This is a genomic window from Pseudomonas sp. KBW05, assembly GCF_003852405.1.
In the GTDB taxonomy this organism is placed as follows: domain Bacteria; phylum Pseudomonadota; class Gammaproteobacteria; order Pseudomonadales; family Pseudomonadaceae; genus Aquipseudomonas.
The window spans coordinates 1-57,149 of record NZ_QAJM01000036.1; the positions used below are offsets into that span (position 1 = coordinate 1).

At 62.2% G+C, this 57,149-nt stretch carries 51 protein-coding genes (1 of these 51 running past the window's edge); 24 read left to right on the forward strand and 27 right to left on the reverse strand.

The window, feature by feature from the left end; translation table 11 throughout:
* Positions 1-43 precede the first annotated feature (43 nt).
* From yghU to DBR46_RS26035, 5 genes are all read right to left on the reverse strand, one after another.
* Positions 44-877 (reverse strand): glutathione-dependent disulfide-bond oxidoreductase, encoded by an 834-nt coding sequence (gene yghU / locus DBR46_RS26015; RefSeq protein ID WP_124528654.1) that lies wholly within the window; start codon positions 875-877, stop codon positions 44-46.
* A gap of 44 nt (positions 878-921) precedes the next feature.
* Positions 922-2,022, reverse strand: a complete 1,101-nt coding sequence (locus DBR46_RS26020) for an agmatine/peptidylarginine deiminase (protein WP_124528656.1) — start codon at positions 2,020-2,022, stop codon at positions 922-924.
* A 164-nt stretch (positions 2,023-2,186) separates the two neighbouring features.
* Positions 2,187-3,266: an extracellular solute-binding protein gene (locus tag DBR46_RS26025; protein WP_124528658.1), complete on the reverse strand. Its 1,080-nt coding sequence runs from the start codon at positions 3,264-3,266 to the stop codon at positions 2,187-2,189.
* Positions 3,263-4,144 (reverse strand): N-carbamoylputrescine amidase, encoded by an 882-nt coding sequence (gene aguB / locus DBR46_RS26030; protein WP_124528660.1) that lies wholly within the window; start codon positions 4,142-4,144, stop codon positions 3,263-3,265. The genes DBR46_RS26025 and aguB overlap by 4 nt, the downstream gene beginning before the upstream one ends.
* Positions 4,141-5,187, reverse strand: a complete 1,047-nt coding sequence (locus DBR46_RS26035; RefSeq protein ID WP_124528662.1) for an agmatine/peptidylarginine deiminase — start codon at positions 5,185-5,187, stop codon at positions 4,141-4,143. Before DBR46_RS26035 ends, aguB begins: the two co-directional genes overlap by 4 nt.
* 134 nt (positions 5,188-5,321) lie before the next feature.
* Here DBR46_RS26035 and DBR46_RS26040 point away from each other — a divergent pair, with 134 nt between their 5' ends.
* From DBR46_RS26040 to DBR46_RS26050, 3 genes are read left to right on the forward strand one after another with little or no spacing between them, the layout of a single operon-like run.
* Complete coding sequence (locus tag DBR46_RS26040) at positions 5,322-6,188, forward strand: LysR substrate-binding domain-containing protein (RefSeq protein ID WP_124528664.1); 867 nt, start codon at positions 5,322-5,324, stop codon at positions 6,186-6,188.
* Positions 6,185-6,718, forward strand: coding sequence for a G/U mismatch-specific DNA glycosylase (mug, locus tag DBR46_RS26045; RefSeq protein WP_124528666.1), 534 nt, complete (start codon positions 6,185-6,187; stop codon positions 6,716-6,718). Before DBR46_RS26040 ends, mug begins: the two co-directional genes overlap by 4 nt.
* A 30-nt stretch (positions 6,719-6,748) precedes the next feature.
* Positions 6,749-7,345 (forward strand): glutathione S-transferase family protein, encoded by a 597-nt coding sequence (locus tag DBR46_RS26050; RefSeq protein ID WP_124528668.1) that lies wholly within the window; start codon positions 6,749-6,751, stop codon positions 7,343-7,345.
* 157 nt (positions 7,346-7,502) lie between these two features.
* Here the strand turns inward: DBR46_RS26050 and DBR46_RS26055 are convergent, their stop codons facing one another.
* Positions 7,503-8,270 (reverse strand): SDR family NAD(P)-dependent oxidoreductase, encoded by a 768-nt coding sequence (locus DBR46_RS26055; RefSeq protein WP_124528670.1) that lies wholly within the window; start codon positions 8,268-8,270, stop codon positions 7,503-7,505.
* A gap of 137 nt (positions 8,271-8,407) precedes the next feature.
* Between DBR46_RS26055 and DBR46_RS26060 the strand changes: the two genes are divergently transcribed.
* On the forward strand, positions 8,408-9,556 hold the full coding sequence (locus DBR46_RS26060) for an aldose epimerase family protein (protein WP_124528672.1): 1,149 nt from the start codon (positions 8,408-8,410) through the stop codon (positions 9,554-9,556).
* A 132-nt stretch (positions 9,557-9,688) separates the two neighbouring features.
* Here the strand turns inward: DBR46_RS26060 and araH are convergent, their stop codons facing one another.
* The 7 genes from araH to DBR46_RS26095 all read right to left on the reverse strand — a co-directional run bounded on the left by araH (position 9,689) and on the right by DBR46_RS26095 (position 18,065).
* Positions 9,689-10,657, reverse strand: a complete 969-nt coding sequence (gene araH / locus DBR46_RS26065) for an L-arabinose ABC transporter permease AraH (RefSeq protein ID WP_124528674.1) — start codon at positions 10,655-10,657, stop codon at positions 9,689-9,691.
* A 9-nt stretch (positions 10,658-10,666) separates the two neighbouring features.
* Positions 10,667-12,169 carry an L-arabinose ABC transporter ATP-binding protein AraG gene (araG, locus tag DBR46_RS26070; protein ID WP_124528676.1) on the reverse strand — a complete coding sequence of 501 codons (1,503 nt, stop codon included), beginning with the start codon at positions 12,167-12,169 and terminating at the stop codon, positions 10,667-10,669.
* Positions 12,166-13,170, reverse strand: a complete 1,005-nt coding sequence (locus DBR46_RS26075) for a substrate-binding domain-containing protein (RefSeq protein ID WP_124528678.1) — start codon at positions 13,168-13,170, stop codon at positions 12,166-12,168. Before DBR46_RS26075 ends, araG begins: the two co-directional genes overlap by 4 nt.
* Positions 13,171-13,242: 72 nt before the next feature.
* Positions 13,243-14,106 (reverse strand): SMP-30/gluconolactonase/LRE family protein, encoded by an 864-nt coding sequence (locus tag DBR46_RS26080; RefSeq protein ID WP_124528680.1) that lies wholly within the window; start codon positions 14,104-14,106, stop codon positions 13,243-13,245.
* 39 nt (positions 14,107-14,145) lie between these two features.
* Positions 14,146-15,726: an aldehyde dehydrogenase (NADP(+)) gene (locus DBR46_RS26085; RefSeq protein WP_124528681.1), complete on the reverse strand. Its 1,581-nt coding sequence runs from the start codon at positions 15,724-15,726 to the stop codon at positions 14,146-14,148.
* An 11-nt stretch (positions 15,727-15,737) separates the two neighbouring features.
* Positions 15,738-16,727, reverse strand: a complete 990-nt coding sequence (gene araD1, locus DBR46_RS26090; protein ID WP_124528683.1) for an AraD1 family protein — start codon at positions 16,725-16,727, stop codon at positions 15,738-15,740.
* Positions 16,728-16,742: 15 nt separating this feature from the next.
* On the reverse strand, positions 16,743-18,065 hold the full coding sequence (locus DBR46_RS26095) for an MFS transporter (protein ID WP_124528685.1): 1,323 nt from the start codon (positions 18,063-18,065) through the stop codon (positions 16,743-16,745).
* A 193-nt stretch (positions 18,066-18,258) separates the two neighbouring features.
* Here DBR46_RS26095 and DBR46_RS26100 point away from each other — a divergent pair, with 193 nt between their 5' ends.
* Entirely contained in the window at positions 18,259-19,995 is a 1,737-nt protein-coding gene (locus tag DBR46_RS26100; RefSeq protein ID WP_124528687.1) for an IlvD/Edd family dehydratase, read from the forward strand.
* 48 nt (positions 19,996-20,043) lie between these two features.
* Positions 20,044-20,766: a FadR/GntR family transcriptional regulator gene (locus tag DBR46_RS26105; protein ID WP_017739605.1), complete on the forward strand. Its 723-nt coding sequence runs from the start codon at positions 20,044-20,046 to the stop codon at positions 20,764-20,766.
* Positions 20,767-20,941: 175 nt separating this feature from the next.
* Here DBR46_RS26105 and DBR46_RS26110 read toward each other — a convergent pair whose 3' ends face one another.
* Together DBR46_RS26110 and DBR46_RS26115 are read right to left on the reverse strand one after the other, a co-directional pair.
* Positions 20,942-23,077, reverse strand: coding sequence for a TonB-dependent siderophore receptor (locus DBR46_RS26110; protein WP_124528689.1), 2,136 nt, complete (start codon positions 23,075-23,077; stop codon positions 20,942-20,944).
* Between the two features lie 199 nt (positions 23,078-23,276).
* Positions 23,277-24,368 carry an NADH:flavin oxidoreductase/NADH oxidase gene (locus DBR46_RS26115; RefSeq protein ID WP_124528691.1) on the reverse strand — a complete coding sequence of 364 codons (1,092 nt, stop codon included), beginning with the start codon at positions 24,366-24,368 and terminating at the stop codon, positions 23,277-23,279.
* 92 nt (positions 24,369-24,460) lie between these two features.
* Here DBR46_RS26115 and DBR46_RS26120 point away from each other — a divergent pair, with 92 nt between their 5' ends.
* The gene (locus DBR46_RS26120) at positions 24,461-24,760 is read left to right on the forward strand and encodes a helix-turn-helix transcriptional regulator (RefSeq protein WP_177414127.1); all 300 of its coding nucleotides are present in this window, start codon (positions 24,461-24,463) and stop codon (positions 24,758-24,760) included.
* Between the two features lie 8 nt (positions 24,761-24,768).
* On the opposite strand, the gene DBR46_RS26125 is transcribed toward DBR46_RS26120, so the two are convergent.
* Both DBR46_RS26125 and DBR46_RS26130 read right to left on the reverse strand, forming a co-directional pair.
* Positions 24,769-25,515 (reverse strand): Fic family protein, encoded by a 747-nt coding sequence (locus DBR46_RS26125; protein ID WP_124528695.1) that lies wholly within the window; start codon positions 25,513-25,515, stop codon positions 24,769-24,771.
* Positions 25,512-25,775 (reverse strand): hypothetical protein, encoded by a 264-nt coding sequence (locus tag DBR46_RS26130; protein WP_124528697.1) that lies wholly within the window; start codon positions 25,773-25,775, stop codon positions 25,512-25,514. Before DBR46_RS26130 ends, DBR46_RS26125 begins: the two co-directional genes overlap by 4 nt.
* A gap of 131 nt (positions 25,776-25,906) precedes the next feature.
* On the opposite strand from DBR46_RS26130, the gene DBR46_RS26135 reads away from it, so the two are divergent.
* A complete protein-coding gene (locus tag DBR46_RS26135; protein WP_124528699.1) occupies positions 25,907-26,797 on the forward strand; it encodes a bestrophin family protein in 891 nt (296 codons plus the stop codon).
* Between the two features lie 147 nt (positions 26,798-26,944).
* A complete protein-coding gene (locus DBR46_RS26140; protein ID WP_124528701.1) occupies positions 26,945-28,888 on the forward strand; it encodes a methyl-accepting chemotaxis protein in 1,944 nt (647 codons plus the stop codon).
* Here DBR46_RS26140 and DBR46_RS26145 read toward each other — a convergent pair.
* Entirely contained in the window at positions 28,878-30,314 is a 1,437-nt protein-coding gene (locus DBR46_RS26145; RefSeq protein WP_124528703.1) for an APC family permease, read from the reverse strand. The two genes, DBR46_RS26140 and DBR46_RS26145, sit on opposite strands and share 11 nt — an antisense overlap.
* Before the next feature lie 138 nt (positions 30,315-30,452).
* Between DBR46_RS26145 and DBR46_RS26150 the strand changes: the two genes are divergently transcribed.
* Both DBR46_RS26150 and DBR46_RS26155 read left to right on the forward strand, forming a co-directional pair.
* Entirely contained in the window at positions 30,453-31,211 is a 759-nt protein-coding gene (locus tag DBR46_RS26150) for an autoinducer binding domain-containing protein (RefSeq protein ID WP_124528705.1), read from the forward strand.
* An 81-nt stretch (positions 31,212-31,292) separates the two neighbouring features.
* The gene (locus DBR46_RS26155) at positions 31,293-32,183 is read left to right on the forward strand and encodes a proline iminopeptidase-family hydrolase (RefSeq protein ID WP_124528707.1); all 891 of its coding nucleotides are present in this window, start codon (positions 31,293-31,295) and stop codon (positions 32,181-32,183) included.
* Positions 32,184-32,211: 28 nt separating this feature from the next.
* Here DBR46_RS26155 and DBR46_RS26160 read toward each other — a convergent pair whose 3' ends face one another.
* On the reverse strand, positions 32,212-33,438 hold the full coding sequence (locus DBR46_RS26160; protein ID WP_124528709.1) for an MFS transporter: 1,227 nt from the start codon (positions 33,436-33,438) through the stop codon (positions 32,212-32,214).
* Complete coding sequence (locus DBR46_RS26165) at positions 33,435-34,109, reverse strand: RraA family protein (RefSeq protein ID WP_124528711.1); 675 nt, start codon at positions 34,107-34,109, stop codon at positions 33,435-33,437. Before DBR46_RS26165 ends, DBR46_RS26160 begins: the two co-directional genes overlap by 4 nt.
* 299 nt (positions 34,110-34,408) lie before the next feature.
* Between DBR46_RS26165 and DBR46_RS26170 the strand changes: the two genes are divergently transcribed.
* The 5 genes from DBR46_RS26170 (at position 34,409) to DBR46_RS26190 (ending at position 42,011) form a co-directional block, all read left to right on the forward strand.
* Positions 34,409-35,377 (forward strand): hydroxyacid dehydrogenase, encoded by a 969-nt coding sequence (locus tag DBR46_RS26170; RefSeq protein WP_124528713.1) that lies wholly within the window; start codon positions 34,409-34,411, stop codon positions 35,375-35,377.
* Between the two features lie 65 nt (positions 35,378-35,442).
* The gene (locus DBR46_RS26175; RefSeq protein WP_124528715.1) at positions 35,443-36,780 is read left to right on the forward strand and encodes an MFS transporter; all 1,338 of its coding nucleotides are present in this window, start codon (positions 35,443-35,445) and stop codon (positions 36,778-36,780) included.
* A 590-nt stretch (positions 36,781-37,370) separates the two neighbouring features.
* On the forward strand, positions 37,371-38,099 hold the full coding sequence (locus DBR46_RS26180) for an IclR family transcriptional regulator (RefSeq protein ID WP_124528717.1): 729 nt from the start codon (positions 37,371-37,373) through the stop codon (positions 38,097-38,099).
* Between the two features lie 180 nt (positions 38,100-38,279).
* On the forward strand, positions 38,280-40,688 hold the full coding sequence (locus tag DBR46_RS26185; RefSeq protein WP_124528719.1) for a glucose/quinate/shikimate family membrane-bound PQQ-dependent dehydrogenase: 2,409 nt from the start codon (positions 38,280-38,282) through the stop codon (positions 40,686-40,688).
* Between the two features lie 57 nt (positions 40,689-40,745).
* A complete protein-coding gene (locus DBR46_RS26190; RefSeq protein WP_124528721.1) occupies positions 40,746-42,011 on the forward strand; it encodes a carbohydrate porin in 1,266 nt (421 codons plus the stop codon).
* Here DBR46_RS26190 and DBR46_RS26195 read toward each other — a convergent pair.
* On the reverse strand, positions 42,008-42,706 hold the full coding sequence (locus tag DBR46_RS26195; protein ID WP_124528723.1) for a 1-acyl-sn-glycerol-3-phosphate acyltransferase: 699 nt from the start codon (positions 42,704-42,706) through the stop codon (positions 42,008-42,010). The genes DBR46_RS26190 and DBR46_RS26195 overlap by 4 nt on opposite strands.
* A gap of 12 nt (positions 42,707-42,718) precedes the next feature.
* The gene (locus tag DBR46_RS26200) at positions 42,719-43,303 is read right to left on the reverse strand and encodes an acyl-homoserine-lactone synthase (protein ID WP_124528725.1); all 585 of its coding nucleotides are present in this window, start codon (positions 43,301-43,303) and stop codon (positions 42,719-42,721) included.
* Positions 43,304-43,478: 175 nt separating this feature from the next.
* Here DBR46_RS26200 and DBR46_RS26205 point away from each other — a divergent pair, with 175 nt between their 5' ends.
* A complete protein-coding gene (locus DBR46_RS26205; protein WP_124528727.1) occupies positions 43,479-44,192 on the forward strand; it encodes an autoinducer binding domain-containing protein in 714 nt (237 codons plus the stop codon).
* Here DBR46_RS26205 and DBR46_RS26210 read toward each other — a convergent pair.
* Positions 44,189-45,358, reverse strand: a complete 1,170-nt coding sequence (locus tag DBR46_RS26210; protein WP_124528729.1) for a DNA-binding transcriptional regulator — start codon at positions 45,356-45,358, stop codon at positions 44,189-44,191. The genes DBR46_RS26205 and DBR46_RS26210 overlap by 4 nt on opposite strands.
* Positions 45,359-45,497: 139 nt before the next feature.
* Between DBR46_RS26210 and xylA the strand changes: the two genes are divergently transcribed.
* The 4 genes from xylA (at position 45,498) to DBR46_RS26230 (ending at position 50,570) form a co-directional block, all read left to right on the forward strand.
* Positions 45,498-46,814 carry a xylose isomerase gene (xylA, locus tag DBR46_RS26215; protein WP_124528731.1) on the forward strand — a complete coding sequence of 439 codons (1,317 nt, stop codon included), beginning with the start codon at positions 45,498-45,500 and terminating at the stop codon, positions 46,812-46,814.
* A gap of 70 nt (positions 46,815-46,884) precedes the next feature.
* Positions 46,885-47,877, forward strand: coding sequence for a D-xylose ABC transporter substrate-binding protein (gene xylF / locus DBR46_RS26220; protein ID WP_124528733.1), 993 nt, complete (start codon positions 46,885-46,887; stop codon positions 47,875-47,877).
* Positions 47,874-49,433 carry a D-xylose ABC transporter ATP-binding protein gene (xylG, locus tag DBR46_RS26225; protein WP_124528735.1) on the forward strand — a complete coding sequence of 520 codons (1,560 nt, stop codon included), beginning with the start codon at positions 47,874-47,876 and terminating at the stop codon, positions 49,431-49,433. Before xylF ends, xylG begins: the two co-directional genes overlap by 4 nt.
* Entirely contained in the window at positions 49,434-50,570 is a 1,137-nt protein-coding gene (locus DBR46_RS26230; protein ID WP_124528737.1) for a sugar ABC transporter permease, read from the forward strand. It begins immediately after the preceding gene.
* A gap of 5 nt (positions 50,571-50,575) precedes the next feature.
* On the opposite strand, the gene soxR is transcribed toward DBR46_RS26230, so the two are convergent.
* Positions 50,576-51,028: a redox-sensitive transcriptional activator SoxR gene (gene soxR, locus DBR46_RS26235; RefSeq protein WP_124528739.1), complete on the reverse strand. Its 453-nt coding sequence runs from the start codon at positions 51,026-51,028 to the stop codon at positions 50,576-50,578.
* Positions 51,029-51,116: 88 nt separating this feature from the next.
* Here soxR and DBR46_RS26240 point away from each other — a divergent pair, with 88 nt between their 5' ends.
* On the forward strand, positions 51,117-52,532 hold the full coding sequence (locus tag DBR46_RS26240) for an MFS transporter (RefSeq protein ID WP_124528741.1): 1,416 nt from the start codon (positions 51,117-51,119) through the stop codon (positions 52,530-52,532).
* Between the two features lie 186 nt (positions 52,533-52,718).
* Here DBR46_RS26240 and DBR46_RS26245 read toward each other — a convergent pair whose 3' ends face one another.
* From DBR46_RS26245 to DBR46_RS26255, 3 genes are all read right to left on the reverse strand, one after another.
* Complete coding sequence (locus tag DBR46_RS26245) at positions 52,719-53,051, reverse strand: hypothetical protein (RefSeq protein WP_256659397.1); 333 nt, start codon at positions 53,049-53,051, stop codon at positions 52,719-52,721.
* Positions 53,052-53,079: 28 nt separating this feature from the next.
* Positions 53,080-53,814: a hypothetical protein gene (locus tag DBR46_RS26250; protein ID WP_124528743.1), complete on the reverse strand. Its 735-nt coding sequence runs from the start codon at positions 53,812-53,814 to the stop codon at positions 53,080-53,082.
* Between the two features lie 235 nt (positions 53,815-54,049).
* Positions 54,050-55,549 (reverse strand): CoA-acylating methylmalonate-semialdehyde dehydrogenase, encoded by a 1,500-nt coding sequence (locus tag DBR46_RS26255; RefSeq protein ID WP_124528745.1) that lies wholly within the window; start codon positions 55,547-55,549, stop codon positions 54,050-54,052.
* A 109-nt stretch (positions 55,550-55,658) separates the two neighbouring features.
* Here DBR46_RS26255 and DBR46_RS26260 point away from each other — a divergent pair, with 109 nt between their 5' ends.
* A complete protein-coding gene (locus tag DBR46_RS26260) occupies positions 55,659-56,597 on the forward strand; it encodes a LysR family transcriptional regulator (RefSeq protein ID WP_124528747.1) in 939 nt (312 codons plus the stop codon).
* Between the two features lie 68 nt (positions 56,598-56,665).
* Positions 56,666-57,149, forward strand: the 5' portion of a protein-coding gene (locus DBR46_RS26265; protein ID WP_124528749.1) for an ornithine cyclodeaminase family protein. It continues 461 nt past the right edge of the window; only the first 484 of its 945 coding nucleotides appear in the window; it begins with the start codon at positions 56,666-56,668; the stop codon falls past the right edge of the window.

The window sequence follows — 57,149 nt, forward strand, 5'->3', positions numbered from 1 at the left end:
CAAGCCCGCTCCCACAGGGTTCTCCTACATTCGTTCTACCGCGTCAGTCCAGGTCGCTGGCGTCGTGGCGCTCGGCCAACTGTTCCTCGACCGGCCCCGAAACCCGATTCACCCGCCGCCCCCGCTGCACCGCCGGCCGCGCTTCAATCGCTTCCGCCCAACGCAGCACGTGCTTGTACTCATGCACCGACAAAAACTCCGCCGCCCCATACAAGCGTCCTTTGACCAAGCCACCGTACCAAGGCCAGATGGCAATATCGGCGATGGTGTATTCATCCCCGGCGATGTATTCACTCACCGCCAAACGCTGGTCCAGCACGTCCAGCTGGCGCTTGGTCTCCATGGCAAAGCGGTTGATCGCGTATTCCATCTTGCTCGGCGCATAGGCATAAAAATGCCCGAAACCGCCGCCCAGGTACGGCGCGCTGCCCATCTGCCAGAACAGCCACGACAGGCACTCCGCACGGGCCGCCGGTTCAGTGGGGAAAAACTCGCCGAACTTCTCTGCCAGGTACTGCAGGATCGCGCCGGACTCAAACACGCGAATCGGCGTGGCGCCGCTGCGGTCCTGCAACGCCGGGATCTTGGAGTTCGGGTTGACCCCGACAAAGCCGCTGCCGAACTGGTCGCCGTCGCCGATCTTGATCAGCCAGGCATCGTATTCGGCACCGCTGTGCCCCAGGGCCAGCAGCTCTTCGAGGAGGATCGTGACCTTTTGCCCATTGGGCGTGGCCAGGGAATACAACTGCAACGGGTGCTTGCCGACCGGCAGCTCTTTGTCATGGGTGGCACCGGCAATAGGCCGGTTGATGCTGGCAAAGGTGCCGCCGTTTTCGGTGTCCCAGGTCCACACTTTCGGGGGTACGTAGTCGGTCATGCTTACTGCTCCAGAGGCGCTTGCGATCAACGAAGCGCTCCAGACTAAACCAAAGGTTGATGGCTCGTCACACAGTGAATGCCGCCGCCACCCGCCGCAATCGCGTCGATATTGAGCTGTAGCACCTTGCGCTCCGGGTAGAGCCGGGACAGCAAGTCCAGTGCCTTGCGGTCTGCCAGCGGGTCGCCGAACTCCGGGGCGATAACCGCACCGTTTATCACGAAGTAATTGATGTAGCCCGCAGCGAAGTCCGGGTTGCCCTGGCTAAAGCGGTTTTTGCGCGGATTGAGCGGCGGCGACACGGTGTGTACCTGCAACGGGCGGCCGTCGGCGTCGCTGGCGTTTTTGAGGATCTCCAAATGCGCCAGGGTGACCTTGTGGTCGTAGGACTCGGGGTCGGTGTCGAGGTTGGCCAGCACCACCCCCGGCGCGACGAAGCGCGCGTAGAAATCCACGTGGGCGTCGGTGATGTCCTTGCCCTTGATGCCCGGCAGCCAGATGATCTTGCGCAGGCCCAGGCGTTCCTTGAGTTCAGCTTCGACCTCAGCCTTGCTCCAGTCGGGGTTGCGGTTGCGGTTGATCCAGCTGCTTTCGGTCATGATGCCGGTGCCCAGGCCATCCACCTCGATGGCACCGCCCTCGCCTACCAGCTCACTGCGGACATGCTTGGCCGCGGTTTCTTCGGCGACCAGCGCCGCCAGCAACGCATCGTCGGCGTGCTGCTGCTTGTTGCCCCAGCCATTGAAATTGAAGTCCACGGCACGCTGGCCGCCGGCGCCGTCGATGACAAAATTGGCGCCGGTGTCGCGCATCCAAATGTCGTCCAGCGCGGTTTCGACAAAGGTGATATTACGCGTGCCGCAGTGTTTTTCGGCCAGTGAACGTTCGTCTTCGCGGCAGAACACGGTGACCGGTTCATACGCGGCAATCGCCCGGGCGATGCGGCCCAGGGCGGCTTGCACATCGGCGGTGAAGTCCTCCCAGATCGCGTCCTGGGCGCCAAAGGCGATAAAGGCCTGGTGGTGTGTTTCGCCTTCGTCAGGCATGTAGAAACCGCCGCGAGTGGCGGCGCGGATGTGCGGGGCAATCAGGGTCATGGCGCAGACCACACTGGCTTGTTTGATGAAGGTGCGACGGGTTGGCATAAGGTTCTCTGTTTACGATTCCGAATTGAAAAACACCCCCTTTGTGGCGAGGGAGCTTGCTCCCGCTGGAGTGCGCAGCGCTCCCAAGCTTCTGGGGCCGCTACGCAGCCCAGCGGGAGCAAGCTCCCTCGCCACAAAAGCATTCTCAGGGAACAAAAGTGTTCTCAGGGCGTTGCTGTCTTGAATTTAGTCCACACCCGCATGCGTGCACGCATATCGGCCTGGGGAATGTCCTTGCCGGCGATCAACCGCGTGAAGGTGGCCGCATCGGGGTAGATGTCGGGGTTGTCGCGCAGGCTCGCTTCCACGTCCGGGCGGGCCTTGGCGTTCGACGTGGGGTAGCCGGTGAGGTTAGTGATGGCGGCCATGTTCTGCGGGCGCATCACGAAGTTGATAAACGCGTAGGCGTATTCCGGGTGCCGGGCATCGACGGGGATGGCCATGGTGTCCATCCACACCGTGGTGCCTTCGCGGGGGATGTGATAGCCGAACGTCACCGGCTTGCCGGCCGCGTCGGCGGCGCGCTGGGCCTGGGTCATGTCGCCGCTGTAGCCGAGGGACAGGCACAGGTTGCCGTTGACCAGGTCGGTCACCGGTTGCGATTGGAACTTGCGGATATAGGGGCGCACCTTGAGCAGCAATTCACTCGCCGCCGCCAGGTCCTCGGGCTTGGCACTGCGCGGGTCGCGGCCCAGGTAGTTGAGCACCACGGCGAGGACTTCGTCCGGCGAGTCGATCAGCGAGATGCCGCAATCGGCGAACTTGGCCGCCAGCTCTGGCTTGAACAGCAAGTCGAGGCTGTTGACCGGTGCGTTCGGCAAGCGTTGTTCAATCTGCCGGGTGTTGTAGGTCAGGCCGATGGTGCCCCAGGTATACGGCACGGTGGCCTGGTTGGAATGCACATAGTGGGTGCGCAGCTGTTGCAGGCCCGGCTCGATATCCGCCATTGCGGTGAGCTTGGCGGGGTCCAGGGTTTGCAAGCTGCCGGCACGCATCAGCCGTTCGGCCACGGTGTCGCCGGGGAAGATCAGGTCGTAGCCGCTGCCGCCGGCCATCAACTTGGCTTCCAGGGTTTCGCTGCCGTCCATCACGTCGTAGATCACCTGGATGCCGGTTTCGGCGGTGAAGTTGGCCAGGGTGTCGGCGGCGAAATAGTCGGCCCAGTTGTAGAGCTTGAGGGTTTTGTCATCGGCGCACGCGCAGGCACTGGTGAGCAGCAGCGCACAACTCAAGAGTATTTTCATGATGGACGACCGTCGAGGGTGAGCAGGCTGGCGTACATCTCCGGGCGACGGTCGCGGAAGATGCCCCAGGTCAGGCGTTCTTCGCGCATCGCCGCCAGATCCAGGCGCTGCACGAGCACGCCGGTGCTGTCGCGGTCGGCTTCGGCGAGCAACTTGCCCTTGTGGTCGCAGATAAACGACGAGCCGTAGAAGGCCATTTGCAGCGCCGGGTCGGTGGTCGCCACTTCGCGGCCGACGCGGTTGGCGGCCACCACCGGCAGGATATTCGCCGCCGCATGGCCGCGCATGGTCACCTGCCAATGGTCCCGCGAATCCAGCGTCGCACAGCCCGGTTCGGAGCCGATGGCAGTGGGAAACAGCAGCACCTCGGCGCCTTGCAACGCCAGGCAGCGGGCGGTTTCGGGAAACCACTGGTCCCAGCAAATGCCAATGCCCAGGCGCCCGAAGGCCGTGTCCCACACGCGAAAACCCGTGTCGCCGGGGCTGAAATATTCCTTCTCCTGATAGCCGATGGCGTTGGGGATATGGGTCTTGCGGTACACCCCCAGCAGGCGCCCATCGGCGTCCGCCACGCTGAGGGAGTTGAAGAAGGCGTTGCCGGCCTTTTCGAACCAACTCAACGGCAGCACCACCCCCAGCTCCCTGGCCAAGGCGGCGAAGCGCTGCAGCACGCGGCTGCGGGCGTACTCCTCGGCCAGCGCCAAATGCTGGTGGTGCTGCTCGATGCAGAAATACGGCGTGGCAAACAGCTCCTGCAACAGGATCACTTGCGCGCCCTGCGCTGCCGCGTCCCGCACCAGTTGTTCGGCGCGGTCGAGGTTGGCGGGCAGGTCCCAGGTGCAGGGCATCTGGGTGGTGGCAATCGTCAGCAGGCTCATGGCTTCACCCACACTGGCTGTTGTTGGGTGATGCAATGCACGCCGCCGCCGCCATGGGCCAGGTGGTTGATCTGCACCGGCACGATTTCACGGCCGGGGAACGCCTGGGCCAGCACCTGCGCCGCCTCCCAGTCGGCCGCAATGCCATAGGCCGGCATGATGATCGCGCCATTGGCGATGTAGAAGTTGGTGTAGGAGGCGCAGAACACGTCGGCGGCGCTGTCCACGGCGTCGCTGGCTTCGAACAGCTCGATCATCTCGAAGCGCCGGCCCTGGGCGTCGGTGGCCAGTTCGAGGGCGCGGCGGTTTTCGCGCACTACATCGGCATAGATCGAACCCTGGTCGCGGGTAGCGTCCACCAGCAGTGCGCCAGGACGGGCGAAGGCGCAGACGCCATCGACATGGCCGTCGGTCATGTCGCCGGTGACGTGATCCGGGTCGCCGGGCAGCCAGATGGTTTTGCGGATGCCCAGCAGGCGCGCGAAGATCGCCTCGATCTCGGCCTTGGTCATGCCGGGGTTGCGATTGGGGTTGAGCAGCACCGATTCGGTGGTGATCAGCGTGCCCTCGCCGTCGACATGGATGGCACCGCCTTCGTTGCTCAGCGCGGTACCGAAGCAGTCCAGCCCCAGGTGGTTGAGCACCCGCCGCGCCAGGCTTTCATCCAGGTCATGGGCCGACTTGCCGCCCCAGGCGTTGAAGCGCCAGCTGACCCCGACCACGCCCTGTGGCTGGCAGATAAAGGTCGGGCCGGAATCGCGGCACCAACTGTCGTTGACCGCCTGCGGGATCAGCTCGATGCCGGGACCGCACAACGCCGTGGCACTGGCCACAGCGGACGGGTCCACCAGCATCTTCACCGGTTCGAAGCGCGCGATAGCGTTGGCGACCCGGGCAAAGTCCTGCTGCACTTGGGCCAGGGTCACGCCCCAGGTGGTCTCCCACAAGGCTTGGTTATGGGGCCAGACCATCCAGGTCGCCGCGTGCTGCGACCACTCCGCGGGCATCCATCCAATGCTGTTAGGAATTGTAGTTTGCTGCATGACAAGCCCCCTGTAGTTAAGTCATTGTGTTCAGCGAAAACTGCCCACGGGTTCGTGTCACACATGCTACGTAGGCGAATAAAGCCGAACAAACGATGAATTTTGTAGAAAACTGATTAGAGGAACTTATCAGCATGCTTAACCACTGGCCGCCACTCGGCACCCTGCGCGGCTTCGAAGCGGCCGCCCGGCTGGGCAGTTTCCACAAGGCCGCCGAAGAGCTGCACCTGACCCAATCGGCCATCAGCCAACAGATCCGCAGCCTGGAGGCCTACCTGGAACAGCCGCTGTTTCTGCGCAGTGGGCGCAGCGTCAGCCTGACCGACGCCGGCCACGACTTCCTCAGCACCACCCAGGCCCTGCTGCAACAACTGGCGGTGGGCGTGCGGCGCCTGGGGCAGTACCGCAAACCCAATCAACTGGTGCTCAACACCACGCCGACCTTTGCGCGACACTGGCTGTTGCCGCGCCTGGCTGACTTTCGCCAGCAGCACCCGGAGGTCGACCTGTGGATTTTCAGCACCGACGAAGTGCCCGACATGGCCAGCCAGACCATCGACCTGGCAGTGCGTGACGACATCAGCTCCCAGGCCGAATGCAGCTTCAAGGTGCTGCACGCCGACCGGCTGTTCCCCGCCTGCCACCCGCGCCTGCTGCACACGCCGCCGGCGCAGCGCACTACCCTGCACGGCGAACGGGAAATGGACTGGAGCCACTGGGCGGTGGACGCCGGGATCGATGTGGGCCAGCAGGATCAGGGCCTGAACTTTTCCGACCCCGGCCTGTTGCTGGACGCAGTCTGCACGGGCCTGGGGATCGGCCTGGTCAGCCAGTTACTCAGCCACCAGGCCCGTGCCGATGGCTTGCTCACGCCCTTGGTGGACGCGACGATTCGCGGACCCAGCTGGGCGCTGCTGACCCACCGCGACAGTGAAAACGACCCACTGGCGCGCAGCTTTACCGCGTGGTTGCTGAGCCATTTGCCGGTCACGCCGACATGAACGACCGTCTCGAAGACATCCTCGCCGACCATCTGAATGTAGTGTTCTGCGGCATCAACCCGGGCAAAGGCTCCGCCGCCCTTGGCCTGCACTTTGCCAACCGTAGCAACCGCTTCTGGCGCACCCTGCACTTGGCCGGGTTCACGCCCCATGAACTACGCCCCGAAGACGGCCGCACCTTGCTGCACTATGGCTGCGGCCTGACCACCCTGGTGGAACGCCCCACGGCCAGTGCGGGCGAGTTGGCGCGGCACGAGTTCAGCGATGCGGCGGCGGCGTTCAAGCAGAAAATGGGCCGGTGCGCACCGCGCTTTATCGCGTTTCTCGGCAAGGCAGGCTACAGCGCGCTGACGGGCCAGCGCCAGGTCGCCTGGGGCTGGCAGCCGCAGGCGTTCGGCGCGGCGGCGGTGTGGGTGCTGCCCAACCCCAGCGGGCGCAACCTGGCGTTCAACCTGGACCAATTGGTGGACGCATACCGGTCACTGCAAGCGGCCATTGCACATGCGGAGCCAGTGCCCTTACTCTCTTGAGCCAATGACGTTGAGAGCAATGGAGGCTTCATGAAACTGATCGGCATGCTGGACTCGCCTTACGTACGCCGCGTGGCTATTTCCCTGGATCTGTACGGGGTGCAATTCGAGCATCAATCGCTGTCGGTGTTCAGCACCTTCGACGAGTTCTCCAGGATCAATCCAGTGGTCAAGGCACCGACCCTGGTATTGGACGACGGCACAGTGTTGATGGATTCCAGCCTGATCCTCGATTACCTCGAAGCCCTCGCCCCAGCCGATAAAAAGCTGCTGCCCCAGGCCCCCGCCGCGCGCGCCCGCGATCTGCAAGTGCTGGGCCTGGCGCTGGCGGCCTGTGAGAAGAGTGTGCAAATCGTCTATGAGCACAACCTGCGCCCGGCCGAGAAACTGCATGCGCCGTGGCTTGATCGCATCAGTGGGCAACTGCTGGCGGCCTATGGGTTGCTGGACAAGCTTGTGGCTGGCGATGACACGCTGAACCAGGCAAGCATTACTGCCGCTGTGGCGTGGTCGTTCAGCCAGTATACGGTGGCGTCGGTAGTGAAGGCTGAGGAGTTTCCCAACCTGCAACGCCTGGCTGAGCGGCTGGAGCAGCATCCGGCTTTCAAAAAGTACCCCATCGAATAAACACCACCCGAACACCGGCGGGGTGAGTTTTTGTGTGGGAGCGGGCTTGCTCGCGAAGGCGGCGTATCAGTCACCGAATTTGTCGACTGACCCACCGCATTCGCGAGCAAGCCCGCTCCCACATTTGTCCTGTATCGCCTGACTATCCGAGCCTGGCTCAGACCCACCCACCATCCACAATAAAGTTCTGCGCCGAACACATCGCCGACGCATCCGAAGCCAGAAACAACGCCATATCGGCGATATGTTCCGGCAGCACGCTGCCCGGCAGGCATTGGCTGCGGGCGATCAGGGCCTTGGCGTCATCGTCGACCCACATCGCCAGTTGTTTCTCGGTCATCACCCAACCCGGCACCAAGGTGTTCACGCGGATCTGGCTCGGCCCCAGTTCCCGGGCCAAGGCGCGGGTCATGCCGTGGGCGGCGGCCTTGCTGGCGGCGTACACCGGGTAGCCGGCCGAGGCCATCATCCAGCCGACCGAGCCGAGGTTGATGATCGAACCGCCGCCCGCGCTTTTCATCATGGGCACCACGGCCTTGGCGGCAAAGAAGGCGTGCTTGAGGTTGACGCTGATGAGCTTGTCGAAGGTGTCCGAGTCGACTTCTTCGAGGGTGTGGCGCACGTCATTGGCGGCGTTGTTCACCAGCACGCTGATCGGCCCGAGGGAGTGTTCGAAACGCGCGATGGCGGCCTTGTAGGCGATCTCGTCGGTGATGTCGCAATGCACGAACTCCACCGTGCGCCCCTGGGAACTCAACAGCGCCGCCAGGCGTTCACCCTGGCTTTGCGCACGGTCCACAAAGCCGACCTTGGCGCCCTGCGCAGCGAAGGCGCGCACCATGAACTCGCCAATCCCCGATGCCCCTCCGGAGATCAGTACGGTCTTGCCTTCAAGGTCGGGGTATACGGCGTGTGGAGTCGTCATAACGTGTGGCCTCGCTTAATTAGTCTTATTTTATTTTGCATTAAAGGCGTTTAAGGCTATAAATCTGCTGTCGTATCGACAAAATATCGCACATTAGTAGAACTATTCCACTCAAAACAACAAAAGGAAGTTCGATCATGAAGCACCCTCGTTACCTGCTCTCGGGCCTGGCGATGTCCATGCTGATCGCCAGCGGTGGCGCCCAGGCGGCAGGCCTCAGCAGCGAGCACAAACCCTTCGGTAAAACCAATGACGGCACCGCCGTCGAGCAATACGTGCTGCGCAACAGCCATGGCATGCAAGCCACGGTGATTACCTACGGCGGCGTGTTGCAGTCGCTGAAGGTGCCGGACAAACACGGCAAGGTCGAAGACGTGGTGCTCGGCTTCGACGACGTGCAAGGCTATCAGGCCGGCACCGCGTTTTTCGGCGCAACCATCGGCCGCTTCGGCAATCGCCTGGCGGGCGGCGCCTTTGAGCTCGATGGCAAACGCTACCAGGTGCCGCTCAACGACGGCCCCAATTCCCTGCATGGCGGCGCCCAGGGTTTCGACAAGCACGTGTGGAAAGCCACGCCAGTGAAGGCCAAGGACTCGGTGGGCGTGACCCTCACCTACCTGTCCAAGGACGGTGAGATGGGCTTCCCCGGCAACCTCAAGACCGAAGTCACCTACCGCCTCAACGACAACAACGAATTACACATCGACTACACCGCCACCACCGACAAACCGACGGTGCTCAACCTGACCAACCACAGCTACTTCAACCTCGCCGGCGCGGGCAATGGCGACATCCTCAAGCACGTCGCCACCCTGCACGCCAGCCATTACACGCCGGTGAATGCGACGTTGATTCCCACCGGCGAACTGGCGCCGGTGAAGGGCACGCCGATGGATTTCCTCACCCCCACGCCGATCGGCCAGCACATCAAGGACGATCATCCGCAGCTCAAGTTCGCCGAGCCCAAGAGAGGTGGGTTTGATTTCAACTGGGCCTTGGATAGCAAAGGTGACGTAAAAAAACTCGCCGCCGAGGTGCATGATCCCGAGTCGGGGCGGCGCTTGCAGCTGTTTACCACGGAGCCTGGGGTGCAGTTTTATACCAGCAACTTCCTCGATGGGACGGTGAAGGGCAAGGCTGGGAAGACGTATCAGCATTGGAGTGGGTTTACGTTGGAGACCCAGCATTTTCCGGATGCGCCGAACCAGCCTAGTTTTGCATCGACACGTTTGGACCCGGGCCAGACCTATACCCAGAACACAATTTTCAGATTCACCGCAGACTAAAACTGTGGGAGCGGGCTTGTGTGGGAGCGGGCTTGCTCGCGAAGGCGGTGTGTCAGTCAACACATCTGAATCTGACACACCGCATTCGCGAGCAAGCCCGCTCCCACAGTTTGATCTTCACATGGCCTAGAATCAGCGTTGTTTCATCCGGTCGATTACAACCGCCAAGAGGAGGATCGAGCCACGGATCACGTACTGGTAGAAGGTATCGATATTCTTCAGGTTCATCGCATTCTCGATAATCGCCAAAATCAACACCCCCGCAATCACATGCCGGATCATGCCAATCCCGCCACTCAACGACACCCCGCCCAACACACACGCCGAGATCACCGTCAGTTCAAAACCCTGGCCAATCATCGGCTGGCCGGAGGTCATGCGTGACGCCAGGATCACCCCGGCCAGCGCGCCGATCAGGCCGTGCACGGCGAAGATCAGGATCTTGGTGCGATCAACGTTAACCCCCGCGAGCAACGCCGCCTCCGGGTTACCGCCGATGGCCATGGTGTTGCGCCCGTAGGTGGTGTAGTTGAGCAGCCAGCCAAAAAACAGGAAGCACAGGATGGTGATCAGGATCGGCACCGGCACGCCCAGCAACTGGCCGTTGCCGAACACGAAGAACTGCTCCTGGGACACGCCCACCGCTTTGCCATTCGCAAAGATGTAGGCCAGGCCGCGCACGATCTGCATGGTCGCCAGCGTGGTGATCAACGCGTTGACCCGCAGCTTGGCAATCACAATGCCGTTGATCAGCCCGACGGTCAGGCCCATCAGCAACGCTGCACCAATGCCGAGCATGACGCTATCGGTATCACGCATCACGATGGCCGCAACCACCCCGGCGCAGGCGATCACCGAGCCCACCGACAAGTCGAAGTGCCCCGAGGCCAGGCAGAACAGCATGGTGCACGCGGCAATGCCGACGGTGGAAATCGCCAGGCCCAGGCCGCGCATGTTCAGCGGTGAGAGGAAGTTGTCGATAAGCAAGGCGCACAGCAAAAAGATACTCACCGCTGCCAAAAGCATCGCCCAATTGTCGAGCAGTGCGCGCAGGTCCAGTGGTTTGCGTGCCGTGGGCAACGCGTTTTGTTGAATGGTCATAACGTTCTCTCAGTTCGCCAGGCTGCGCGGCAGGGCCAGTTGCAGCAGGTTGGATTCGGTGGCGTTGGCGCGGGTTTGCTCGCCGCGCAGCGCGCCTTCGCACAGCACCAGGATGCGGTCGCTGATGCCCATCACTTCCATCAGGTCGCTGGACACCACGATCACCGCAATGCCCTGGGCCGCGAGGTTATGGATGATCTGATAGATCTCGGCCTTGGCACCGATATCGATGCCACGGGTCGGCTCATCCAGCAGCAGGACTTTCATCGGCATCGACAGCCAGCGCCCGAGGATCGCCTTCTGCTGGTTGCCGCCGGACAGGTACATGATTTTCTGTTGCGCGTTGGGCGTCTTGACCTTCATGGCCTTGATCTGCTGGTCGGCGTTGCCTTTTTCCCAGCCGTCGCGCAACAGCCAGCCGAACGCGGAATGCGCGCCTCGGGCGCTGATATTGATGTTCTCGGCGACGCTGGACAGCGGGATGATGCCTTCTTTCTTGCGGTCTTCCGGGCACAGCAGCACGCCGGCAGCGATGGCGTCGCGCGGTGAGCGCAGGTGCAGCGATTCCCCGCACAGCTCCAACTGCCCGGCGCTGGCACGCTCCAGGCCGCTGAGCAGGCGGAACAGTTCCGTGCGCCCTGCCCCCACCAGTCCGAACAGGCCGAGGATCTCGCCCTTGCGCACCTCGAAGCTGATCGGCGCACGCAAGCCGGGACCTTGCAGACCGTCGACCTTCAACGCCACTTCGCCGTGCTCGCGCGGGCGGTAATCGTAGATGTCCTGGATATCGCGGCCGACCATGCAGGTCACCAACTGGTCATGACTCAACGCGCTCATGTCGTCGAAGGTGCGCACAAAACGGCCGTCCTTGAACACCGTCACCGCGTTGCAGATGCGGAACACCTCTTCCATGCGATGGGACACGTAGAGCACCACTTTTCCCTCATCGCGCAAGCGCGTGATGATCGCCATCAAGCGGTCGATCTCCCGCGCCGACAGGCTGCTGGTGGGTTCGTCGAAGGCAATCACATGGGCGCCACGGGACAACGCCTTGGCGATTTCCACCAGTTGGCGTTGGCCCAGGGACAGGCGACCGAGCTTCTCCGCCGGGTCGATTTCATCCGCCAGGCCCTTGAGGCAAGCGAGGGCTTGCTTGCGCAACTGCCCCCGATTGACCACGCCAAACCGCGACGGCAAATGCCCGAGGAACAAGTTCTCGGCCACGGTCATTTCCGGCACCAGGTGCAGTTCCTGGTGAATCACCGCCACGCCGCTGGCGATGCTGTCGGCGGCGTTTTTGAAGGCCATCGTCTGCTCGCCAATCTGCACCGTGCCGCTGCTGGGAATGTAGGCGCCGCCGAGGATTTTCAGCAGCGTCGACTTGCCCGCGCCGTTCTCCCCCATCAACGCGTGCACCTGCCCGGGCTGGGCGCTGAAGCTGATGCCGTCCAGCGCCTTGACCCCGGGAAAGGTTTTGCCGATGCCGTCAAAGCGCAGGGCCGCAGCGGTCATTGCCACAACCCGATTTTGGTCAGTTCTTCCTTGAAGTTGTCGCGGGTGATCAGCGTCACTTCATCCATGGCGGTGTACTTCGCCGGTTCCGTGCCTTTAGTGACCCACTCGTACATCATCAGCGCGGTGTTGTAGCCCTCGATGTGTGGGCTTGGCAGCATCGAGCCGAAGAAACCGCTGTCAGCTTTCTTCAATTCGCCGATAGCGTCGGTGCCATTGATGCCGATACCGATGACATTGGCCGCCTTGAAGCCGGCGCTTTCGGTGGCGCGTACGCCGCCCAGCACAGTGTTGTCGTTCATGCCGCCGATGATCAGGTTTTTCGCACCGCTGGGCAGCTTGACCAGGGCCGAGTTGGTGGCGTCCATGCTGCCCGGCACGTCGAGGGTCTTGGCAGCGGTGAAGAGAATGTGGTCCTTGGGAATGCCCGCTTCTTCCAGGGATTTGACCGAGCCGTCGGTGCGTTTCTTGCCGGTATCGAGTTCGTTGAAGGTGTTGATCACGGCGTAGGTGTCTTTCCAATCCCAGCCGCGCTTTTTCGCTTCGGCGGCCATCGCCGCGCCTTGTTTCTGGCCGACTTCAAACGCTGCCATGCCCAGGTACGGCACGTCTTCCATGAAGTTGCCCTTGGCATCGACGAAGCGATCATCCACCGCCATCACTTTGAGGCCGTTGGCCTTGGCCTTGGCGACAATGGCCGGGCCGAGGGACACGTCCGGTGGGCAGATCACAAAACCCTTGGCGCCATTGGCGGCCAGGCTGTCGATGGCCGACAGGGTTTTCTCGCCATCGGGCACCGCGATCTTGATCACCGTGAAACCGTGTTCCTTGCCGGCTTTTTCGGCGAAGGCCCATTCGGTCTGGAACCACGGTTCTTCGGCCTGCTTGACCAGGAAGCCGATCTTTACTTCTTCAGCGGCCAGCAACAGCCCGCTCAAGCTCATGGCCGATACCGCCACAGCGGCGGCGCACAGGGAACGGATACCACGACGACGATTCATACGGTGACTCCTTGTTGTTGTTTTTAGGTAGAACAGTTCTTGTGGCGAGGGAGCTTGCTCCCTCGCCACAAGTTATCCGGCGAAACGGGTACAGGGTTTTCCAGGGACATCCACTTCAATCGCCAGCACGGCACCGTCCAAGGGGTGATCCAAAGGGCTGGCGGCGCTGGTGATGTACAGGGTGGTGAGGGTTGGCCCGCCGAAGACGCAACTGGTGGGCCGGCTGACGGGCAGCTCGATGACGCGATCGACCCCGCCATCCGGCGCAATGCGCAGCAGGCAGCTGCCGTCCCAACGCGCATTCCAGATATAGCCCTCCACGTCCATCGCCGAGCCGTCTGGCCCGCCGCGTTCGTGGGGGCCGAACCAGGCATCGGCGGCGCCGAGTTGGCCGTCCGCCTGGATCGCAAACTGGTACAGCGTGCCGTCCAGGCTGTCGCCAAAATGCACAAGGCTGCCGTCGTCGTTCCACAGCAAGGTGTTGGGAATGCCCAGGCCGCTGAGCAACGGTGTGACCCGCGCGTCGGCATCGATACGAAACAGGCCACCGGAACGCCGCGTCACCGGCAGGTCTTCGCCCTGCTCACCGATATTGTTCTGCATGGTGCCCAGCCACAGGCGGCCCTGGGCATCGCAGCGTGCTTCATTGCCACGGTTGCCCGGTTGCGGGTCGGCGACGCACAGCAAGATCAGCGCTTCGCTGTCGAGATCGAGGCGATACACGCCGCTGCTCAAGGTCACCAGCGCATCGCCGCGTTCACACGGGATAAACGCCGAGACAGGCTCGGGCAGTTGCCACACCCGCAACTGCCCGCCCATCAGGCGCAACGCCTGTTTGCCGGCGATATTCACCCAGTACAGCGCCTGGGTCGGCACGTCCCAGAACGGGCCCTCCCCCAGTTGCGCACGGTGTTCGGTAACGGCGTGAAACGACATGATGCCTCCTGGATTTTTTGTTGTTCTCAGGTCTGCGTTTTACAACGGATCGCGCGACGGCGTGCCATCTACCAGCCGTTGGATACGCAACGGGTTGGCGTTTTTCAACGCATCGGGCAGCAGGCTATCAGGGTAGTTCTGGAAGCACACCGGGCGCAGGAAACGGTCGATGGCCAGGGTACCGACCGAGGTGCCACGGGCATCGGAGGTCGCAGGATACGGGCCGCCGTGCACCATTGCGTCGCAGACTTCGACGCCGGTGGGGTAGCCGTTAAGCAGGATGCGCCCGACTTTCTGCTCCAGCAGCGGCGTCAGTTCGGCGAACTGTTGCAGGTCATTCAGCTCGCCAATGATCGTCGCCGTGAGTTGCCCGTGCAGGCCATGCAGGGCGGCGCTGAGTTGGGCCTGGTCAGCCACTTCGACGAACACCGTGGTGGGGCCGAAGACTTCCTCTTGCAGCACTTCATCGCCATCGATCAGCAGGCGCACATCGGCCTTGAACAGCTGCGGCTGGGCTTGATTGCCCGCCTGTGGGTTGCCCGCCAGATGCTCGATGCCGGGATGCGCGAGGAGTTTTTCCAGGCCCTTGCCGTAGCTGCCCAGGGTGCCGGCGTTGAGCATGGTCTGCGCCGGTTGGTCGCCGATCAATTGCGCCACCTGCTGGGTGAACGCGGTAAATGCAGGCGATGCGAGACCGATCACCAACCCCGGGTTGGTGCAGAACTGGCCGCAGCCTTGCACCACCGATGCGGTGAGGTCGCGCGCCACGCTTTCGGCGCGGGCCTGTAACGCCTGGGGCAAGACGATCACCGGGTTGATGCTGGACATCTCGGCAAACACCGGGATCGGCTGCGTGCGCGCGGCCGCCATGTCGCACAAGGCGCGGCCGCCCTTGAGCGAGCCGGTAAAGCCCACCGCCTGGATCGCCGGGTGCTTGACCAGTGCCTCGCCGACACCGCCGCCAAAGATCATGTTGAACACACCGGCCGGCATCCCGCTGGCTTCAGCGGCACGAATAATTGCATCGGCCACGCATTCGGCCGTCGCCATATGCCCGCTGTGGGCCTTGAACACCACCGGGCAACCGGCCGCCAACGCGGCAGCGGTATCCCCGCCCGCCGTGGAGAACGCCAGGGGGAAATTGCTCGCCCCAAACACCGCCACCGGGCCGAGGCCGATGCGGTATTGACGCAGGTCCGGGCGCGGCAATGGCTGGCGCTCCGGCAAGGCCTTGTCGATGCGCGCGCCGTAGAAGTCCCCGCGCCGCAGCACGCTGGCGAACAGGCGCATCTGGCCGCTGGTGCGCCCACGCTCGCCTTTGATACGGGCGGCGGGCAGCGCGGTTTCGCGGCAGACCAGTGCGACGAAATCATCGCCCAGGGCGTCCAGCTCATCGGCGATCGCATCAAGGAACTGCGCCCGCCGCGCCGCGCTCAGGGCGCGATAGGCCGGATACGCCTGCGCGGCGGCCTTGGCGGCGGCATCGACTTCCTGCGGGGTGGCCTGGTAGAAGTCCTGGGGCAAGGCTTCGCCGGTGCTCGCATCGACACTCTTGAGGGTCACGCTGCCGTTGGCACTGCGCTGGCCGCCGATATAGTTGTGGCCGAGAAACTGGGACATGAAGGGGCTCCTTAAAGGGGGGTGACGTAGCCGGGCTCGAACGCTGCGTCGCTGCTGCCGACACGGTTGACCAGCGGGGCGCCGAACTCGGCCTGGCTGATCTCGAACACATCCCCCGGCTGGGTACGTATACCGTCGGCGAATGACAGCGTGGCGGTGCCGAAGAAGTGGATGTGCACATCGCCCGGCCTGAGGAACTGGCGGTATTTGAAGTGGTGGTATTCGAGGTTGTCCAGGCTGTGGCACATGTTGGCTTCGCCGCTGAGGAACTCGTTCTGCCAGATCACTTCGCCGTTGCGCAGGATGCGGCTGCTGCCCGCCAGATGCTGCGGCAACTCACCGACGCGCAATTCGGGGCCATAGCTGCAACTGCGCAGTTTGGAATGGGCCAGGTACAGGTAGTTCTTGCGCTCCATGACGTGGTCGGAAAACTCGTTGCCCACCGCAAAGCCGACGCGATAGGGCTGGCTGTCCGGGCCGATCACGTACAAGCCGCCGATTTCCGGCTCTTCACCGGCGTCTTCGGCAAACGGTGGCACCGGGAACGCGGCACCGGGACGCACGACGATGCTGCCGTCGCCTTTGTAGAACCACTCGGGCTGCACACCGGCAACCCCGGCCGCCGGCTTGCCGCCCTCCACGCCCCATTTGAAGATGCGCATGGTGTCGGTCAGCGCCGTATCGTCACCGGCCTGGTGCATCTTGTCGCGGGCCGAGGCGCTGCCCAGGTGGGTCAGGCCGGTGCCGCTGATGAGCATGTGGGCGGGGTCGGGATGGTCCAGCGGCGGCAGGATCTTCAAGTCGGCCAGTAATGCCGCATAGTCATGGTTGGCGCCCAGGCCCAGGCTGTCGACCTGTTGCGCCAGGCCGACACCGGCTTCGATGGCCGCCAGGGCCAATTCACGCACGCTGCGCGCCGTCTGCACCTCGCGTACTGTGCTGCCGTCCACCACGCCGACCCGGCGCTCACCGTTGGGCAATTCAAACTGAACTAAACGCATGCAACTTCTCCTCAATCAAGTACGTGAAGCGCCACGGGCGCTGGCGGCGAATTGGTCGGCGGGCAGCACGTGCTTGCGTTCCAGCACGCGGTACACCACGAAGGTCAAAATCAGCCCGAATACCATCACCGCCGACAGGAAGTACAGGCCCGAGGCGAGGTTGCCGGTGTATTCCTTTAGCGCACCAATCACGAACGGGCCGATGTAGCCGCCGAGGTTGCCCACCGAGTTGATCAGCGCAATGCCCGCCGCCGCACTGGCGCCGGCGAAGAAACGCCCCGGCAAGGTCCAGAACACCGCCGTGCAGGAAAACAACGCGAATGCGGCCAGGCACAGCGCGGCCATTTGCAATACCGGCACACTCAACCAGGCGCTAAAGAACAGGCCGATGGCGCCCAGTACATAAAGCACTGCCAAGTGGCCGTAGCGGTCGTTCAAACGGTCGGAACTGCGCGGAATAATCAGCAGGCCGATGATGCCGAAGATGTAGGGCACGGAGGAGACGAAGCCGGTGGTCAAGTCACTGCCGCCGAACTGCTTGATCAGGGTCGGCAGCCACAGGCCCAGGCCGTAGATGCTCAGCGTCACCGGTAGGTAGAACAGTGCCAGCAGCAACACGCGTTTGTCTTTCAGCGCGTGCAACGGGTTGCCGTGGCGGGTCTGGCCGTAGGCTTGCAGGTCCTTGGCGAGTTCGCCGGTGAGCCAGGTTTTTTCTTCCTCGCTCATCCAATTGACCTGCTTGGGGCCGTCCGGCAAATAGCGCAATACGGGCCAGGTGAGCAGGATCGCCGGAGTGCCAATCACGATGAACAACCACTGCCAGCCGTGCAGGCCGAGGATGCCGTCCATGCCCAACAAGCCACCGGACACCGGGCCGGTGATCATCATTGCAATCGGCTGGGACAGGATAAACAGCCCGAGGATCTTGCCGCGATGGCGCACCGGGAACCATTGGGTGATGTAGTACAGCACGCCCGGGAAGAACCCCGCCTCTGCCGCGCCAAGCAGAAAGCGCATCACATAGAAGCTGTGCGGGCCCTGCACAAAGGCCATGCCAATCGTGATGGCGCCCCAGGTGACCATGATCCGCGCAAACCAGCGCCGCGCGCCGAAGCGGTCGAGCATCAGGTTGCTGGGGATCTCGAACAGGAAGTAGCCAATAAAGAACAGGCCTGCGCCCAAGCCATAGGCGGCATCACCGATGCCGATGTCGGCGCCCATGTGCAGCTTGGCAAAGCCCACGGCGGAACGGTCCACGTAGGCGATCAGGTACAGCAGGATCAGGAAGGGAATCAGTTTCAGCGTGATGCGCCGAATAAGCCGCAGTTCCTGGCTCATGGGGTCGATCTCCACATTGTTGTTTTTATAGAAGCTCGGGGAATGCCTCTCGCGGAAATCCGCCAGGGTCATACCTCAGTTGAGACCGACTATATAGTATGACTATTTACAAAACAACTCTTCCAAATAGTCGTTTTTGCGCTTATGTTTAAGCACGTACAGAACATATAGTCATACAATAAGAGAATCGATCATGCCTGATAAAAAGCCCGGCCTACGCTCCGCCCAGTGGTTTGGTACCGCCGACAAGAACGGTTTCATGTACCGCAGCTGGATGAAGAACCAGGGCATTGCCGACCATCAGTTCCATGGCAAGCCGATCATCGGCATCTGCAATACCTGGTCGGAACTGACGCCGTGCAACGCGCATTTCCGCCAGATCGCCGAGCACGTCAAACGCGGCGTGATCGAGGCCGGTGGCTTCCCGGTGGAGTTCCCGGTGTTTTCCAATGGCGAATCCAACCTGCGCCCCACCGCCATGCTCACCCGCAACCTGGCGAGCATGGACGTGGAAGAAGCGATTCGCGGCAACCCGATTGACGGCGTGGTGCTGCTGACCGGCTGCGACAAAACCACCCCGGCCCTGCTGATGGGCGCCGCCAGTTGTGACGTGCCAGCGATCGTGGTCACCGGTGGGCCGATGCTCAACGGCAAGCACAAGGGCCAGGACATTGGTTCGGGCACCGTGGTATGGCAGCTCAGCGAGCAGGTCAAGGCCGGCACCATTACCCTGGACGACTTCCTGGCGGCCGAGGGCGGCATGTCGCGCTCGGCGGGCACCTGCAACACCATGGGCACGGCCTCGACCATGGCGTGCATGGCCGAAGCGCTGGGCACCTCGTTGCCGCACAACGCGGCGATTCCGGCGGTGGATGCACGGCGTTATGTGCTGGCGCATATGTCCGGCATGCGCGCGGTAGAGATGGTGCGTGAAGACTTGAAGCTGTCGAAGATCCTCACCAAAGAGGCGTTTGAAAACGCGATCCGCGTGAATGCGGCTATCGGCGGTTCGACCAACGCGGTGATCCACTTGAAGGCTATCGCCGGGCGCATCGGCGTGGAGCTCGACCTCGACGACTGGACCCGCATGGGCCGTGGCATGCCGACCATCGTCGACTTGCAGCCGTCGGGGCGCTTCCTGATGGAAGAGTTTTATTACGCCGGCGGCCTGCCTGCGGTGTTGCGCCGCCTCGGTGAAGCCAACCTGATCCCCCATCCGAATGCGCTGACAGTGAACGGCAAGTCCCTCGGTGAGAACACCAAGGACTCACCGATCTACGGCCAGGACGAAGTGATCCGCACCCTCGACAACCCGATCCGCGCCGACGGCGGCATTTGCGTACTGCGCGGCAACCTGGCGCCGTTGGGTGCGGTGCTCAAGCCGTCTGCCGCCAGCCCGGAGCTGATGCAACATCGCGGCCGTGCGGTGGTGTTCGAGAACTTCGACATGTACAAGGCGCGCATCAACGACCCGGAGCTGGACGTGGACGCCAACTCGATCCTGGTCATGAAAAACTGCGGGCCCAAGGGTTACCCGGGCATGGCCGAGGTGGGCAACATGGGCCTGCCGGCCAAGCTGCTGGCCCAGGGTGTGACGGACATGGTGCGCATTTCCGACGCGCGCATGAGCGGCACGGCGTACGGCACCGTGGTCTTGCATGTGGCGCCGGAAGCCGCAGCCGGCGGGCCGTTGGCCACGGTAAAGGAAGGTGACTGGATCGAACTGGACTGCGCCAACGGCCGCCTGCACCTGGACATCCCCGACGCCGAGCTGGCGGCACGCATGGCGGATCTTGCGCCACCGCAGAAAATGATCGTCGGCGGTTATCGCCAGCTGTATATCGACCACGTATTGCAGGCGGACCAGGGTTGCGACTTTGACTTCCTGGTGGGTTGCCGTGGGGCGGAAGTCCCCCGGCATTCCCACTAATTGGGATGCTATGATGCCGCGTCTTTAAGTCAGAGCCTCCCCGTCGTTATGGATCACCAGCCGCCCAAGCCGCGCAAGAGCATGCATGCCCAGATCGTTCAGGACTTGGGCATGCACATCGTTTCCGGGCGCTTCAAGCCCGAAGAAAAGCTGCCCCTGGAGGCCACGCTCTGCGAGGAGTACAAGGTCAGCCGCTCGGTGTTGCGTGAAGCCACGCGGGTGCTCAGCGCCAAGGGCCTGGTGTATTCCAAGCCACGGGTGGGTGCGGTGGTGCGGCCACGCTTGAAATGGCATTTGCTCGACCCGGACGTGCTGTCCTGGTTGATGCAGTCCACGCCCCACAGCGAATTCTTCAACACCCTGGCCGGTGTGCGGCGCATCCTCGAACCGGAGATCGCCGCCATGGCCGCGACCACCGCCACCGATGAAGACATCGCCACCATCGAAAAAGCCTACCTGGGCATGGAAACGGCGAAGACCCACGAAGAGCTGCTACAGGCCGACCTGGACTTCCACCGTGCGATTGCCGACGCCACGCGCAACGACCTGCTGGCCTACATGTGCAACATGCTGTCGCTGCCGCTGCGCGAGTCGATCAACATCACCAACCGCCGCCCGGATATCCAGGGCCTGAGCCTGCCTCGGCACAAGGCGATCCTCACCGCGATCCAGAACCGCGATGCGCTGGGTGCGCGGCATGCGTCGCTGGTGCAGTTGGATGACACGCGGGTGGCGTTGGATACGGTGATGAATGTGTTGACGCCGCTTTGACAGCCGAGAGAGCAACCGGGCTTTATCAGGGATAAGACATTCAAATGTGGGAGCGGGCTTGTGTGGGAGCGGGCTTGCTCGCGAAGACGGTGGGTCAGTTGGAACATTTTTGACTGACACACAGCTTTCGCGAGCAAGCCCGCTCCCACATTTTGATTTGTAGTGCTCCAGATTATTACAGGGTGTAGGCGATGCCGACCTGGACGGTACGCGGCGCACCTGGGTAGGCGTAGATGTTGCCGAACGCCCCTTCTTCAAACTCACGGTTGAACAGGTTCTTCACGTCGAGATTGAGCCGCACCTTGTCGTTGACCTTGTAGTAGCTGAGCAGATCGACAACGGTGTAGGCATCCATCGCGAACGCGGTATTGGCCGTTTGACCTGCACGCTCATCCACGTATTTGGCACCTGCGCCCAAGCCAAGGCCCTTCAGCGTGCCGTCCTGGAACTCGTACACATTGAGCAGGCTGAAGCTGTTGCGCGGAATGTTCATCAGGCGAGTGCCGGAGCGGATCGTGTTGTCCTTGGTCACTTCGGCGTCCACGTAGGCATAGCCACCGATAAGGCGCCATTCAGGCGTGAGGTTGCCCGCCACATTGAGGTCGAACCCACGGCTGCGTACCTGGCCTGCCGCAACGCTGAAGGTCGAGTCTACCGGGTCGGTGGTGAGGACGTTTTTCTTCTCGATCTGGTAGATCGCCGCATCGACGCTCAACTGGCGATCCAGTGCTTCCCACTTCACGCCCATCTCATAGGACTTGCCCTTCTCCGGCTCGAACCCGCCCCCGACGCGCGCCGCGCCGGTGTTCGGTTTGAACGAGCGCGCAGCATCGGCATACACCGCCACGGTGTCGGTGAGGTCGTAGGTCACACCCACACGCGGAGTGACCGCGTTGTCTGCGGCGCTCCACGGCTTGACGCCGCTCACGTAGCTTTCGTAGTCATGCTCAAAGCGCTCGAAACGCGCGCCGGCCAGCACTTTCAGGCGCTCGGTGAGGGCCACCTGATCTTGCACGAACGCGGCATAGGTCTTGAGGTTTTCCTTGTCGTGGGTCGGCGTGCGGGTGAGCGGCGGGCGCGCTTGGCCGTAGACCGGATCGAAGATGTCGATGGGATAGGTCCCGGCCGCAGCGCTGGAACGCTGGATGATCGACTTGTAGTCGTAGTCTTCGAACTCGACACCGGTCAATAAGGTGTGATCGAAACCACCAGCAGAGAAATGCCCGGTGAGGTTGAGCTGGGTGTCTTTATCGGTCCATTCCAGCTTGCGGTAGTTGAAGTTGCGTTGCAGGGTACGACCGTCGGCGCTCAGGCTGGTGGGGCCGTTGGCTTCAATGCCGTTGCCTTGCAAGGTTCCATCCAACCACTGGAAGCCACCACCCAGCGTCCAGTTTTCATTCAGCAAATGCTCAAAACGCAGTTGGGCCATGCTGTTGTCGTTGTGCAGCATGCCCACATCCTTGTCGCCCCAGAACGTATCGCGCGACGCGGTGCCTTTCTGATTGGCAAAGCGCGTCAGGCCACGGTCCAACGGGTGGTTGTTGCGCATGAAGTCGCCTTCGAAGATCACCTTGGTGGCATCGGTAGCTTGCCAGGTGATCACCGGCGTGATGCCGTAGCGTTCGGTTTCGACGTGGTCGCGGAAGGTCTCACCGCCCTCGCCCACCACGTTCAGGCGGTAAGCCAGGCGGCCTTCTTCATCCAGCGGGCCGGAGGCGTCCAGGGTGCCGCGCTGCATGCCTTGGTCGTTCAGTTGGCTGCCCAGGGTCACGGTGCGCTCAGGCAGCGGTTGCTTGGACACCACGTTGAAGGTGCCGCCTGGATCGCCACGGCCGTAGAGCATGGTGGCCGGGCCGCGCAGCACTTCGAGGCGCTCGATGGTGTTGGCGTCCGGCATGTTCGGGTAGCCACGATTGATCGGGAAACCGTTGCGGTAGAACTCGCCGGTGGTGAAGCCACGCACAGTGAAGGTGGTGAGGCCCTGGCCGCCGAAGTTGTTGGCACGGCCGACGCCGCCGGCATAGTCCAGCGCGTCTTGCAGGCGGGTGGCGCCGATGTCTTCGACGGCGTCCTTGGTCACCACACTGATGGACTGCGGGGTTTCATGAATCGAGGTGTCGGTGCGCGTCGCACTGGCGGAACGTGTGGCCAGGTAGCCCTTGACCGGGCCCTGGGCGGTCTCGTAGTCCGCGGTGCCGGTGATGGAGGTGGCTTGCAACTCCACGCTGGCCTTGTCGGCAGGGGCGATTTCGGCCCAGGTCAAAGGGGAAAACGCCTGAAGCACACAGATGGAAACCAGGGTACGACGCATGAATGATGAACCTAGTGAATGGGCCAAATGGGGCGGCATAGCTGCCAGATTTTCGCGGCGCGATGGTATATCACGCGATCCATTATTGATATGCGTTCTCATTCACTATTTTTTGGGTAACTGCTTTGTATCGCCTTGATAAAACCGGCGCAAAAAAAAGCCACTCGAGTGAGTGGCTCCTGAAACGCTGGTGCAAGCCTTAGCGATAACGCTCCAACCAGTGCGCGTAAGGCGCTGGCAAGGTCCACGACGACTTCTCGACACCCAACTCCTTGGCCGCAAAGTACGCCCAATGCGGATCAGCCAAATGGGCGCGGCCTACCGATACCAGGTCCAGATGCCCAGCCTGCAAGGCGCCTTCTGCCAGTTGCGGCGTGCCAAAGCCCCACGCCGAAGTCACCGGGATACCCGCTTCACGGCGCACACGCTCGGCAATCGGCCCCATGAATGCCGGGCCCCACGGGATATTGGTGTCGGGAATGGTGAAGCCGACGCTGACGCTCAACAGGTCCAGGCCACCGGCCTTGAAGCGGCGGGCCAGTTCGATGGATTCGGCGAGGGTCTGTTCGTCGCGGCCGTCGTATTCCAATACGCCGAAACGTGCGGTCAGCGGCAGGTTTTCGGGCCAGACTTCACGCACGGCGGCCAGGGTTTCCAGGAGGAACCGGCTGCGGTTGTCAAAGCTGCCACCGTAGGCGTCGGTGCGCTGGTTGGAGTGTTCGGAGAAGAAACTCTGGCCCAGGTAACCGTGGGCGAAGTGCAGCTCGATCCATTCAAAACCGGCGTCACGGGCACGGCGCGCGCCATCGACGAAGTCCTGGCGCACCCGGGCGATGTCGTCCAGGGTCATGGCGCGCGGCACCTGCGGCAGGTTCGCACCAAAGGCAATCGCCGACGGCGCGATGGTTTCCCACGAGCGCGGGTCGGACGCAGCCATATGGTCATCGCCTTCCCACGGGCGGTTGGCGCTGGCTTTACGCCCGGCGTGGCCGATCTGGATGCCCGGCACCGAACCCGCCGCCTTGATGGCCTTGACCATCGGCACGAACGCCTCGGCGTGGGCATCGCTCCAGATACCGGTGCAGCCCGGGGTGATGCGGCCTTCCGGCGCAACGGCGGTGGCCTCGACCACTACCAGCCCTGCCCCACCACGGGCCATGCTCGCGAGGTGCACGTGGTGCCAGTCGTTGACGATGCCGTCATCGGCCATGTACTGGCACATCGGCGGGATGGCAATGCGATTACGCAGGGTGACATCTTTAAGTGTGTACGGTTCGAACAAAGCGGCCATGGGACAACTCCGGCAAAGTGATGGTTGATTCGATAGTTCGATGGTAATCGAACTATAGTATTCAGCGATACCCCCCTGTTATCATTCGTTTCATGCGAGCCTTCAAACACCCCCTTGTCCAAGACCTTACCCTGGAACGCGTGCTCTATGCGCTGAGCGACCCGGTGCGCCTGGAAATCGTGCGCTGCCTGGCCGGCGTAGCCGAAGCCACGTGCGGCGAATTGGATGGCGGGCGGCCCAAGTCGAGCATGTCCCACCACTTTCGCGTGTTGCGTGATGCGGGGTTGGTGCAGACGCGGAGTGTGGGGACCACGCATATGAATGCGCTGCGGGCGGAAGATCTTGAGGAGCGGTTTCCCGGGTTGCTGGCCAGTATTCTTGCCCAACGGTAAAGAAAGGGTTATTCCATTGGCGGAATCAACCGCCCTCTGTAGGTGTTGTAGATGTGTTGAACCTCGGGGTTGTCCAGGCTCTCGTAGGTAATCCCCTCCTTATCAAGCCCATCCAACCCTTTGATGCCACCGATCATTGTTGCCCACTCGTCACGGTGGGCAATGTCCACCACAAAGGGTTTCAAGTAATGACTCAGATGCCCTTTGAACGGTGACTCAATCTCTTCGCTGAGCGCCCTGAGGTAGTCATCCTTGTTGGTTCTGGACCATTCAATCGCGAACTTGGCTCGATAACAGAGCTCCATGAACACCAGCAGAATCGTACGTCCATTGCCATCCAGAAAAGGATGCGCGAAGGCTAGCTGGCCCATGACATCGCCAGGACTGTCGCGAAAACGTTTTTTGTTCGACGCCAATTCCAGTGCATAGTCGACTGAAAGCTTTATAGAGCCAGGATGCTCGAAGACGGTACGGTAAGGATCGTTTTCGGAGCCTTTGAAGACCGCGAGATGCGGTACAAGCTCGTTCCGATCCTTGCCCGCCCAGGGATAGAAACCAGAAAACAGGATCTCGTGCACTTTGCGCACCGACCTGTAATCAATTGGCTTTTTCTTGGCAAGGAAATCAAGCGCCTCTTCCAGGCTCAATTCAAACGAAAGATGCTCGGATTCTTTTACTTCGACGGGGTCTTTGAGCTTTAGAGCGTTTTGAAGATATCCAGCGGTTTCAAAATCGCCGAAGGGATCGAAGCTCATGCGCGAAGTTTCTTCGCCAAGCAGCGCTTTTCCTGGAGGTAGCTGCCTTGGAGCGCCAAGGTTTCCGACTTGCTCAGAACGCCCTTCCTCGTGAGGTTAACCAACAACTGCTCCACGCCGTCCAGCTGGACCACATCGCCAGCCAGGCCGGTAATTGCCACGGCCATCCGGCTAACACCGTCACGTTCGGCGGTGACATGATGAATTTCAGCCATTTTGCGCACTTTATCAGCGATGGTTTCACGGGCTGTATCAGTCATTGCAAACTCCTCGATTAGCCCAAGAAGCATAGCATGGCGTTCGTTTCCCCTCCCCCCCCAGCGAACCTTTCCCCCCAAACCCGCGTCCGAGCTAAGGCACTCTTGCCCACCGCTCGCCGCGAGGTCGTCGTTTGAAAGCCGCCATCATCAAAAAATACCGCCTGATCATCAAGACCATGGGCTATGTAGGCTGGGCCCTGTTCTGGCTGTTGCTGTGGGATGTCGCCGTCACGGTGGATTTCATGCTGTTCCTCACCTACAAGATCAACCTGCCGCTGATGCCGCTGACTTTGCTCGGTTCAGCGCTGGTGGTACTGATCAGTTTTCGCAACAGCAGCGCCTATAACCGTTGGTGGGAGGCGCGCACGCTGTGGGGGGCGATGGTCAACAATTCGCGCAGTTTTGCGCGCCAGGTGCTGACGCTGCTGGATGACCCCGACAACGAAGTCAACCCGGTCAAGGCCACCCTGTTGCGTCGGCATGTGGCCTATGTGAACTGCCTGGCCGCGCACCTCAAGGGCCAGCCGTGCCCCGATGAGGTGCGCGCGTTCATCCCCGGCGAAGAGTTCGCGCGCAACGGCACCACCAATAATTTTGCCAACGACATCCTCACCGGCTCGGCAGCCTTGCTGGCCAAGGAATACAAGGCCGGCCACCTGGACAGCATCCGCCTGGCGCGGCTGGAGTCGACCCTGGTGGATTTGTCCAATGCCCAGGGCGGCATGGAACGCATCGCCAACACCCCGCTGCCCTACCCCTACGTGTATTTTCCGCGCCTGTTTATCTCGCTGTTCTGTCTGATCGTGCCGGTGGGCCTGGTGGAATCCCTCGGCTGGTTCACCCCGCTGGCCTCGACGGTGGTAGGTTTTATGCTGCTGGCCATCGAGCGCATCGGCACCGACCTGCAAAGCCCGTTCAACTCCAGCGAGCACCAGATCCAGATGGACACCATCTGCGAAACCATCGAGAAAAACCTGCAATCGATGCAGCGTGATGCCCTGGGTGGCGAGCGCATCGGTTAAACCCTGCCTACGGCCTAAAGTGCGTGACCCACCGGTCGATATACCGGGGGTACGCATGGGCTATCCCCTCTAAAAACAACACATGCGACGCTCTGCGCTACTTTCCTCCGCCTTGCCAACTCTAATAAGTACCCTGCGGGAGATGTCATGAATATCAAACACAAGCTGACCTGGGCGTTTGCGGCTATCGCCTGCGTGCCGGTGATCCTGGTGGCCGTGCTGGTGGTACTGAACCTGCGGGATGCGGCCGAGGCCAATTTCGTCGACAGCAGCAGCCGTGAAATCCGCCAGATCGACAACGGCATGAAGCAATTCTTCGATGGCATCAGCCAGAACGTCGAATTCGTCGCCAAAGACCCCCGCATCGCCGCCGCCAAAGACCTGAAAAGCTACGCCGGCGCCGACGCCGCGCAAATCCCCCTGACCCCGACCAACAAAGCGCTGCTGGACATCTTCGACCAGTTCGCCAAAAGCCACCCGAGCACCGCTTACCTGTCCCTGGGCCTGAGCGACGGCGGCTACGCCAGTTGGCCCGACGACACCAAGCTGAACAACTACGACCCGCGCCAACGCCCCTGGTACAAGGCCGCCGTGGCCGCGCCAGGCAACACCGTGCGCACCGGTGCTTATTACTGGGCACCGGATGACGTGGTGCTGATCGGCACCGTGCGCACCGTCGCCGACGCCACCGGCAATATCCTCGGCGTGGTCGGCCTGGACGTGTCGCTCAAGCAACTCACCGAACTGGTGCGCAACATCAAGCTGGGCGACAGCGGTTACCTGATGCTGGTGGAAGCCAACGGCAACGTGCTGGTGGACCCCAGCGATGCCAAGCACAACTTCAAACCCCTGGCCGACCTCGGCCCGCAATACGCCGAACTGGCCAAGCGTACCGACGGCGCCACTCAGATCGAGATCAACGGTGTGCCCTACATGGCCAACGTGGTCAGTTCCAAAGACTTGGGCTGGCGCTTTATCGGCTTGATCAAGCGTGACGAAGTGATGGCCGGCGCGTCAAGCCTGACCTGGTTGATTGCCGCCATCGCCGCTGCCCTGGCCGTGGTCTTCGCCCTGGTCGGTGCAAGTTTTGCCAGCATGATTGTGCGCCCCATCCGCAGCGTTGCCGATGGCCTGCAAGAAATCGCCGAAGGTGAAGGCGACCTGACCCGCAAACTCACCGTGCAAGGCAAGGACGAAACCGCGACCCTGGCCGGCTGGTTCAACCAGTTCCTCGGCGCGATTGCGCAACTGGTGCAACGCATCGGCAGCGCCTCCACCGACCTGCAAAGCGCCGCCGCCGATACCAGCACCGTGGCCAACAACATGAACCAGGCCGCCGGCCGTCAGCGTGAAGCCGTGGAGCTGGTGAGCACCGCGTTCAACGAAATGGTCGCCACCGCCAACGAAGTCGCGCGTTCGTGCAGCGCCGCCGCCACCAGTGCCGACGAAGGCTACCGCGACGTGTACGACGGCCAGCAGCACATCGGCGAAGCCACCGGCAGCGTGCTCAAGTTGAGCGAAGACCTGCAAAAGTCGACCCAGACCATGCAGTTGCTGGAGCAGGACAGCCAGAACATCAACACCATCCTCGACACCATCCGCTCGATTGCCGAACAGACCAACCTGCTGGCGCTCAACGCCGCCATCGAAGCCGCGCGCGCCGGCGATCAGGGCCGGGGTTTTGCGGTGGTGGCCGACGAAGTGCGCGCCCTCGCCCGCCGTACCGCCGACTCCACCGGCGAGATCGACAGCCTGCTGGGCAACCTCGCCCGGCGCACCCAGGAAGTCACCCAGCAGATGCAGGGCAGCCTGCTGGTCTCCCACACCAGCGTGGAACGCATCCAACAGGCCCGCGACAGCTTCGACAAGATCCGCGGCTCGGTGGACTCGATCCGCGACCAGAACACCCAGATCGCCACCGCCGCCGAAGAGCAGCACCAGGTGGCCGAAGAGATCAACCGGCACATCGCGCAGATCCATGCCGATGCGCAACTGGTCGAAGGCTTCGCCCACTCGGCGCAGACCGGCTCGGGTCGGTTGACGGATATTTCCGGGCAGCTCAAGGGGTTGGTGGGTCGGTTCAAGTTCTAGCCTGCCAGGTTCGAGACGGTGAGCCATTCACCGTCTCGCTCGCCGACCCCTGCGACGCATCCACCTTGAGTTCCGTCGAACGTCCGGTGGCCTTGAAAAACATCAACACGCCAATCCCCAGGACAATCCAGCACGTGCCGCCGACCTTGGCGTAAATGTCGGAATTGACCAGCACGTAGCTGATGATCACAAAACCGATCAGCGGCACCAGCCCGTGTACCAGCCGGCGACCGGCGCTGCGGTAGTGCCAGGCCACCGCCACATGCAGCAGCAGAAACGCGGTCAGCGCACCAAAGTTGCACATCGACGCCAGCAGGTTGATCTGCCCGACAAAAAACAGCCCCAGCACCAGGCTCAATCCCGCCACCAGAAAAGTCGCGCGCTGTGGCACACCCGTAACCGCGTGCACCTGGCTGAGAAACTGTGGTAACTGGCGATCCCGCGCCATGGCGAACAACAAGCGCGACGTCGCGGCCTGGGCCACCAGGGAGTTGGCGATAGCGGCGCCGATGGCCACGGCCAAGGCGATCACCACTTGCAGCCAGGGCCCGGCGACCAGGCGGCCGATTTCGTAGAAGGCATTGTTCGACGCCTCCGCATCCGGGTACTGCACAAGATTGGGCTGCAACAGCGCGGCCAGCCACGTCTGCAGCATAAACAGCGCAGCCACCAGCGCCAGCGACCATAACGTTGCGCGCCCGACCGCACGGCTACCGCCGCGGGTTTCTTCCGACAGCGTGGAGATGGCGTCGAAACCGAGGAACGACAACACCGCCACCGACAGGGCACTGAAGATCAGCGGCAAGGAAAATTCAGCCGGGTTGTACATCGGCTTCAAGGTCCAACTCGCGCCATTGACGCCGTTGCTGATGGCAACACTGGCGAGCACCACAAACACCCCCAGCACCACCAGTTGGCCATAGAGGAACAAGCGGTTGGCGCGGGCCGTGGTCTGGATTCCGCGCAGGTTGACCAGGGTATTGAGCACCACAAAAAACACGATCCACAGCGGCTGCGGCACAGCGGGAATGACGTTGGCCATGGCATTGGCGCCAATCACGTAGAGCAGGGTCGGCACCAGCAGGTAATCGAGCAGGATCGCCCAACCCGCGAGGAACCCCAGTTGGCTGTTCAGGCCGCGCCCCACATAGGCATACACCGAGCCCGCAACCGGGAAAGCGTGGGACATCTGCTGGTAGCTGATGGCGGTGAACAGCATGGCGACAAAGCCGATCAAGTACGTCAGCGGCACCATGCCATGGCTGGCGTCGAACACCCCGCCAAAGATCGAGAACGGCGCCAGCGGCACCATGAACACCATGCCGTAGATCAACAGGTCACCCAGGCTGAGCTGACGCTTGAGTTGTTGGGTATATCCGAAACGCGCGAGCTGCGCGCTGTCACCGGGTGTGGAAGGGTCGATCATGATGGCGCTCCGCAAGGGTTGAACAGAAGCCTCACTCTAGGGCGGCGCAGGCACTGGCTCTATCCTGAAAAATACTAGGTTTTCGCCTTGGCAGACTGTTTGCTTCCAAAACGCTGCAGCCCAACGCCCGGAGGCGCCATGCACACCGACCTGATCACGTTCAGCGAGCAACTCGCCCACACTACAACGCTGGATGCGTGCCTGGCCGAGGTTCAATCAGCCACCAACCAATTGGGTTTCAAGACCCTGATCTACGACTACGCGCCCGTACCCATGAGCCATGAAGGCGCACTGATCACCCCGTCGGTGTTCAAGGCCCTGAATGCGCCGGGCGACATGCACGCCTTGTGGTGCGAGCGCGGTTATTACCAGATCGACCCGGTGCAACAACGCGCGGCGCGGCAAACCCTGCCGTTTGTCTGGTCGTTCTGCACGGACACACACTGGAACGGCGCCCTCACCGATGCCCATCGCCCGGTGGCCCACTACATCCGCGACTACGGCCTGAGCACGGGGCTGACCGTGCCGCTGCACTTGCCCGACGGCGGCTTTGCTACCCTGACGGCGATTGTCGATGGCACCCCCGCCGATGCCGAACAACAAGCCCAACGCAACCTCGGCGAGATGCTGGTGCTGGCCCATGCGTTCCAGGCCCAGGCCAGCGAGCTGCTGGCGCCAGCGGAACGCCGCTGCACCCATATTCATCTCACCCCGCGCGAACGCGAATGCCTGCAGCACTCGGCCAAAGGGCTGACGGCCAAGGGCATTGCCGCCACCCTCAATCGCTCCCAGGCGACGATCAACCTGCACCTGGTCGGCGCCGCCCGCAAATTGGGCGCACGCAACCGCGTGGAAGCGGTGGTGCGTGGCCTGCATTACCGGCTGGTGGAAATCTGAGAACCTATAATTTTTGCCAGTGCCCTTGAGCGATCGTGTTGACTAGCCTGTGCCCCATCGATCCCCAACGAGGTACACAGCATGCAGGTTCGCGAAGGTTATGCCAGTTTCCGTGGCCACCGGACATGGTTCCGGGTCACGGGTGATCTGAACGCCGGGGGCCCGCCCCTGATCATTGCCCACGGCGGCCCCGGTTGCACCCATGACTATGTCGACAGCTTCAAGGACCTGGCCGCCACTGGCCGCGCCGTGGTGCACTACGACCAACTCGGCAACGGCCGCTCGACCCACCTGCCGGATGCGCCGACCGAGTACTGGGTGGTAGACCTGTTCCTCGCCGAACTGAACAACCTGATCGCTCACCTGGGCATCCACGATTACGCCCTGCTCGGCCAATCCTGGGGTGGCATCCTCGGCGCCGAACATGCGGTGCGCCAGCCGGTCGGCCTCAAGGCGTTGATCATCGCCAACTCACCGGCGTCCATGGCGCTGTGGTCCGAGGCCGCGGACCGCTTGCGTCTGGCGCTTCCCACCGAGGTACAGGCCACCTTGCTGCGCCACGAAGACGCCGGCACCACCGACAGCGCCGAATACCGCGCGGCGTCGGACGTGTTCTACGCTCGCCATGTGTGCCGTATCCAACCGGTGCCCGCCGAAGTCGCGCGAACGTTCGCCGCCATTGACGCAGACCCCACGGTCTACCACGCCATGAACGGCCCCACCGAGTTCCATGTGATCGGCGGCATGCGCAACTGGACCATCATCGATCGCCTGTCGCGCATCCAGGTGCCGACGCTGCTGATCTCCGGCCGCTACGACGAAGCCACACCCGAGACGGTGCAGCCGTTTGCCGACGGCATCAGCGATGTGCAATGGCAGATTTTCGAGCGCTCCAGCCATATGCCTCACGTTGAAGAGCGTGAAGCGTGCATGGCCTGCGTGGCGCAATTTCTGGAGCAACGCCTGGACTAAAACAGCGGATCGGGCCGTGGGTCAGCGGTTACTTCGGATCGCGCCCGCGGCCAATCAGCCAACTGAGCAACTGATACATCCCCAACAGACCACCGGCCAGCAACAAGGTCCACTGCACGTTCAGCGCCGCCGCCAACAGCCCGGCCAACAAGCCGCCAATGGCCTCGAAACCAAAGCGCATGGCGATGTAAAAGGCAATCACCCGCCCGCGCAGCGCTTCCGGCGCGGCACTTTGCAGGGTCATGTTGCTGCTGACGTTGCTCACGGTGATGCCGAACCCCAACCCGGCCAACGCCGCCAGGGTGAACGCCAACGGCGGGTTCGCCGCCACCGCACACAGCGACAGGGCGCACACCACCGTGCCCATCACGATGATGCGGCTCAGGCTCGATGAGCTGCCGGCGAACGCCAGGAAGATCGTCGCCACAAACGCCCCCGCCCCCGCCGCGCCCCACAGCCAGCCGAGGGTTTGGGCATCGCCGCTGAAGGCGTGCTTGGCCAGGATCGGCAGCAGCACCGTGTAGCAGGACGCCAACAGGTTGACCATCACCACGCTGATCAACAGGCGGCGGATTGACAGGGTGTTCCACAAATAGCGCAAACCTTCGCGGAAGATCTCCCCGGTAGACCCTTTGGCCCGCACCTGTGCGCGGCTTTGCACCTTGCCCAAGCCGATCAACAGCATGCCGAAGGCGATGGAGGTCAGCAGGAAGCAACCGGCTTCGCCGCTCCAGGTGATCAGCAAGCCGGCCAACGGCGGGCCGATAAAGCGCGCGGCATTGATCAGCATCGCATTGAGCACGAGGGCGTTGGGCAGGTCCTTGGGCTCGTCGACAAAGCTGGCGATCAAGGCTTGGCGCAGGGGTGTTTCCAGGGCATTGAGCAAGCCCAACAGCAGCGCCATGGCGATGATCACGTCGCGGCCCATCCACTGCTGCCAGGTGAGCACCGCGAGGACCAGGGATTGCACGGCCAGCGTGGCCTGCACCGCCATCAGCAGGCGGCGCTTGTCATGGCGGTCGGACCAGGCGCCCGCCAGCGGTCCGACCAGCAACTGCGGCAACAGCGTCAGAAACGCAATCGCCCCCAGCAGCACGGCCGAGCCCGTCAGGTGATAGGCCAGCCACGACAGCGCGACCTGTTGCACCCATTTGCCCAGGGTGGAGAGGCCCTGGCCGACAAAGTAGATCTGGAAATTACGATGGCGCAGCGCGCGGATCGGCGTGGGCCAACCGGTGGTAGACGCAGGATTCAAATAAACTCGCAGCCCTTTTGTATAAGGGATTTAAGGACCCAGGTACGGTCGTTTTCGCCCAGCGCAATCTGTTCCAACTGCTTTTGCTCGGCGGCATGTTTGGCGTAGGCGCGATCATACACTTCAGCGACCTGATCGAACGGCACGCACAGCAAGCCGTCTTCATCCCCGATCACCAAGTCGCCCGGCTCGATCACCATGCCGGCCAGGGCAATCGGTACGTTGACCTCGCCCGGGCCGTCCTTGTAAGGGCCGCGATGGGTGATACCCGCCGCAAACACCGGGAACTCCCCGGCACCGATGCTCGCTGCATCGCGAATCGCGCCGTTGATCACGATGCCGGCCACGCCTTTCTTGATCGCATACGCCACCATCATTTCGCCGATCAGTGCGTTGCTCAGGTCACCCCCGGCATCCACCACGATGACGTCGCCCGGCTGGGCGATATCCAGGGCGTGATGCAGCATCAGGTTGTCCCCTGGGCGCGCCTTGACGGTCAACGCCGGGCCCACCAGGACGCCGGTGCGGTGCATCGGTTTGAGGCTCGCGCCGCCGGCGGTCATGCGGTGCATCGAATCACTGATATTGGCGACGGGCACGCTGCGGTAACGCTCAACCCACTCGGCGGCAACCTTGCGTTGTTGCTTGAGCACTCTGAATCCGATGGACATGGGGTATTCCTCTGCTGATTTTTATGTTGTTTTGAAACGACATTTCAAAATTACCATCATGATTTGCAACCAGCAAGGCTCAAGGCGGATTCAGAATCCAACGACCCGTGCCAAATAAAATTATAAATTTGAATAAACATTAGATTTTATTGGGTTTTTTCACTGATACAGCGTCGATCAAAACAGCCTGGGTGAATTTATTTATTGCAACGCCGTTTCATTATGCTAGTTTTCAACCACTGTTGAGCGCCGCAAACGGCCGCCAACTGCACACAGACAAGAAAACCAAGGTGCGCACAATGACCCGAACCCTCCTGCTGACCGGCCCGGAACTGACCGCCGACGCCATGGCCCACGCCGCTTCCCACGGCGTACGCGTAATCCCCACCACGCCCTACGCACCCGCCGATGAACTCACTGCAATCATTGCCCGCGAACAACCGGACGCGATCATCGTGCGCCAGGGCAAGCTGACCCGGGAGATGATCAACGCCTCGGCCGCGCTGAAAATCATCGCCAAGCACGGCGTGGGCTACGACACCATCGACATTGCCGCCGCCGCCGAGCGCCAGATCCCGGTGACCATCGCCTTGGGCGCCAACGCACAATCGGTGGCCGAGCACGCCCTGGCGCTGATGTTCAGCGTGGCGCGCCAGACCGCCCTGCTCGATGCACGCATGCGTGACGGGCATTGGGACAAAGCCACCTCGGTGGGCATCGAACTGTCCGGCAAGACCCTCGGTCTGGTCGGCCTGGGCGCGATCGGCCAGATCCTGATGGACCTAGTGGCCCCGCTGCGCATGACCATCAAGGTGTTTGACCCGTACCTGGCGGAGTTGCCGAATGTAGAGCGGGTCAACAGCGTGGATGAGCTGCTGGCCAGCTGCGATATCATCAGCCTGCATTGCCCGCTGACCGAGCAGAACCGCAACCTGTTTGGCGCGGCGCAGTTCAAGCGCATGCGCCCGGGCGCAATTTTGATCAACACCGCGCGCGGTGAACTGATCGACACCGAAGCGCTGGTCCACGCCCTGAGCACCGGGCAAATCGCCGGCGCCGGCCTCGACACTTTCAACCCCGAACCACCGCCGGCGGACTCGGCGCTGTGGGGTTTGCCGACACTGGTGGCGACGCCCCACGTCGGCGCCAACACCGCCGAAGCCCGAGACCGCGTGGGCCTGCTGGCGCTGCAACAGATCATCGATTTCTGGGACGGCACCGCGCCGCCGCCGCGTGCGGTGGTCAACCGCCATCTCTACGCACACTGACATCGCCCGCGTTGTAATCGCGGGCCCATAACGCTTCTCCAAAAAAAACAAAATGGGAGAGAGTCATGTCCATCAGTTCTACCGACATCAGCGCCATCGAGCGCTCAACCATGCGCAAGGTGGCGTGGCGACTATTGCCGTTCCTCATCCTTTGCTACCTGCTGGCGATCATCGATCGCGGCAATATCGGCATGGCCTCCTTGCAGATGAACCAGGACCTGGGCCTGACCCCGGCGATCTTCGGCTTTGCCAGCAGCCTGTTTTTTGTCTCCTACTTCCTCGTGGAAGTGCCGAGCAACCTGGCCCTGCAACGCTTTGGCGCGCGGGTGTGGATTGCCCGGATCATGATCACCTGGGGCCTGATCTCCGCCGGCACCGCGTTTGTCACCGGCGCCAACTCGCTGTACGTGATGCGCTTTTTGCTGGGGGCGGCCGAAGCCGGCTTCTTCCCCGGCGTGCTGCTTTACCTCACTTACTGGCTGCCAGCGGCCTACCGTGGGCGCATGGTTGCGATCTTCATGGTGGCGATTCCCGGCGCCAACTTCATCGGCTCGCCACTATCCGGCCTGCTGTTGAGCATGGATGGCTGGTTCGGCATGCGCGGCTGGCACTGGTTGTTCATCATCGAGGGGATTCCCGCCGTACTGCTGGGCATCGCCTGCCTGTTCGTGCTGACTGACCGCCCGGAGCAAGCCAAATGGCTGAGCCACGAGCAACGCCACTGGCTCACCAGCCGCCTCGACGAAGAGCGCAGCCGCAAGACAGCCATCGGGCATATCTCGCTGTGGAAACTGTTACGCCACAAACACATCTGGGTGTTGGCACTGATCTACTCCGGCGCCTCGGCGGCGGGCAGCACCATGAGCGTGTGGGCACCGCAACTGCTCAAGACGTTTGGCCTGAGCAACCTGGAGATCGGCATGGTCAACGCCATTCCTTACGGGCTGGCATCGATCCTGATGATCCTGTGGGGCCGCAGCTCCGACAAGACCGGCGAACGCCGCTGGCACACCGCGACCACCTTGCTGCTGATCACCGCAGGTTTGCTGCTGGCGCTGGTGACGTCCTCGTTGGTGGCGACAGTGTTCATGTTGTCGATGGTGCTGATCGGCGCGTATTCCATGAAAGGGCCGTTCTGGGCGCTAGTATCCACCTGGCTCTCCTCCTCCACTGCTGCTGCCGGTTTGGCTGCTGTAGGGGCGATGGCCAACCTGATTGGTGGCGGGATCATGGTCAACGTGTACGGCACCATTCATCACGCCACCGGCAGTTATGCGCTGGCATTGCTGCCCTTGGCGGCGCTGTGTGCAGCGGGTGCGGTGATGGTGTTGCTGATGGGGCGCAAGCAGATGAAGGAAGCGGGCGAGGCGATGGAACTCAGCAAGCCTGTGAGCGCAAGCTGACCACAGCATGGAGCGGCAGCAATGGATATGTACTCCGACCTGAAAGCTCCAGCGCCAGACACATAGTCATCGCAGGCAAGCCAGCTCCCACCCTGGAGCAGTGTGCAGCCAATAAAAATTCAGTTGCCTGACAGGCCGCCTTCGCGAGCAAGCCCGCTCCCACAGGGGAACGCGTACGCTTCATTGATCAGGTCGGCTGTCAGGCCGCCTCGCTTTGCTTTTGATCTTGATCTTAGGCGCCCCGTTAAACACGCTGGCCGGAATTCGGCATGGATTTGGGGGGCCTAGGCGAGGCACCGAGTGNNTTTGGTTACTTTGGGGCTCTTTTCCAAAGTGACCCGCCGTAAGGGCGGAACCATAGGTGGCCGTTACCCAAATAATGGATATGTACACAAAAAGACCGCCATCGCAGGCAAGCCAGCTCCCACCCTGGAGCGGTGTGCAGTCAATAAAAACTGGTCGCCTGACAGGCCGCCTTCGCGAGCAAGCCCGCTCCCACAATGGGATCGCGCAATAACCGAGAACTCCCAAGATTGCCCCCACCCGCCAATACCAGTATTTTGCAGCCTACCCCCAACAAGGAGCACCCCATGGTAAAAACCCGCCCACGCCCCGCAGTCACCGGGGTGGCTTCGGCCGATCGGGTGCTCACCGTGCTCACCGCCTTCAAGATGGGCGACACCGCCCTGGAACTGGCCGAGTTGGCCGCACGCACCGGGCTGGTCAAAAGCACCATCATGCGCCTGATGGTATCCCTGGAAGACCACGGCCTGATCACCCGCCTGGCGGACGGCCGCTATCAACTGGCCACCGAAATCATGCGCCTGAACACCGTCTACCAGGATGGCCTCGACCTTGAACGCCACATCACCCCGCTACTGCACCGCCTGACCCAGGAAACCGGCGAAACCGCCTCCTTCTACGTACGCCACGGCGCCTATCGCATGTGCCTGTACCGCGTAAACTCGCCCCACCACCTGCGCCTGCACCTGCAACCGGGCGACACCCGCCCCATGGACGGCGCCGCCGGGGCCGAAGCGCTGCGCACGCCGTATTCGCTGGCCGCGAAGATGATCAAGCCGATCTTCTCCCACGGCGCCACCGACCCCCACGCCGCGTCCATGGCCCTGCCGATCTTCGGCCCCGGCGAAAACCTCATCGGCGCCCTGGTGCTGTCCGGCCCCGCCAGCCGCCTGACCGCCGAGCAAGCGCAGACCCTGCACCCGCTGTTCCAGCAAGCCGCCGTCGAGCTGACCCGCAGCCTGGGTGGCGATGCCCTCGCCGATGACGCCGCCCCACACGGCAAAAAATCCGTCTAGAGTCTTTAGCAGACGCGTGCAGCAGGTGGGTGCGATGCACATCGCACCCTGGGCGACATTTGGCCACACCGCATCATCGCAGCAACTGTAATAGTCTATTGCAGGACCCCAATGTACTAACTAGTTACTTATCTTGCTAAAATCGCGTCTTTGCCCTCTCACCTTCGAGCATTTATCGATATGAAACGAGCATCGCGCGCCGCTGGCGTCCCTAGATTTATCCTGCTGGGCCTGGGCGTGATCATCGCCCTGCTCGGCGTGGCGCTGGCCGTTGGCGGCGTCAAACTGGCCAGCCTCGGTGGCTCGCTGTACTTCCTGATCGGCGGCGTGGCCATGGCCCTTTCCGGCCTGCTGATCGCCTGCCGCAAGCCGGCCGGTGCGTGGTTGTTCGCCGCCTTCCTGGTCGGCACGGCCATTTGGGCGGTGGCGGATGTCGGCCTGGTGTTCTGGCCGCTGTTCTCGCGGGTGTTCATGTTCGCGGCGATCGGCATGGTGGTGGCACTGGTCTACCCGTGGCTGGTCGGCCGCCCGGCACGCGCCGCCTATGGCGTGGCCGGCGTGCTGGCCGTCGGCGTGGTGGTAGCGGCGGGCAACATGTTTGTCGCCCACCCAAGCGTCGCACCCACCGGTGCCGGCCCTGGCATCACCCCGGTGAACCCGGCCGATGCGCAGAAAGACTGGGCGCACTACGGCAACACCGAAGGTGGCAGCCGCTTCGCCGCGCTGGACCAGATCAACCGCGACACCGTGAACAAGCTGAAAGTGGCGTGGACCTACCACACCGGTGACGTCGCCATCAGCGACGGCAACGGCGCCGAAGACCAGCTGACGCCCCTGCAGATCGGCAACAAGGTGTTCATCTGCACCCCGCACAACAACCTGATCGCCCTCGACGCCGACACCGGCAAAGAGCTGTGGAAGAACGAAGTCAACGCCAAGTCGGCAGTGTGGCAGCGTTGCCGGGGCATGGCCTACTTCGACGCCACCGCGCCGATTGCCCAGCCAAGCCAGCCAAACAGCTCGCCGATCATTGCCGCCAGCGTCCCTGCCCGTGCGCAATGCCAGCGTCGCTTGTTGACCAACACCATTGATGCGCGCCTGATCGCCGTAGACGCCGACACCGGCAAGTTCTGCGAAGACTTCGGCACCCACGGCCAGGTGGATTTGAAAGCTGGCCTGGGTAACGTCCCGGACAGCTACTACCAGTTGTCCTCCGCCCCGCTGATCGCCGGCACCACCGTTGTCGTTGGCGGGCGTGTTGCCGACAACGTCCAGACCGACATGCCCGGCGGCGTGATCCGTGGCTTCGACGTGATCACCGGGCACATGCGCTGGGCCTTCGACCCGGGCAACCCGGAAGACAAAAACGCCCCGGCCGACGGCAGCACCTATGTGCGCAGCACGCCGAACAGCTGGGCGCCGATGTCCTACGATCCGCTGATGAACACCCTGTTCCTGCCGATGGGCAGCTCGTCCACCGACATCTACGGGGTTGAGCGCACACAGTTGAACCACAAATACGGCGCTTCCGTGCTGGCGCTGGACGCCTCCACCGGCGCGGAAAAGTGGGTGTACCAGACCGTCCACAATGACCTCTGGGACTTCGACCTGCCGATGCAGCCAAGCCTGATCGACTTCACCGCGCCGGGCACCGACAAAGCCGTGCCTGCGGTGGTGATCGGCACCAAGGCCGGGCAGATCTACGTGCTCGACCGCGCCACCGGCAAGCCGCTGACCGACGTGCAGGAAGTACCGGTCAAGGCCGCCAATATCCCTAACGAGCCGTACTCCCCAACCCAGCCGAAATCCCTCGGCATGCCGCAGATCGGTGCGCAAACCCTGACCGAATCGGACATGTGGGGCGCCACGCCGTACGATCAGTTGCTGTGCCGCATCGACTTCAAGGGCATGCGCTACGACGGCCTGTACACCGCGCCGGGCACCGATAAATCCCTGAGCTTCCCGGGTTCCCTGGGCGGCATGAACTGGGGCAGCATTTCCACCGACCCGGTGCATGGCTTTATCTTCGTCAACGACATGCGCCTGGGCCTGTGGATCCAGATGGTGCCGTCGCAGAACAAGGCGCAGTCCTCGTCAGGTGGCGAAGCGCTGAACACCGGCATGGGCGCCGTGCCGCTCAAGGGCACGCCGTATGCGGTGAACAAAAACCGCTTCCTCTCGGTGGCCGGCATTCCGTGCCAGGCGCCACCGTTCGGCACCCTGACCGCCATCGACATGAAGACGCAGAAAGTCGCCTGGCAAGTGCCGGTGGGCACCGTTGAAGACACCGGCCCACTGGGGATCCGCATGCACCTGCCGATCAAGATCGGCCTGCCGACCCTCGGCGGCACACTGTCCACCCAGGGCGGCCTGATCTTTATCGCCGGCACTCAGGACTTCTACCTGCGCGCCTTCAACAGCGCCAATGGTGATGAAATCTGGAAAGCCCGCCTGCCCGTGGGCAGCCAGGGTGGGCCGATGACCTACGTGTCGCCGAAGACCGGCAAGCAGTATGTAGTCATCACCGCTGGCGGCGCACGCCAGTCCACTGACCGTGGCGACTACGTGATCGCCTACGCCCTGCCATAACCCCTTGATCAAGCGCGGTGCCCCCCCGCACCGCGCTTTCTGTCTGGAAGAACCCGCATGACCCCCACTTCTCACATCCCCTTCGGGCGCCTGTTGCTGGGCGTTGCCCTGAGCGCCGCCCTGCCCGTGCAAGCCGATGACAGCACCCTGACCGGCGACTGGGGCGGCCTGCGCCGCGAACTGGCAGACACCGGTATCCGCTTCACCGGCGACTACAGCGGCGAGACCGCCTACAACGCCCACGGCGGCCAGCACCGCTCGGCGCGCTACTCGCAGAACCTCAAGCTTGGCGTGCAGTTCGACCTCGGCAAGTTGTATGGCTTCAACAATGGCGACCGCATCCAGCTCACCATCAACGACCGTCGCGGCAACAGCGCTTCCGAAGACCTGGTGGGCAACCGCCTGCCGATCCAGGAAAACTACGGCGGCCTGTACACCCGTCTCACCGAGCTGAGCTACGAGCGCACCCTGTTCACCCCGGCGCTGAACGTCAAGCTGGGTTACATGGCCATGGGCAACGACCTCGGCGGCCTCGACAGCGGCATCCTGTGCAACTTCATGAACGCCGGTTTCTGCGGCCACCCACTGAACATGTCCGGTGGCAGCGGCTGGACCAACTACCCGAATGCGCGCCTCGGTGCACGGGTCAAATACGACTTCTCGCCGAGCTGGCAATTACGCGTGGCGGCGTTCAACGTCGACCCGGAAAGCAACGGCAATTCCAGCCGTGCCTGGCATTTGACCCCCAAGCACACCACCGGCACCGTGGTGCCCATCGAGTTGGTGTACAAACAGGCGGGCCGCCTGCCGGGTGAATACAAGCTGGGCTATTACTACGACAGCTCCGATGTGAAACGCATCGGCAGCAACCAGGACGTCAGCGGGCGCAGCGGGCATTACCTGCTGATCGACCAAGCCGTATGGGCTTCGGATTCATCCGCGGGCCGCGTGCTGCACGCCTTCGGCCAATACTCGGCGGCCAGCACCGCCGCCGCGCCGTTCACCAAGTGGTATGGCGCGGGCGTGGTGCTGTACAAACCGTTCGAAGGCCGCCCGCGTGACACCGTCGCCCTCGGTTACGGCCGTGCGGTGCCGAACCCGCGCAGCCGCGATGTGCAGGAACTGGCGGCGTTCAATGCCGGCAACGAATACCCCAACCTGAACAACGCCGAGCAGTTGATCGAACTGAGCTACGGCTACCAGGCCACGCCCTGGCTGACCTTGCGCCCGGATGTGCAATACATCATCGAGCCGGGGGCGTTTTCCGGTGACGATATCGACAACGCGCTGGTGCTGGGCTTGCAGGTCAAGGCGACGTTCTAGACCACCGGCAGCGCGTTGTTGATAATCTCGCGTGCGTAGTTCGCCAGTTGCTTGGCGTTCATCGCCGCGACCTCATCCGCCTCGATGGGCGGATGGGCGATGATGCTGACATCAGTCCTGCGCCATGCGTTGTAAGCGATATGGTTGACCGCTGGGCTGATCGTCACCGGGACGATCCCCACCCCCATCTCCTTGGCCAGCCGAAAGGCGCCGCTCTTGAACGCGAGCATCTTTTCACCATGGGTGCGCGTGCCTTCCGGGAAGATCCACAACGATGTGTTGTCGGCCACCACCCGCCTGGCGAGCTTGCGCAAACCCTCGATAGACGCCCTTGGGCTACTTCGATCGATGAACAGGCTGCCGGTCAACCAGTACAACTGCCCTACCAGCGGCAACCATTTGAGTGATCGCTTGGCGACAATCACCGTACCGGGGTTGAGCGCTTGCGCCACGATCAGCACGTCATGGTTGCATTGGTGGTTGGCCACATAAATATAGGGCTGGGTCGTGGGCACACGGTCAAAGCCGTGCACATCGACACGCACCGCGCAGATGCGATTGATCAGCGCGTAGACTCGACAGGCCACGTACAGGTTTCGGTTCTTCGAGGGGTTGATCAACATGTAGAGGCATAAAAACGGAAAGCTCAACACGATCAACAGCAGTACCAACAAGCCTCTGGCCAACGCAATCATAAATAACCCGCTTCAGGCCGCCAGGCACAAGGCGCGGGTGGTGGTGTCGTCGATGTCGATCCAGAAGGGCACGATGCGTTGGTTGTCGATGAGGTGCGGCGCCGAGATACGGCGCGTTGTGACGCCCATCCGCTTGAGCAGGCGCTCGTTGCCCACCGCGCTGAACGCAATCAGGCGAAAGGCGCCCTTGGAGCGCGCCACATCAATCACTTCGCGAACCAGCTTCACCGTGTTCTGCCACGATTGCTCGGCGCTCAACACCTGCCCCTTGGGCTGGCTGATGGCGAACCGTGACAACTCCCAAATATCCGCAGAGAACGGCGGTGGGCTTTCCCCCATCAGGTGCGGAAACACTTCGCCCAGCAGATACGGGCCATTGGTGGGCAGCAACCGGGCGCAGCCGAAAATCTCGCGATCACGGTCGCAGGCCAGTACATAGACGGTATCCGGGCGATCAAACGCATCCAGCTCAAGCCCCTCTTCGCACGGCAAAGGCCAGCCCAGGGTTTTGACAAAGACCTCATACCGATACTTTGCCAAGGCACTTGCCATGCCCGGCAATAGTTCACCGCCTGTCCCCGTTACTGCCGTAAGCATGCCAACGACCCAGCCAATATAATCAGCCGAGTACAGCAAACCGTCGAGGGAGTGAGTAGCTGCCCGAATGGGCAGGTGGACTAAATCCAGACGCTATGCGTCCGCCGCCCGGAACAGCCTGTATAATTCGGCTCCGCCCTGCAATGACGGGCGTTGAGCACGGAAGGTATCCCTGGTGAATGACTGGCGCGAAACGTTAGTCGAGGCAGTTTCGGGCTGCACGACCGAACATGAACTGTTCAATAAAATTAAGACAATAACGTCCCGCTTGGGCTTCGAATTCTGCTCTTACGGATTAAGAATTCCGTTGCCGTTAAATGCACCCCACTTTGTGTTGCTGTCGAACTATCCGACCTCCTGGGAAAACAAATACGTCAGCGAGAACTATTTTTCCCAAGACCCAACCGTCGAGCATGGCCTGACACGCTCCATCCCCCTGCATTGGTCTGCCGCGCAACAGCACAAACAACTGGCCTTCTGGGAGGAAGCCCGGCACTACCAACTGGACCACGGCTGGTGCCTGTCTTCACAACGGGGGCCTAACGCGATTGGTCTGCTCTCGGTGTCTCGCTCCAGTGAGTACATTTCTGCACTGGAACTGGAAAGCGTCGAAAACAAGTTGATCTGGCTGACGCAGTTGGCGCACGAGTCCATGACAGGCTTTTTCTCTGACAAGTACCTGCCTGAAACCAGTCAGCCCCTGACCCTGCGCGAAAAAGAAACCTTGCGCTGGACCGCACTGGGCAAGACCTACTTCGAGATCGGCATGATCCTGACCATCGACATCCGCACGGTGAAGTTTCATCTGGTCAACGCCATGCGCAAACTGCAGGCCAGCAACAAGGCCGAAGCAGCCGTCAAAGCGGCCCTGCTGGGGCTACTTTTTTAACCCTGGCGATACTCCCTTGGCGTACAACCAAACTCCCGCCGAAACACCGTGTGCAGGTACTGCGCCGACTTGAAGCCGCAGTCCGCCGCGATGTCCGCAATCGCCAGCGCGCGGTTCTCCAGGCCTTTGGCGGCTGCGGCGAGCTTGAAGCGCAGGATCTCGTCATGCACGCTGCAACCGCGCACCTGGCGAAAGTGCGACTCCAGGGACGAGCGCGAGATGCCCACGTACGCCGCCACCTGGGCGGTCTTGATGCCCTGGCAGGCGTACTGGCGGATAAACAACAACGCCTGCATCACATAGGGATCGCCCAAGGGTTGATGCAGGCTGGAGGCTTGCACGTTGATCGCGTCCGGCGGCACCAGGATCTGCTCCCCCGCGCACGGCTTGCCGTGCAGCATCTGGTGCAGCAGCGCGGCGGCGGTGCGGCCCATGGTCTCGGTGCCCTGGATCACCGAACTCAGCGGCACCCGTGTGAGGGTGCGGGTCAGCGGGTCGTTGTCGATGCCGATCAACGCCACCTCTTCCGGCACCGCAATGCCGGCGGTGAGGCAGGCTTGCAGCAACTGCCGGGCGCGGGCGTCGGTGACGGCGATGATGCCGATGGGTTTGGGCAGGCTTTGCAGCCAGGCGATCTGTTGCTCGACGGCGCTGTCCCACAGTGGCGCGCTGGTGCCAAGGCCGCGATAGACCTCGACGTGCAAGCCATCGCGTTGCAGCAGGCGGCGAAAGGCTTTCTCGCGCTCCTGGGCCCAGCGGTTGGCCTGGGCTTCGGGCAGGCTGAAACAGGCAAAGCGCGTAAGCCCCGCTTCGATCAAGTGCTCGTAGGCCAGCTTCATCAAGGCATGGTTATCGGTGGCCACATAGGGAATGCCCTGCGGATAGGCCCGCGCATCCGCGTAGGAACCGCCCACCGCCACCACCGGCACCTTGATCCCGGCCAACGCCTCGCCGATCAGCGGGTCATCGAAGTCGGCAATGATGCCGTCGCCCTGCCAGCGCTCGATGCCTTTGAGGCGGCACAGGAAGTCCTCTTCGAGGAACAAGTCCCAGGACGCGCGGGTGCTGCTCAGGTAATTGCCGATGCCGGCGATGATGCCGCGGTCGTAGATCTTGCTGCCGTTGAACAGCAAGGCAATGCGGTGTACGGGCGGTAGGGTTTTCATTGTTTTTATCCTGGGGCCGGTCGCCACAGACTAGCCCCCGCCACGCAAAATCGCACCACCCGCTGGTGATTTTCATAATCGCCAGGCCCAACGCCGTTGCTAGTATCGAGACACCGCCAAGAACAATAAGGAAAACGCCATGCCGTACTTCCCCGGTGTCGAGAAGGTCCGCTTCGAAGGCCCCAGCAGCGACAGTCCCCTCGCCTTTCGCCATTACGACGCAAACAAGCTGATCCTCGGCAAACCCATGCGCGAACACCTGCGCATGGCCGCCTGTTATTGGCACACCTTTGTCTGGCCAGGGGCGGACATGTTTGGTGTCGGCACCTTCCAGCGCCCGTGGCAGCGCAGCGGCGACCCGATGGAACTGGCCATCGGCAAGGCCGAGGCGGCGTTTGAGTTCTTCGCCAAGCTGGGCATCGACTACTACAGCTTCCACGACACCGATGTCGCCCCCGAAGGCAGTTCCTTGAAGGAGTACCGCAACCACTTCGCGCAGATGGTCGATCACCTCGAACGCCATCAGGAGCAGACCGGCATCCAGCTGCTGTGGGGCACCGCCAATTGCTTCAGCAACCCGCGCTTTGCCGCCGGCGCCGCCAGCAACCCAGACCCGGAAGTGTTCGCCGTCGCCGCCGCTCAGGTGTACAGCGCGATGAATGCGACGCTGCGGCTCAAGGGCGCCAACTATGTGCTGTGGGGCGGTCGCGAAGGCTACGAAACCCTGCTCAACACCGACCTCAAGCGTGAGCGCGAACAGCTCGGGCGCTTTATGCGCATGGTGGTGGAACACAAGCACAAGATCGGCTTCAAGGGTGACCTGCTGATCGAACCCAAGCCCCAGGAGCCGACCAAGCACCAATACGATTACGACAGCGCCACGGTGTTCGGCTTCCTGCATGAGTACGGGCTGGAGCAGGAGATCAAGGTGAATATCGAGGCCAACCATGCGACGTTGGCCGGGCATAGTTTTCACCACGAGATCGCCACGGCGGTGTCCCTGGGGATCTTCGGCAGTATCGACGCCAACCGGGGCGACCCGCAGAACGGCTGGGACACGGATCAGTTCCCCAACAGCGTCGAAGAGATGACCCTGGCCACCTATGAAATCCTCAAGGCTGGCGGGTTCAAGAATGGCGGCTATAACTTTGACTCCAAGGTGCGCCGCCAGAGCCTGGATGAAGTGGACCTGTTCCACGGGCATGTGGCGGCCATGGATGTCCTGGCGCTGGCCCTGGAACGCGCGGCGGCGATGGTGCAGAACGATCGTTTGCAGCAGTTCAAGGACCAGCGGTATGCCGGTTGGCAGCAGCCATTGGGCCAGGCCGTGTTGGCCGGTGAGTTCAGCCTGGAGTCGCTGGCCCTGCATGCGTTTGCCCATGAGCTCAATCCCCAAGCCGTAAGCGGCAGGCAGGAGATGCTCGAAGGGATAGTGAACCGGTTTATCTACCGGTAGAGGGCGCCACAAAAAGCCAGCTCTTTGTTTGTTTTGAGTCTTCCAACAACAATAAAAGGACGCACAAACCATGAAACGCACACTGATCGCCACTGCCCTGGCCCTGTTCGCCCTGCCGGTGATGGCTGACCCGGCGCACCCGAAGATCGGCTTTTCCATCGATGATCTGCGCCTGGAACGCTGGTCCCGCGACCGCGATTACTTCGTCGCCGCCGCCGAAAAACTCAACGCCAAGGTCTTCGTGCAATCGGCCGATGCCAACGAGCAAAAGCAGATCTCGCAGATCGAAAACCTCATCTCCCGTGGCGTCGATGTGATCGTCATCGTGCCGTTCAACGCCACCGTGTTGACCAACGCCGTCGCCGAAGCGAAGAAGGCCGGGATCAAGGTGGTGTCCTATGACCGCCTGATCCTCAACGCCGACATCGACGCCTATATCTCCTTCGATAACGAAAAAGTCGGCGAGATGCAGGCCAGCGGCGTGTTGCAAGCGGCGCCAAAGGGCAATTACTTCCTGCTCGGCGGCGCGCCCACCGACAACAACGCCAAGGTGCTGCGCGAAGGCCAGATGAAAGTGCTGCAACCGGCCATCGACAAGGGCGATATCAAGGTGGTGGGCCAGCAATGGGTCAAGGAATGGAACCCCACCGAAGCCCTGAGCATCGTGGAGAACGCCCTGACCCGTAACGACAACAAGATCGACGCCATCGTCGCCTCCAACGACGCCACCGCTGGCGGCGCGATTCAGGCCCTGGCCGCGCAGCAACTGGCGGGCAAGGTGCCGATCTCTGGCCAGGACGCCGACCTCGCCGCGATCAAGCGCGTGATCGACGGCACCCAGACCATGACCGTCTACAAGCCGCTCAAGCTGATCGCCAGCGAAGCGGCCAAGCTCTCGGTGCAACTGGCGCGCAGTGAGAAACCGGCCTACAGCTCGCAGTACGACAACGGCAGCAAGAAAGTCGACACCATCCTGCTCACCCCCACCCCACTGACCAAGGCCAATATCGACCTGCTGGAAAAGGACGGCTTCTACACCAAAGAGCAGATCGCCGGGCAATGACCGCCATGGCCGACTACCTGCTGCAAATGAACGGCATCGTCAAAACCTTTGGCGGTGTCAACGCCCTCAACGGCATCGACCTCAAGGTGCGGCCGGGGGAATGCATCGGCCTGTGCGGCGAGAACGGCGCCGGCAAATCCACCTTGATGAAGGTGCTGTCGGCGGTGTATCCCCACGGCACCTGGGACGGTGAAATCCTCTGGGACGGGCAACCGCTCAGAGCCCAATCCATCAGCGAAACCGAGGCGGCAGGCATTGTGATCATCCACCAGGAACTGACCCTGGTGCCCGACCTCTCGGTGGCGGAAAACATCTTCATGGGCCACGAGCTGACCTTGCCGGGTGGACGCATGAACTACCCGGCAATGTTCCACCGCGCCGAAGCCTTGATGCGTGAACTCAAGGTGCCGGACATCAACGTCGCGCTGCCGGTGTCGCAGTACGGCGGCGGTTACCAGCAACTGGTGGAAATCGCCAAGGCCCTCAACAAGCAGGCGCGCCTGTTGATCCTCGACGAGCCCTCCTCGGCCCTGACCCGCTCGGAAATCGAGGTGCTGCTGGACATCATCCGCAGCCTCAAGGCCAAGGGCGTAGCTTGCGTGTACATCTCCCACAAGCTCGATGAAGTGGCGGCGGTGTGCGACACCATCGCGGTGATCCGCGACGGCAAGCACATCGCGACCACGGCCATGGCCGACATGGACATTGCGCAGATCATCACGCAGATGGTCGGCCGCGAGATGAGCAACCTCTACCCCACCGAGCCCCACGCCATCGGCGAGGTGATTTTCGAGGCGCGCAACGTCACCTGTTATGACGTGGACAACCCCAAGCGCAAGCGCGTCGACGACATTTCCTTTGCCCTCAAGCGCGGGGAAATCCTCGGCATCGCCGGGCTGGTGGGCGCCGGGCGCACGGAACTGGTGTCGGCGTTGTTCGGCGCCTACCCCGGCCGCTACAGCGCCGAGGTGTGGCTGGACGGCGCGGTGATCGACACGCGCACGCCACTCAAGGCGATCCGCGCCGGGCTGTGCATGGTCCCCGAAGACCGCAAGCGCCAAGGCATCATCCCCGACTTTGGCGTGGGCCAGAACATCACCCTGGCGGTGCTCGACACCTACGCCCACCTGACGCGCATCGATGCCGAAGCCGAACTGGGCAGCATCGACCAGCAGATCGCGCGCATGCACCTGAAGACTTCCAGCCCGTTCCTGCCGATCACCAGCCTGTCCGGTGGCAACCAGCAAAAGGCCGTGCTGGCGAAAATGCTGATGGCCAAGCCGCGGGTGCTGATCCTCGATGAGCCCACGCGCGGCGTGGACGTGGGCGCCAAGTATGAGATCTACAAGCTGATGGGCGCGCTGGCGGCCGCAGGCGTGGCGATCATCATGGTCTCGTCGGAGCTGGCCGAGGTGCTGGGGGTGTCGGACCGTGTGCTGGTGATCGGCGAAGGCCAGCTGCGCGGCGACTTCATCAACGACGGGCTCACCCAGGAACAGGTGCTTGCCGCCGCGCTCAGCCATAACAACAATAATAATGATCGGAAGACCGCGTAGATGAATCAGGTCAAACAACTGTTCAGCCGCTACAAAATGCTCGCCCTGGTGATTGCCGTGGCGGTGATCTGGGTGTTTTTCAGTTGGCAGACCGAAGGCGGGTTCCTCACGCCGCGCAACCTGTCCAACCTGCTGCGGCAGATGTCGATCACCGGGATTCTGGCGTGCGGCATGGTGCTGGTGATTATCAGCGGCGAGATCGACTTGTCGGTGGGCTCATTGCTCGGGTTACTCGGCGGCTTGGCGGCGATCCTGGATGTGGTGTATCACGTGCCGTTGTTGGCCAACCTGAGCCTGGTGGCGTTGTGTGGGCTGATGATCGGCTTGGCCAATGGGTATATGACGGCCTATCTGCGCATCCCGTCGTTTATCGTCGGTTTGGGCGGGATGCTGGCGTTTCGCGGGATTCTGCTGGGGATTACCGGGGGCACGACCATTGCGCCGGTGTCGCCGTCGCTGGTGTATGTGGGCCAGGGTTATTTGCCGCATTCGGTGGGCATTGGGCTGGGCGTCTTGTTGTTTGCGCTGACGCTCTTTTTGACCTGGAAACAACGACGCAATCGCGCATTGCACGGTCTGGCAGCGCACTCGCTGGCGCGGGATCTGCTGCGCGTGGCGGTGATCGGCGCCGTGCTCGCCGGGTTCGTCACCACCCTCAACAGCTACGACGGCATTCCCGTACCGGTGCTGTTGCTGCTCGTGCTGCTCGGCGTATTCAGCTACGTCACCAGCCAGACCGTGTTTGGCCGCCGCGTGTATGCGGTGGGCAGCAATATGGAAGCCACGCGGCTGTCGGGTATCAACGTGCAGGCGGTGAAGTTGTGGATCTTCGGCATCATGGGGGTGATGTGCGCGCTGGCGGGGCTGGTCAACACGGCGCGCCTGGCGGCGGGTTCGCCGTCTGCGGGGAACATGGGCGAACTGGATGCCATCGCCGCGTGTTTTATCGGCGGCACCTCCATGCGCGGCGGCTCGGGCACGGTGTACGGCGCGTTGCTGGGGGCGTTGGTGATTACCAGCCTGGACAATGGCATGTCGATGCTGGATGTGGACAGCTACTGGCAGATGATCGTCAAGGGCAGCATTCTGGTGTTGGCGGTGTGGGTGGATGTGAGTACGCGCACCGGCAGACGCTGAGGGTTTTATTGCCCCAATAATACCGCCCCGTCTCCCTCCTGCCCCAACCGATCCCCCGGATTGCGCAGCGGGCAGTCGGCCAGGGACAGGCACCCGCAGCCGATGCACCCGTCGAGCTGGTCGCGCAGTTGCGTGAGGCTGTTGATTCGCTCATTCAACATGTCTCGCCAACGCGTCGAGAGCTGCGTCCAGTCCTTGGCCGTCAGCGGTCGCCCCGATGGCAGTTCCTCCAGTGCCGCCTTGATGGTTGCCAATGGAATCCCCGCGCGCTGCGCCACCTTGATCACCGCAATGCGGCGCAGCACGTCACGGTGGTAGCGCCGCTGATTGCCTGGGCTGCGTTGGCCGTGGATCAAACCCTTGGCTTCGTAAAAATGCACCGTGGCCACGGTCACTCCGCTACGCCGCGCCACTTCGCCGACCCCGAGAGGGATGTGCACATCGATTTTCGCTGCCATGGGCGCCTTGACCTCATCTATACATGAGGTCTTATAAACAGTGTCGGCTTGTCCTGGCAAGCCTTCATTCCTTTGACATGGAGTCTCCATGAACACAGCGCAAACCTCTCCCTCCAACTGGGCCGCCTTGCTGTCCGGTGCAAACGGCGTACGCTCACTGGCCCTGGCAGGTGGCGTGGTGCTGCATGCGATCAACGTCTACATCGCCACGACGATTCTGCCGTCCGTGGTCGAGGACATCGGCGGCATCGACTATTACGCCTGGAACACCACGCTGTTTGTCGCCGCCTCGATCCTCGGCTCGGCGTTGTCTGCGCGCTTGCTTGGCCGCGTGGGGCCGCGTGGGGCTTACCTCGTCGCCAGCCTGGTATTCGCCGGCGGCGCGTTGGCCTGCGCGTTTGCGCCCTCCATGCCGGTGATGCTGGTCGGACGGCTGGTGCAGGGCCTGGGCGGTGGGTTCTTGTTCGCACTGTCCTACGCGATGATTCGGCTGGTGTTCGATGAACACTTGTGGCCACGGGCGATGGCGCTGGTCTCCGGGATGTGGGGTGTCGCAACGCTGGTCGGGCCAGCGGTGGGCGGCGTGTTTGCCGAACTGGGCCTCTGGCGGGCGGCGTTCTGGTCCTTGATCCCAGTGGCCGGGTTGTTCGCCGTACTCGCCGCCGCAGTACTGCCTGGGCGCAGCACAGACCGCGTTGAGCCCACACCGTTGCCGATCACGCAGTTGTGGTGGCTGACGGCGGCGGTGCTTTCGGTGTCGGCCGGCAGTGTCTCTGCCACCCTACCCCTGAACCTGCTGGGGCTCGCAGCGGCCGCCCTGTTCACTGGGCTGCTGATCAGCACGGAAAGCCGCGCCCGCCATCGACTGTTGCCCGCTGGCGCCTTTCGGCTGACCACTGCGCTTGGCGCGCTGTACGCCACCATGGCGTTGTTGGCGGTCGCGGTCACCAGTGGCGAAATCTTTGTACCGCTGTTCCTTCAAGTCCTGCACCACCAGTCACCACTGCTGGCCGGTTATCTCGCCGCACTGATGGCGGCCGGCTGGACGCTGGGGTCAATCGCCAGCGCAGGCATCACCGGCGCGAATGTTCGCCGGGCGATCCTCGCCGGACCGATCCTGGGTGTGGTGGGCATGCTGGCGCTGGCGCTGCTCATGCCTTGCGAAAGCCCTGGCGATGCGCAGACGCTTGTGCCGATCTGCGTGGCCCTTGTCCTGATCGGCCTGGGGGTGGGCCTGGCATGGCCGCACTTGTTGACCCGGGTATTCCAAGTGGCACCCGCCGGCGAACAGGACCTGGCCTCGGCGTCCATTACCACCGTGCAACTGTTCGCCACCGCGTTTGGTGCGGCACTGGCGGGCATGGTCGCGAACATCGCGGGGCTCACTGACCCCGGTGGGGTCGAAGGCACGGCAAGCGCTGCGGTGTGGTTGTTCGGGGTGTTTGCGCTGGCGCCGGTGGTGGGTGTGCTGATTGCCAGGCGGGTCGTAAGACTGATCGGTTAGCGGTTGACCTGGGCTTCGAAGACGCCCTGCTCGACACTGCCTGAAACTCGGTTAAAAAATGTGGGAGCGGGCTTGCTCGCGAATGCGGTGTATCAGTGGATATAGAGGTGACTGACAGACCGCATTCGCGAGCAAGCCCGCTCCCACATTCTGATCGCGTACAGGCTTTGGTTATTTGGGGAACGATCAAAAAACATAACAACTGCTACGGTCTTCATTCTCATAGCGCCACGACTGGATAATGCCCTCACCCGAGACGAGCACGGAGTATCGACAGTCGCGGATCCAGGTCACGAAGTAGCGCTGGCTGTCGCCCTCCTTCACCACCTGGTCATAGACCTTGTTCTTGTTGACCGGGGACCAATAGGAGTCGCCACAGCCGCGGCTGCAATCGTCATAGAGGTGGGCATCGAAGCGCGTGCCGACGAACGCATTCATACCGCTCGTCCATACCGAGTAGGACGGCGCACAGCCGACCAGCAACGAGCCCAGCAAAGCGATACCCATGATTGCTTTCAACGCATTCTCCAGTGGGCGGGGAAGTCAGTTATCGTGACGCAGGGCTGGTTTCATCTTCTTTATAAGCCGAAATCAGCATGTAGAGGGCGACCAACAAGTAAACCAGCGTCAGGACGGCCAACCAGAAAACGCCGTATCGGGCCATATGCGCGTCGAGGCCAATGACATCCTCAGAGACTCGAACCTGTGCCACGCCATCGCTGTAGCCGATGTGTACGTCTTTCTCCATGAGCGTTTTCAGATCACCCTGGAAATAAACCCAGACCCTGTAGACGCCGTTTTGCACAATCGCCGGAATCTCCACGCTGCTCAGCAAATCCGGTTTGAGGGTATCGATACGTGATTCGTCCCGGATCTGAACGACGCCTTTCTCAGGTAGCTTGATGTGCACTTCCTTGATCACCTTGCTGCCGGTGTTCCTGAGGGTGATCAACAGCCTGACGGGGTAGTGGTCAGGTCCCCTTTCGAACGGAGCGTCGAACAAGGCCCGATAGGGCGCCTGGCTCAGGTCAACGATCTTGTTGATCTGTTCGTGGCTGAGGGCACCGTTGCCGGCCTGCTTGATGTCGTCGTACAGGCGCGTGTAATCGAGGTGTTCCTTAACCGTATCCAAGCGCTCGGTGAATAGACGTGGCGCACTGTCGTATTGGTAGGAAAGATCGGCTTCGAGTCTGTTGTCGTCCTTTAGCACCATATAAATGGTCAGGACTGACAGCAGTGCCCCCGGCAAGGCCAGCAATACTCCGAATTTTACCCAGCTCAACGTGGCATTTCCCTATTGATTGATTTGACGGTGTTCGCTCGCCGGGTGAGCGTGCCAAGTTCCTTCAAGTAGGGCAAGCGCCGCGCGCCTGGCGCAGGGGCATGTTCTGGAGAAGCGCAAAAAATGTGGGAGCGGGCTTGCTCGCGAATGCGGACTGTCAGTCACCAATATTTCGACTGACACACCGTATTCGCGAGCAAGCCCGCTCCCACATTGGATCTTCTACAACCTGGGGTTATTTGGAGACCGGCATGGCGAATTCGGCGCCTTGCTCGATGCTCTCCGACCAGCGCTGCATGATCGACTTCTGCTTGGTGTAGAACCGCACACCCTCAGTGCCGTAGGCATGCATGTCGCCAAACAGGCTTTTCTTCCACCCACCAAAACCATGCCACGCCATCGGCACCGGAATCGGCACGTTGATGCCGACCATGCCCACCTGGATACGCCGCGCGAACTCGCGGGCGATGTTGCCGTCGCGGGTGAAGCAGCTGACGCCGTTGCCGAACTCGTGGTCGTTGACCAGTTTCACCGCTTCGCCGAAATCGCTGACGCGCACGCAGGCCAGCACCGGGCCGAAGATTTCTTCGCGGTAGATGCTCATTTCCTGGGTCACGTGGTCGAACAGCGTCGCGCCCAGCCAGAAGCCATTTTCCAGGCCGGCCTCGGTCGGCACGTAGTCACGCCCGTCCAGCAGCAGTTGGGCACCGGCCTGCACGCCTTGTTCGATATAACCGCTGATGCGTTCCAGGGCTGCGCGGGACACGATCGGGCCCATCTCGGCTTTCAAATCGCGGCCGTCGGTGATGCGCAGTTGCTTGGCGCGTTCGGTCAGGGCAGCGATGACTTTGTCACCCACATCCCCCACCAATACCGCCACGGAGATGGCCATGCAGCGTTCGCCGGCACTGCCGTAGGCGGCGCCCATCAGCGCATCCACGGTTTTTTCAATATCGGCGTCGGGCATCACCACCATGTGGTTTTTCGCCCCGCCCAGGCCTTGCACGCGCTTGCCGTGGCGGGCGCCGGTTTCGTAGATGTATTGGGCAATCGGCGTAGAACCGACAAAGCTCACGGCCTTGACGTCCGGGTGTTCGATCAGCGCATCCACCGATTCCTTGTCACCCTGCACCACGTTGAACACGCCTTTGGGCAGGCCGGCTTCACGCAGCAGTTCGGCCATGAACAACGAGGCGCTTGGATCGGTCGGGCTTGGCTTGAGAATGAAGGTGTTGCCCGCCGCGATGGCGATCGGGTACATCCACATCGGTACCATCACCGGGAAGTTGAACGGCGTCACGCCCGCGACAACGCCCAGCGGCTGGCGCATGGTCCAGTTGTCCATGCCCCGGGACACCTGGTCGGAGTACTCACCTTTAAGCAGGTTGGGAATGCCGCAGGCGAATTCGAGAATGTCGATGCCACGGTCCACTTCGCCCTGGGCATCGGTAAACACCTTGCCATGCTCGGCAACGATAATGCGCGCGAGGTCGTCTTTGCGCGCACGCAGCAGGTGCAGGTATTCGAACAACACCCGCGCGCGGCGAATCGGCGGGGTGTCGGCCCAGCCGTCAAAAGCGGCCTGGGCAGCGGCGACGGCTTCGGCCACGGTCTGGCGGCTGGCCAGGGCGACGCGGCCGGTCTTTTCGCCGGTGGCCGGGTTGAAGACGTCCTGATAACGGTCATCGCGGGACACGCGCTGGTCGTTGATGTAGTGCTCGATTGTAGTTGTCATGGCAGTCGATCCCAGGTGGATAAGCGTTGGACACACGATAGGCTTTCGCTTTGTTCCAAACCAGAGCAGAATCCTGAACTTATTGTCCACCCGCGCGAACAATCAAATCATGGAAAAAGCTGAGATCGAAGGGCTCTGGACCCATATCCACTGGCTGTCGGTACTGGAAGAGCACGGCACCTACACCGCCGCCGCCGCGCGTCTGGGGGTGAGCAAGTCGGCCGTGAGCCAGCGCATTTCCGACCTGGAAAAGGCCACCGGTACAAGCCTCGTCACCCGCACGACACGCAGCGTGCGCCTGACCGATGCCGGCTTGTCGCTGACCCGCGAAGTGCGCAGCGCCTACGCGCAAATCGCCCGCAGCTTCTCGTCGGTACGCGACTCGGTCGGAGAAATCCGTGGATTGGTACGTCTGACCGCACCGGTGGCATTCGCCCGTCAGCAGTTGGTGCCGCATCTGTCGGAATTTTTGCAGCTGTACCCGCAGGTGCGCATCCAACTGGATGTGTCGGACGCCTTGAGTTCACTGGCGGCCGAAGGCTACGACCTGGCCGTACGCCATGGTTTCCAGGTGCCGGAAACCCATGTGGCGTGGAAGTTGTGTGATACCGGCTCAGTACTGGTCGCGACTCAGGACTACCTGCAACGCCACGGTGAACCGCGTGAGCCCGGCGATTTGTCCACGCATAACTGCCTGTTCTACCCACGCGGCACCGACCAGCCCGCCTGGACCTTCGAACGCGGCAGCAAAAACGTTGAGCGCCTCACCGTGCCCATCTCCGGCAGTTTCGCCACCAACAACAGCGAAGCCCTGCGCGATTCCGCCCTCAACCACCTGGGCATCGCCCTGCTCCCGGATTTCAGCGCCCACGCCGCGCTGGCCAGCGGCAAATTGGTGCAGGTGCTCAAGGACTGGACACTCAAGGGCGCGTTTGCCGATGAGATCTACTTGATCCGGCCGTATTCGCCCCATGTGCCGAAGTCGGTGAGTGTGTTGGTGGGTTATTTGAAGGAAAAACTGTCGGGCGGATTTCGCTTCGTGGGATGAGGTTTGCCTCTTGCCCATCAGGACTAAAAGTCCATAATGGACAAATAAGTTCAGTCACGGAGATTCCCATGCCCAGCACGCCTCAAGTGATCAACCAAATCCAGGCTCGCGAACTGCTCGCCCAAATCGATGTGCCCGACATCCTGCGCAAGCTGTTCCGCGACCTGGCCGCCGGGCAGGCGGTGCAACCGGCACAGCAACTGGTGGAATTCCCACAGGGTGCCGGCGACTTTATCAACTACTTGGGCGTGCTGGCTGAGGACGGTGTTTATGGGGTCAAGACCTCGCCGTATATCGTGCGTGAACAAGGACCACTGGTGACGGCCTGGACGCTGTTGATGTCGATGCACACCGGTCAGCCGCTGCTGTTGTGCGATGCCGCCGAGCTGACCACCGCACGCACTGCCGCGACGACGGCGCTGGCGGTGGACGCATTGGCGCCGTTATCCGCGCGGCGCCTGGCGATTATCGGCAGTGGCAAGGTGGCCCAGGCCCATCTGCACTACGTGAAAAACCTCCGGGACTGGCAAAGCATCAGCCTGTTTTCACCTA

Excerpts from the sequence above, each read along its gene's own strand:
- yghU (WP_124528654.1), bottom strand. The coding sequence starts at position 877 with ATGACCGACTACGTACCCCCGAAAGTGTGGACCTGGGACACCGAAAAC.
- DBR46_RS26020 (WP_124528656.1), bottom strand. The coding sequence starts at position 2,022 with ATGCCAACCCGTCGCACCTTCATCAAACAAGCCAGTGTGGTCTGCGCC.
- DBR46_RS26025 (WP_124528658.1), bottom strand. The coding sequence starts at position 3,266 with ATGAAAATACTCTTGAGTTGTGCGCTGCTGCTCACCAGTGCCTGCGCG.
- aguB (WP_124528660.1), bottom strand. The coding sequence starts at position 4,144 with ATGAGCCTGCTGACGATTGCCACCACCCAGATGCCCTGCACCTGGGAC.
- DBR46_RS26035 (WP_124528662.1), bottom strand. The coding sequence starts at position 5,187 with ATGCAGCAAACTACAATTCCTAACAGCATTGGATGGATGCCCGCGGAG.
- DBR46_RS26040 (WP_124528664.1), top strand. The coding sequence starts at position 5,322 with ATGCTTAACCACTGGCCGCCACTCGGCACCCTGCGCGGCTTCGAAGCG.
- mug (WP_124528666.1), top strand. The coding sequence starts at position 6,185 with ATGAACGACCGTCTCGAAGACATCCTCGCCGACCATCTGAATGTAGTG.
- DBR46_RS26050 (WP_124528668.1), top strand. The coding sequence starts at position 6,749 with ATGAAACTGATCGGCATGCTGGACTCGCCTTACGTACGCCGCGTGGCT.
- DBR46_RS26055 (WP_124528670.1), bottom strand. The coding sequence starts at position 8,270 with ATGACGACTCCACACGCCGTATACCCCGACCTTGAAGGCAAGACCGTA.
- DBR46_RS26060 (WP_124528672.1), top strand. The coding sequence starts at position 8,408 with ATGAAGCACCCTCGTTACCTGCTCTCGGGCCTGGCGATGTCCATGCTG.
- araH (WP_124528674.1), bottom strand. The coding sequence starts at position 10,657 with ATGACCATTCAACAAAACGCGTTGCCCACGGCACGCAAACCACTGGAC.
- araG (WP_124528676.1), bottom strand. The coding sequence starts at position 12,169 with ATGACCGCTGCGGCCCTGCGCTTTGACGGCATCGGCAAAACCTTTCCC.
- DBR46_RS26075 (WP_124528678.1), bottom strand. The coding sequence starts at position 13,170 with ATGAATCGTCGTCGTGGTATCCGTTCCCTGTGCGCCGCCGCTGTGGCG.
- DBR46_RS26080 (WP_124528680.1), bottom strand. The coding sequence starts at position 14,106 with ATGTCGTTTCACGCCGTTACCGAACACCGTGCGCAACTGGGGGAGGGC.
- DBR46_RS26085 (WP_124528681.1), bottom strand. The coding sequence starts at position 15,726 with ATGTCCCAGTTTCTCGGCCACAACTATATCGGCGGCCAGCGCAGTGCC.
- araD1 (WP_124528683.1), bottom strand. The coding sequence starts at position 16,727 with ATGCGTTTAGTTCAGTTTGAATTGCCCAACGGTGAGCGCCGGGTCGGC.
- DBR46_RS26095 (WP_124528685.1), bottom strand. The coding sequence starts at position 18,065 with ATGAGCCAGGAACTGCGGCTTATTCGGCGCATCACGCTGAAACTGATT.
- DBR46_RS26100 (WP_124528687.1), top strand. The coding sequence starts at position 18,259 with ATGCCTGATAAAAAGCCCGGCCTACGCTCCGCCCAGTGGTTTGGTACC.
- DBR46_RS26105 (WP_017739605.1), top strand. The coding sequence starts at position 20,044 with ATGGATCACCAGCCGCCCAAGCCGCGCAAGAGCATGCATGCCCAGATC.
- DBR46_RS26110 (WP_124528689.1), bottom strand. The coding sequence starts at position 23,077 with ATGCGTCGTACCCTGGTTTCCATCTGTGTGCTTCAGGCGTTTTCCCCT.
- DBR46_RS26115 (WP_124528691.1), bottom strand. The coding sequence starts at position 24,368 with ATGGCCGCTTTGTTCGAACCGTACACACTTAAAGATGTCACCCTGCGT.
- DBR46_RS26120 (WP_177414127.1), top strand. The coding sequence starts at position 24,461 with ATGCGAGCCTTCAAACACCCCCTTGTCCAAGACCTTACCCTGGAACGC.
- DBR46_RS26125 (WP_124528695.1), bottom strand. The coding sequence starts at position 25,515 with ATGAGCTTCGATCCCTTCGGCGATTTTGAAACCGCTGGATATCTTCAA.
- DBR46_RS26130 (WP_124528697.1), bottom strand. The coding sequence starts at position 25,775 with ATGACTGATACAGCCCGTGAAACCATCGCTGATAAAGTGCGCAAAATG.
- DBR46_RS26140 (WP_124528701.1), top strand. The coding sequence starts at position 26,945 with ATGAATATCAAACACAAGCTGACCTGGGCGTTTGCGGCTATCGCCTGC.
- DBR46_RS26145 (WP_124528703.1), bottom strand. The coding sequence starts at position 30,314 with ATGATCGACCCTTCCACACCCGGTGACAGCGCGCAGCTCGCGCGTTTC.
- DBR46_RS26150 (WP_124528705.1), top strand. The coding sequence starts at position 30,453 with ATGCACACCGACCTGATCACGTTCAGCGAGCAACTCGCCCACACTACA.
- DBR46_RS26155 (WP_124528707.1), top strand. The coding sequence starts at position 31,293 with ATGCAGGTTCGCGAAGGTTATGCCAGTTTCCGTGGCCACCGGACATGG.
- DBR46_RS26165 (WP_124528711.1), bottom strand. The coding sequence starts at position 34,109 with ATGTCCATCGGATTCAGAGTGCTCAAGCAACAACGCAAGGTTGCCGCC.
- DBR46_RS26170 (WP_124528713.1), top strand. The coding sequence starts at position 34,409 with ATGACCCGAACCCTCCTGCTGACCGGCCCGGAACTGACCGCCGACGCC.
- DBR46_RS26175 (WP_124528715.1), top strand. The coding sequence starts at position 35,443 with ATGTCCATCAGTTCTACCGACATCAGCGCCATCGAGCGCTCAACCATG.
- DBR46_RS26180 (WP_124528717.1), top strand. The coding sequence starts at position 37,371 with ATGGTAAAAACCCGCCCACGCCCCGCAGTCACCGGGGTGGCTTCGGCC.
- DBR46_RS26185 (WP_124528719.1), top strand. The coding sequence starts at position 38,280 with ATGAAACGAGCATCGCGCGCCGCTGGCGTCCCTAGATTTATCCTGCTG.
- DBR46_RS26190 (WP_124528721.1), top strand. The coding sequence starts at position 40,746 with ATGACCCCCACTTCTCACATCCCCTTCGGGCGCCTGTTGCTGGGCGTT.
- DBR46_RS26195 (WP_124528723.1), bottom strand. The coding sequence starts at position 42,706 with ATGATTGCGTTGGCCAGAGGCTTGTTGGTACTGCTGTTGATCGTGTTG.
- DBR46_RS26200 (WP_124528725.1), bottom strand. The coding sequence starts at position 43,303 with ATGCTTACGGCAGTAACGGGGACAGGCGGTGAACTATTGCCGGGCATG.
- DBR46_RS26210 (WP_124528729.1), bottom strand. The coding sequence starts at position 45,358 with ATGAAAACCCTACCGCCCGTACACCGCATTGCCTTGCTGTTCAACGGC.
- xylA (WP_124528731.1), top strand. The coding sequence starts at position 45,498 with ATGCCGTACTTCCCCGGTGTCGAGAAGGTCCGCTTCGAAGGCCCCAGC.
- xylF (WP_124528733.1), top strand. The coding sequence starts at position 46,885 with ATGAAACGCACACTGATCGCCACTGCCCTGGCCCTGTTCGCCCTGCCG.
- xylG (WP_124528735.1), top strand. The coding sequence starts at position 47,874 with ATGACCGCCATGGCCGACTACCTGCTGCAAATGAACGGCATCGTCAAA.
- DBR46_RS26230 (WP_124528737.1), top strand. The coding sequence starts at position 49,434 with ATGAATCAGGTCAAACAACTGTTCAGCCGCTACAAAATGCTCGCCCTG.
- soxR (WP_124528739.1), bottom strand. The coding sequence starts at position 51,028 with ATGGCAGCGAAAATCGATGTGCACATCCCTCTCGGGGTCGGCGAAGTG.
- DBR46_RS26240 (WP_124528741.1), top strand. The coding sequence starts at position 51,117 with ATGAACACAGCGCAAACCTCTCCCTCCAACTGGGCCGCCTTGCTGTCC.
- DBR46_RS26255 (WP_124528745.1), bottom strand. The coding sequence starts at position 55,549 with ATGACAACTACAATCGAGCACTACATCAACGACCAGCGCGTGTCCCGC.
- DBR46_RS26260 (WP_124528747.1), top strand. The coding sequence starts at position 55,659 with ATGGAAAAAGCTGAGATCGAAGGGCTCTGGACCCATATCCACTGGCTG.